Genomic DNA, 56656 nt, shown 5'->3' on the forward strand with positions numbered 1-56656 from the left:
GCGGCGGGCGCATCCCGGCGCAGGTGCTGCTGGGCATCCTCACCCAGGAGTCCAACCTGTGGCAGGCCGAGAGCGGCGCGCTGCCCGGCCAGTCCTCCAGCCCGATCACCGGCAACTTCTACGGCCACGACAGCGACGCCACCGGCCAGGGGGTCTGGAAGATCGACTGGTCGAACACCGACTGCGGCTACGGCATCGGGCAGATCACCGACGGCATGAAGATCGGGTCGACGTCGCTGACCGCCGCCCAGCAGAAGGCCGTGGCGCTCGACTACGCGGCCAACATCGCTGAGGCCGCCAGGATCCTGGCCACCAAGTGGAACGAACTCCAGGCCTCGTCGGTGAACATCACCATCAACAACAACAGCGCATCCGCGATCGAGGACTGGTTCGCGGCGGTGTGGGACTACAACTCGGGATTCAACCCGCCGGGCCAGGACCCCTCCGGCTTCTGGGGACTCGGGTGGCTCAACAACCCGGCCAACCCGCTCTACCCGCCGGACCGGCACGCGTTCCTCGACGGCAACACCTACGCCGACGCGGCACACCCCGAGCGCTGGCCCTACGAGGAGAAGGTGATGGGCTGGGCGGCCTGGCCCATCGACACCGGGCACTCCTACACCAGCGACGGCCACGAGCAGCTGCCGACCGACTCCGGCTACGGCACCGCCGGCTACACCGCCGCCTGGTGGGCCGGGGACAACGCGGACGTCGCCAACTACAACCGGAGCATGGTCAAGCCGCCGCTCGACACCTTCTGCCAGCCGGGCGTCAACGACTGCGACGTCAGCAGCCCGCCCACGTGCGAGACCGACGGCCTGCACGACAAGACCTGCGACCCCAAGCACTGGTGGAGCAAACCCGCCACCTGGAAGACGGACTGCTCCACCACCTGCGGCCACGAGTCCCTCAAGTACGTGACGCTGCGCACGGAACCCGGCAACGCGGACAGCGCCACCCCCGACTGCAACCCCAGCAAGATCCCCGCCAACTCGCTGCTCATCGACTCGGTCTCCGGCACCGTTCCGCCGCTGCGCAGCGGCTGCACCAAGACCTGGACCGACGCCGGCACCCTCTCGTTCAGCTTCGACGCGGACAGCGACAACCACTACGAGGCCAAGGCGGACCTGCACCAGATCGGCGGCGGTTTCGGCGACCACTTCTGGTACGCCCACACCCGCAACTCCGACACGGGCGTGGTCAAGACCAACGACCCGATCACCGACTACTCGCTGCCGCCGAAGGCCCAGGGCGCCATGGCAATCCGCGGTACGTGGCAGCTGTCGCAGAACATCAGCAAGTGGGCGCGGGTGTGGGTCCACATCCCCGCCACCGGCGCCACCAGCCAGCAGGCCATCTACGCCATCCACACCGGCAGCACCAGCGGTCAGCCCAAGTACCGCATGGTGAACATGTCCGTGCGCAAGGACGTGTGGGTCCAGCTCGGTGTGTTCCAGTTCTCCGGGACGGGGCCGCAGGGTGTGGAGCTGACCAACTGGACCTACGACGGCACCGCCGACGACGACGTCGCGTGGGACGCGGCCGCCATCCAGCCGCTGCCGGGCAAGCCCGCCAACTTCGTGGTCTCGATGGGCGACTCGTACTCCTCCGGTGAGGGGGCCGCCGACGGCGACGGCGACTACTACTCCGAGACCAACTGGCGCACCAGCACCGACGCCAACGGCTGCCACCGGTCGTTCTACTCCTGGGCACGCTGGGCGACATTGCCCGGCACCTCCTCCAACGTGGGCTACCTCGCGGACTCGGCGGACCCGGGCATGGACTTCCATCAGGTCGCCTGCTCGGGTGCGCAGACACCGAGCCTGTCCTCACTGGATCCGTCCGAGAGCAACGACCTCGCCGCCAACGACGACTTCAACGGAAACTTCTTCGGCGAGCTGCCCCAGATCCACCAGGGCTACCTCGACGAGAACACCACCCTGGTGACCTTGACCATCGGCGGCAACGACGCGCGCTTCGGGCCGGTGATGGCCCGCTGCATGCTGGCGACGGCGGCCACGAACTGCGCGAGCAACTCCTTCAAACCGCCCAACGCCACAGCGGACGAACAGCGCACCGACCGCTGGCTGACCGGCTACGGCAACGCCGCGGGTGATCCGCTCGACGAGGCCATCCCGCTGATCATCGACAACGTGGCGGTGGTGGGCGCCGCGGAAGCGATCGGCGCGATCCGGGCGAACGCCCCCAATGCGAAGATCGTGATCCTGGGCTATCCGCGGCTGTTCGAGAACCAGGGGTCGTGCGTACGCAGCGGGCCCGGCATCCTCAGCCCGCTGGGGCTCTCGGCCGGCTCCGTGGCCTTCCTCAACGAGATGGGCGACTACATGAACACCCAGCTCAAGGCCATGGTCACGCAGATGGTCCAGAACGGCGACCACAAGCTGGTCTTCGCCGACCCGACCGCGGCCTTCGCGGGCAGGGGCGTCTGCGGCACCGACCCGGCGATCAACAGCTTCCGCACCACGCTGAGAGCCAGCGACACCGCCCAGCTCTTCGGCCTGATCAAGATGTCCGCCGAGTCCTTCCACCCCAACAAGGCAGGAACCCAGATCTACGCACAGGTCCTGCAGGACGCCCTCAACCAGTGACGCACCGGCCAGGCCGCGCGGCGGGGGACAGGAGGAGGAGGGACGATGCACCCGGCACAGGCGGTACGCAAGACCGCCCTCGGGCTGCTCGGCCTGCTGCTGATCCACGGCCGCGCGGTCCGGGACGCCGCGACCTGCGGCATCCCCAGCAACGCCCGGCTGCACCTCGCGGTCCGGTCCCGGCAGGTCCGCCGGGCCCGGGCCGCGGCCCGGGCGGAGCTGCGCGAGCGGGTCGCTGCAGTCGCCGCCGCGGTCCCCTCCGCCCGGCTGCTGTGCGTGCGCATCGACGACCGGGCGCTGCGCCCGCCGCGGTACGCCCCCCGGATCGGCGGTCCACCCGGCGGCCCCGAGGGGCCGGCGCTGACCTGCACCGTCTTCGCCGAGGCGTACTTCGGTACGGACGCGGCCCCGGAACAGGTGGCGGCCGAACTGGTCGCGGGCCCCACCGGTGCCTGGCGGCGGCGCGGCAACTCCTGGATCTGCGAGCCCTTCGCCCACTGGGAGTCGGACCTGCAGGACCGCCCGCTGCGCTGGCGCCGCGGCCCCAGCCCCCGCGCCCTCGCCGTCATCCGCCGCGACGAGCGGACCGAACCCGCCGGCTGGTCGATCTCCGACGCCCGCAGCCGGCACCGCACGCTGCTGCGCTGGAGTTCGCACACCGGCTACCTCACCCTGCCCCGCCACCCGTGGCGGCGGGCGCTGCGTCGGGCGGACGCCCGCTGAGCAGGCAGGGCCGCCCCACCTCATGTGTATCTGCGTACCTTTCACCCTGGAGTCCACCGATGTTCGCCAACTTCCGCCGCAAAACAGTCGCGATGCTCGCGTCGGCAACCGTCCTGGCCGCCGGAATGCTGACCGTCGGCGCCGGAAGCGCCGGTGCGGCCGGTGTTCCCGGCACCACGTACTCGCTCAAGTACTGGGGCTACTACCCGCCCACGGTCAAGGACTGGCAGATCGTCGACAACTTCGGGAACGTCAGGGGCGAGATCTGGTGGAGCCAGGATCCCTCGCAGTACGCCCCCGGCGATTCCATCATGGTGTCGGACGAATTCGCCGACGGATACGGCGTCAGCGCGGAAATGGACGTCCCCGACTATCGGATCGCCACGACCAACGGGCACAACTCCCCGTACACGAGCCCCTGGAAGAGCGGCGACCTGCCGGAGGGGCACAACTACCCCTTCACCATCTGCCTGTGCAATTCCCAAGAAGACGCCGGCATCTTCAATATCACCGTCACGTCATAACGGAAGCAGGAATCCCCTGTGATCTCGGAATGGACGCCGGTTCGGGCCGGGCTCGCCTCGCTGGCGGCCGTCCTGCTCCTGGCATCGGCGGCCGGGTGCGGCGGTCACGCGGGCCCGGCGCATCCGCGGACGCGGACGACTGCCGCGGCACCGGCCACGACGGACGGCGCGGCGAAGGCCAACGGGATTGCGCCGGCGCCTTCCCCCGATCCCGCCACTGCTCCGTCGCTCTTCCTGCCGATCGCCAGGTACAGCCTGTCCCCGAGTGACGAGTTGCTGCTCGGGCGGGCCACGAACGCGGTCATCGAGAAGTGCATGGCGCGGTTCGGCCTGTCCTGGAAACCCGCGCCGTTCGTCACACCGCCGTCCGGTGTCATCCAGGACCGGCGGTACGGAGTGACGTCCGGCGCCGACGCGGCCGTCAACGGCTACCACCTGCCGGCCGCCGCACCTCCGGCCCATCCGAAGGAGTCGCCGCACGAACGGCTCGCCCTGATCGGGCCCGAGGCGATCGGCGATCCCGCGGGCAGCACGGTCGAGCTGAGCGGCCGCAAGGTGCCGGTCGGCGGCTGCCAGGGCGAGGCGCAGCGGGCGGTGGACGGCGATCCCGGCGCGCTGCCGGCCTCGGAGGTCGCCTCCAGGATCTCCGGCGAGAGCTATCGCGCCTCCCTGGCGGATCCGGCCGTGCAGAAGGTCTTCGCGGCCTGGTCCGCCTGCATGAGGACCAGGGGCTTCTCCTATCGCGACCCGATCAGCGCCATCGGCAGCTTCTCGGAGAAGACCGCCTCGGCCGCGGAGAAGAAGGTCGCCACGGCCGATGTGCTCTGCAAGCAGCGGACGGACCTCGTGCCGGTGTGGTTCGCCTCCGACGCGCGCGTACAGCGCACCATGATCGCCCCCCAGTCCGCCGTACTGGCCACCATCCTGACCCGGCATCACCAGCAGGTCGCCAGGGCAAAGGCGATTCTCGGGGCGGGCTGACTGTCCACGACACAGAAGGAAGACGAAACATTGAAGAACACCAAGCGGATCACGCTGCTCGCGGCCTGTGCCGCACTGCTCTGCGCCACGGGTCTCGCCACCGCCGGCCCGGCCTCCGCCTCCCAGGAATCCGCGGTGAACTGCGACAAGTCCATCTGGGACAGCTGCCTGACGCTCTACTACAACAGTTCCCAGACGGGCTCGCACACCGCGTTCTTCGGCAGCGACGGGAACTTCTACGACAACAAGTTCCTCAGCTCGGGTGCGGGCCAGGGGCAGGTGGTGAAGAACAACGCCGCTTCCGCCAACGTCTGGGGAATTCCGCCCTACTATCCGGAATTCGCGGTCATCTACTACAACAGCAACTACGCGGGCAGTTGCGACGCGATCAGCGTCAACTGGTACACCGACCGGCTGCACAACACGTACAACGAGAACGCCTCGTGGCAGATCGCGGGAAATCCCAACGTGTGGGCGGGCTGCTACATCTTCAGCTGACCTGACTCCCGCCCGGCACCCGGGCGCGCCACCAACCACCGAGAAGGAAGAAGGAAGTACGGACAATGCGCAGACTCCTGCACACGGCCCTCGCCCTTTCCGCGGCCGGACTGCTGTCCCTGACCCTGACCACGTCCGCGCAGGCCGACGGGCAGAACGTGACCATCTACACCTCGAACAGGGCAGGTGTGGCGACGTTCAAGCCCTACGGCGAGCACCTGCTCGTCAACGACCTGGTGGGCGACGGCTGGTCGGCCGTGGCCCGCCTGGAGGTGGAGGGCTACGGGACGTACTACTACTGGGACCGCCAGGGCGCCCAGTACCCGGCGCTCGACATCGACCTCGACTTCCCCGAGGGACACACCGTCACGCTGACGGCGTTCCTGGGCAAGTGGGCGGGTACTCCGGACGGCGGCATAGACTGGTCCAGCTACGACCACGTGCTCGACTCGGTCCACACCACGACCTGACGCGGGACGCCGGCGGCCCACCTCACCACTCCCCTATGCCCTTGCCCAGGGTGGTCAGGCCGCCGGCCAGCGCGAGCAGCAGGATGGCCGGTCGGGCCCAGCGCTCGGGCACCCGCTCGGAGAGCGCCCTGCCCGCCAGGGTGCCGACCGCCATCCCGGCCGCCGCCAGCACCCACACCGGCGTCGACAGGTGCGGTACGCCCTTGGCGCCGAGCGACAGCGCGTTGACGACGACGCCGTAGAACTGCGCGTTGGGGACGAACTCGGCCACCGACCACTCGGCGTTGACGGCGTAGAGCGAGACGGCGGGGCCGCCGACCCCGGCGGAGGCGTTCATGAAGCCGCTGGCCGCACCCGCGGTGACCGCTCCCCCGCGGCCGCGCAGCGCGGGCACCCGCACCCCGCTGGCGATGACCGCGACGGACACGGTGACCAGCAGGCCCATGCCGGTGAGCAGGTCGGGCTCCGGCACGTGGTGCAGCGCCCAGGTCCCCGCGGGCACCGTGCAGGCCGCGGCGACGACCAGCGGCGCCATGGCCGCCAGCCGCACCCGGCGCCAGGTGTCGACCAGGCCTGCGGCACTGATCACGCCGGAGGCGCAGTTGGACAGCGCGACGCCGTGTGCGGGGCCGATCAGCAGCACCAGCGCGGGCACCGCGACCAGCGCGAAGCCCATGCCCGACATCCGCTGCACGGTCGACCCCGCCAGCACTATCGCGGCCAGTGCGAACGCGTCCGCCCAGCCGTTCACGCGGCGCTCCGCCTGCGCGCCAGTGCGGTGCGCGCCACCGCCGCGAAGCAGGCCAGCCCGACCGCGGCCCCCGCGCCGCCGCCGAAGGCGACGGCCGGGACGAGGTCGAGGACGTCGGCGCTGCGCAGCGGCCCGTCGTCCCAGCGGGCCAGCCGCGCCGCGGCTCCGGCTACCGCGGCCGCGCCCACCAGGGCGGTCGCGGCGGCCCTGGTGCGGGCCGACAGCCGCGGGCGCACGGGGGCGGCGGGCCGAGCCGGCAGGTCCGCGGCAGCGGTGCGCAGGGTGCGGGTGGTGTACCAGCCGAGGACGCCGAGGCCCAGTACCGAGGTCCCGAGCTGGAGGTCGTAGTAGAGGGGCCGGCCCAGCACCGTACGGTCGAGCACCGGAAGCAGCCGGACCCCGGCACGGCCCCCGTGGGTGAAGGCGTCCCAGGCCACGTGGGTCGCGGCGCCGACGGCCGCGGACAGAGCGAAGCGGCCTGCACCGGCCAGGCCGCGTGTCCGCCCGGCCGGCGCGGTCATGGCGTCGGCGGCGTCCGCCCACCGGTCGGGCAGCAGTGCGACCAGCGGCTCGCGCAGCAGCAGGTGCCAGCCGGCCGCGAGCGCCGCGGCGATGGCGACGTCCGCGGTGGGCACGCCGAGCGGGCTGTGGGTGAAGACGCCGAAGCCGAAGGTGCCGTGCACCAGCGAGTCGGTGAAGTAGGGGACGTCGGGTGCCAGCGAGCCCGCGACCAGCGCCGAGGCCACCAGCGGTCCGCGGGGCCTGCCGTCGCGCAGCATCGGCAGCACGGCGGCGGGGTGGCTGAGTGTGAACGGCATCCCGCCATCTTCCCCGGGGCGGTGCGCGGCGGGCGGGCGGGGGGCCGCGTGTCTCCCCCCGCCCGCCCGTGCCGTGGGACCGTCAGGGGGTGTAGACGGTGGGGCGCGGCGCGGTCGGCATGTTGTTGCCGATGAAGAAGCTGGGGTGCGGCGGCTGGTTGTAGGCGGTGTTCTGCCAGGCGATGGCGGTGCGGTACTGCGTGTCGTGCAGCAGCGTGGTGATGCGCAGGTCGGTGGGGTCGGGGGTGGCGTAGATCCGCAGCGCCCGGTTGTCGGTGGTGGGCCAGATCACCTCCTCGCGCCAGTCGCCGAAGAGGTCGCCCGACAGGCTCGGGGTGGCCTTGGTCCCGTTGTTGGAGTGCACGCCGGAGGCGGTCAGCAGCCGGGCGTCGGAGCTGGTGCCGTACTTGTCGATGTGCGTGGCGTCCACGAGTTCGCGCACCGGGTCGCCGTCCCACCAGGCGAGGAAGTTCGCCGAGCCGGGCTTGCGGCCGATGTTCTGGCCCGTGGTGCTGTACAGGCCGCTGACGCCGGCCGACCAGGACTCGGCGCCGGGGCTGCCCGCGTACACGTCGTCGGAGACCCCGCGGCCGTTGTCGCAGCCGCAGCTGGGGTTGGACCACAGGATCTTGCCGGTCTTGGCGTCGGCGAACCAGGCGGCGAGCTTGGAGGTGTCCTCGTCGACCTTGAAGACCTCCAGGCCGGGGTGCGAGGGGTCGAGGTCGCCGACGTGCAGCGCGTCGCCGTGGCCCTGCCCGGTGTTCCACAGCCGGGCGCCGTTGTCGTCCACGGCCATGGCGCCGTACTCGATCTCGTCCTTGCCGTCGCCGTCGAGGTCGGCGGTGGCCAGCTGGTGGTCGCCCTGGCCGGCGTATGCGCTGTTGCCCGAGTCGTTGGAGTCGAACTTCCAGCGCTCGGTGAGCTTGCCGTCCCGCCAGTCCCAGGCGGCGATCACCGTACGCGTGTAGTAGCCGCGGGCCATGATGATCGAGGGCCGCTTGCCGTCGAGGTAGGCGGTGCCGGCCAGGAAGCGGTCCACCCGGTTGCCGTAGCTGTCGCCCCAGGATGAGACGGTGCCGCGCGGCGGGTCGTAGTTGACCGTCTGCATCGCGGCGCCGGTCTGCCCGTTGAAGACGCTCAGGTACTCGGGTCCCGACAGGACGTAGCCGGAGGAGTTGCGGTAGTCGGCGCTGGAGCTGCCGATCACCTTGCCGGTGCCGTCGGTGGTGCCGTCGGCGGTCTTCATCACGACCTCGGCCTTGCCGTCGCCGTCGTAGTCGTAGACCTGGAACTGCGTGTAGTGCGCGCCGGAGCGGATGTTGCGGCCCAGGTCGATGCGCCACAGCCGGGTGCCGTCGAGCGTGATGCCGTCCATGATCGTGTCGCCGGTGTAGCCGGACTGCGAGTTGTCCTTGGAGTTGGTGGGGTACCACTTCAGGACCAGATCGAGCCGGCCGTCGCCGTCGAGGTCGCCGACGGAGGCGTCGTTGGCCTCGTAGGTGTAGGCGACGCCGTCGGGGGTGGTGCCGCCGGCCGGCGGCGAGATCGGCACGTCGTGGTAGCCGCCTGCGAAGGACAGCGACGCCGGTGAGGCGGCCTGCTCGCTGCCGTCGACCACGGCCCGCACGGTGTAGCTGGCGTCGGCGGCGGCGCCGGAGTCGAGGTAGTCGGTCGCGCCGGTCAGCGGGGCGGAGTTGACCTTGGTGCCGCCGCGGTAGACGTTGAAGGCGACGTTGTCCGGGTCGGTGCCGAGCCAGCGCCACGAGACGAGGTTGCCTGAGCCGCTGCGGACCGAGATCACCCCGCGGTCGAGCTTCTCGACCTGGCGGCCCTGGCCGGTCTGCGGCGGGGTGGTGGTGGGCGGGGTGGTCGGGGGTGTGGTCGGCGGGGTCGTGGGCGGGGTGGTGCCCGTACTGCCGGTGCAGGCCACGCCGTTGAGGGTGAAGGCGGTCGGGACGGTGGGGGTGCCCGAGCCGGAGATCGCCCCGTTGAAGCCGAAGGAGGTCGAACCGCCGGTCGCCAGCGACCCGTTGTAGCTGAGGCTGTTCGCGGTGACCTGGCTGCTGTTGAGGGTGACGTCGGCATTCCACGCCGAGGTCACCGTCTGCCCCGAGCCCATGGTCCACTTCAGGCTCCAGGACGTCATCGGGTCACCGAGGTTGGTGATCTGGACGTCGGCGCCGAAGCCGCCCTGCCAGGAGTTGGTGATGGTGTAGGCGACGCTGCAGCCGGCCGCGGCCGGCGCTGCCGAGGCCGGTACGGACTGCACCGCCCAGGTCGTACCGGCCGCGATCAGCGCGCCGACCGCCGATGCCGCCCAGGCGCGGCGGCGCGCACGTTTCCGACGGGTGGTCATGGATCCTCCAGATGTGGGGGGAAGAAGAAATCCGGGGGTTGGAACGTTCCAAACGTGCTCCCAGGCATAATGGGAGCGCTCCCACACCCCCGTCAACCGTTCTCCCGAAAATTTTCGCCGCCCGCAGGTGGGCCGCCCGGCCGGTGCCGGGACCCGCTACGCGGGCACCTTCTCGCCGCCGGACTCGCGGACGCCTGGCCAGGGCCGGGCGCTCGCCGGGAGGGCGCTGGGACGGCGCCGCCCGCCCGGATATCCTCGTGGCCATGGACGACCACTCGCCGGCCCTGCGCAGCGGCGGCGGAAGGCGCCGCCGCTCGGACGCCGAGCGGAGCATCGCCGCGATCCTGGACGCGGCGCTGGAGTGCGTGCCGACCGACGGCGAGTTCAACATGTCCGCCATCGCGCGGGCCGCCGGGGTCAGCCGGGTCACCCTCTACTCGCACTTCCCGACCCGCGAGGCGCTGGTGGACGCGGCCTTGCAGCGGGCTTTCACCCAGACCGACCGGGCGCTGGCGGAGCTCCCGCTGGAGGAGGGGCCGCCGCGCGAGGTGCTGGCGCGGCTGCTCGGCTCGTCGTGGCAGGTGCTGGAGCGGCACAGGAACCTGTACCTGGTGGCGTCGGCGAACCTGCCCGCCGACCGGCTGCGCGAGTACGCCGGGCTGGTGCTCGACCGGATCGAGCGGCTGCTGGCCCGCGGCCGGGCCGAGGGGGCCTTCCGTACCGACCTGCCGCTGGACTGGCTGGTGGCCACCGTCTACACGCTGATGCACCTGGCCGCGGGCGAGGTCGGCTCGGGGCGGACCGACGCGGACGCCGCGGGGGATCTGGTCAGCACCACGATCGTGTCGCTGCTGACTGCGGGGGCGGCGGATGCCCCTGGTGGGCGCCGGGCGGACTCCCCCGGTCCGCACACGCACCCGACCGACTTCCTTGGTACGCACCAAGACTGACGTACCGTCCGCTCCCGGTCACGGGCGGTTTCGTTGGGTACGCACCGTACGGCTTGCCCCGTCCGCGGATGTACCGTGAGGACTCTCCCCCCGATTCCGCAGTCCGGGACGACCTACCGGGGGCGGCGTCCGGCACCCGCGGAAAGCAGGAACAACCTATGAGTTGTACATAACAACTGCCTCAGGGCAGCGTGGCACTGAGGGCTGCTCGACGCAGCCCACGGAGGTGGTAATGCCCGCCGGACCGCACGACGTGCTGGAGTTGGCGATCGACGGCTTGTTCAGACGGCGCGGAGTGCTCGACCCGTCACGGGTCGTCCCCGGACTCGGCGCCTCGCTCTCGGAGTCGCTGGCGCTGGGCTACCTGGCAGCCGGCCCCTGCGTGCAGCACGAACTCGGCTCGTACCTCGGACTGGAGAAGAGCACGGTGAGCCGGCTGGTGGCCGGCATGACGGAGAAGGGCTGGGTCGAGCGGGCCCGCTGCCCGGACAACCGCCGCTTCCAGAAGGTGGTGCTGACCGCCCCGGGCGAGCGGGCCGCCGCGCAGATAGCCGAGGCGACCAAGCAGCGCCACGAGCGCTGGTTCGCGGCGCTCACCGAGGAGGAGCACAAGGCCCTGTCCATCGGGCTGCCCGCGCTGCTGCGGGCGATGGCGGCGGAGGACGACACGGCGGAGTGAGCGCCTGGGGGCGCCCGCCGCACACGGGTGCGGCGCACCTGCGGGCCGTACGGCGCCGCGGGTCTCACAGCGGCGGGCCGCCGCAGGGAGCAGCGGCGGGCTCCGCCGGGGGCTGCGCCGCGCTGAGCGGGACACCGCGCAGCAGCTGGATCATCACCGTCACGACCCCCGCCATGACGCACTGGTCGCTGAGGTTGAAGATCCCGCCGTGCCCGACCTGGATGAAGTCCAGCACCGCGCCCCGCCCGAAACCCGGTGTGCGGAAGATGCGGTCGGCGAGGTTGCCGCCCGCGCCGCCGAAGATCAGGCCGAGGCCGAGCGCCCAGCCCTTGGTGCGTACCGTCGGCGAGGTGCGGGCGATGAAGGCGAGCACGCCGATCGCGAGCACCGTGAAGACCAGGGTCGCGCGCGGCGCGAAGGACCCGGCGGCGCCGGAGTTGCGGTAGGCGGTGAAGGTGACGTGCCCGCCGAGCACATGGCTGGGCGGGTGGCCCTCGACGGCCACCGCCGCGACGGCCTTGGTCACCTGGTCCAGCGCGAGCCCCGCGGCCGCGGTGATCCACAGCACCCGCTGCGCCACTCCCCCGCCCCGGGCAGGCCCCCGGAGGGAACCCCGTACCGGCACCCGCACCCGCATCCACACCGGCATCCGCATCGGCGGCCCTCCCGCGTTCACCCGGCCGTACGGCGGCCGACCCGCCGTCCCGTGTCGAGCGTACGCCCGCCGCCCGGCTCCCCCGGTGTCCGCGTGATCGGCGACATTGCCCCGAACGGCCCTGCTGCCCGCGGCGGCGGGCGGGAAGGCTGGGCTCAGACACCGTCGCCGACTGGAGGTCCCCGATGCCCGACGCGTCCACCACCCGCCCGCCCGCGGCCCTGACCGAGGACGAACTGCGGGCGCTCGACGCCCACTGGCGGGCCGCGAACTACCTCGCCGTCGGGCAGATCTACCTGATGGGCAACCCGCTGCTGGCCGAGCCGCTGCGCCCCGAGCACATCAAGCCGCGGCTGCTGGGGCACTGGGGGACCTCGCCCGGCCTGAACCTGGTGCACACCCATATGAACCGGGTGGTCAAGGCCCGCGGCCTCGACGCGATCTGCGTGTGGGGCCCCGGCCACGGCGGCCCCGCGGTGCTGGCGAACTCCTGGATCGAGGGCAGCTACACCGAGACCTACCCCGAGGTCACCCGGGACGCGGCCGGGATGGGCAAGCTCTTCCGGCAGTTCTCCTTCCCCGGCGGGGTGCCCAGCCATGTGGCGCCGGAGACGCCGGGCTCGATCCACGAGGGCGGCGAGCTGGGGTACGCCCTCTCGCACGCCTACGGTGCCGCCTTCGACAACCCGGACCTGGTCGTGGCCTGCGTGATCGGCGACGGCGAGGCGGAGACCGGCCCGCTGGCCGCGTCCTGGCACTCGAACAAGTTCCTGGACCCGGTGCACGACGGCGCCGTCCTGCCGATCCTGCACCTGAACGGGTACAAGATCGCCAACCCCACGGTGCCGGCCCGGCTGCCCCGCGAGGAGCTGGACGAACTGCTGCGCGGCTACGGCCACGACCCGATCCACGTCACGGGCGACGACCCGGCGGCGGTCCACCGGGCGATGGCCGCGGCCATGGACACCGCGCTGGACCGTATCGCCGCCTTCCAGAGCGCGGCCCGCGAGCAGGGCGCCACGGCCAGGCCGCGCTGGCCGGTGATCGTGCTGCGCACCCCCAAGGGCTGGACCGGTCCTGCCGAGGTCGACGGGCTGCCCGTCGAGGGCACCTGGCGGGCGCACCAGGTGCCGCTGTCGGCGGTGCGGGACAACCCGGACCACCTGCGCCAGCTGGAGGAGTGGCTGCAGTCCTACCGCCCCGCCGAGCTGTTCGACGCCGACGGGCGGCCCCGCCCGCAGGTCATGGAGTGCGTGCCGGACGGCGACCGCAGGCTGGGCGCCAACCCGCACACCAACGGCGGGCTGCTGCTGCGCGAGCTGCCGCTGCCGCCGCTGGAGGAGTTCGCGGTGCCCGTCGACACCCCGGGCGGCACCCTCCACGAGCCGACCAGGGTGCTGGGCGCGATGCTGGAGCGGGTGATGGCCGACAGCGCCCGCCGCCGCGACTTCCGGCTGGTCGGCCCGGACGAGACCGCGTCCAACCGGCTGCAGGACGTCTACGGGGCCACCGGCAAGGCCTGGCAGGCGGACGTGCTGGACGTGGACGAGCACCTGGACCGGCACGGGCGGGTCATGGAGATCCTGTCGGAGCACACCTGCCAGGGGTGGCTGGAGGGCTATCTGCTCACCGGCAGGCACGGCCTGTTCTCCTGCTACGAGGCCTTCGTGCACATCGTGGACTCGATGGCCAACCAGCACATCAAGTGGCTGCGCACCACCCGGGCGCTGCCCTGGCGCCGTCCGCTGGCGTCCCTGAACTACCTGCTGACCTCGCATGTGTGGCGCCAGGACCACAACGGCTTCTCGCACCAGGACCCCGGCTTCGTCGACCACGTGTTGAACAAGGCCCCCGAGGTGGTGCGCGTCTACCTGCCGCCGGACACCAACACGCTGCTGTCGGTCGCCGACCACGTGCTGGCCTCCCGGGACTACGTCAACGTCGTCGTCGCGGGCAAGCAGCCCAGCTTCGACTGGCTGTCCATGGACGCGGCCCGTGCGCACTGCGCCCGGGGTGCGGGGCTGTGGGAGTGGGCCGGCACCGAGGACGTCAGGCGCGGCCCGGACGTCGTCCTGGCCTGCGCGGGCGACGTCCCCACCCTCGAAGTGCTCGCGGCGGCCCAGCTGCTGCGCCACCACCTGCCACAACTGGGCGTCCGGGTGGTCAACATCGTGGACCTGGCGCGGCTCATGCCGCACGAGGAGCACCCGCACGGCATGACCGACGCGGAGTTCGACGCGCTGTTCACGCCGGACAAGCCGGTGATCCTCGCCTACCACGGATATCCCTGGCTCATCCACCGGCTGGCCTACCGCCGTACCGGCCACGCGCAGCTGCATGTGCGCGGCTACAAGGAGATCGGCACCACGACGACGCCCTTCGACATGGTGCTGCGCAACGACCTGGACCGCTACCGCCTGGTGATGGACGTCATCGACCGGGTCCCCGGCCTGCCGGTGACCGCCGCGGCGGTGCGCCAGCGGATGGAGGAGGTGCGGCTGCGCCACCACAGCTGGATCCGCGAGCACGGCACCGACCTGCCGGAGGTCGCCGACTGGAGCTGGCAGGTCTGACCGCCGGGCGCAGGAGCGCGTGCCGGTCCGCGGGGAGTCCGCGGACCGGCACTTTCGTGCGTCCGGGGTCTTTACGCCGTCGCCATGGATGGTCTAGAACGACAGTCATCCGATGTTACGTGCGCCTGACGCCTTGTTTCCGCACGAGGCTGAGGAGTTGCGTGCGGAAGCAGGTGCATTCATCGGACTACTACGTCAACACCGTTGACTGAAGCCGTATCGCCCTGGAGGGCATCGTGCAGAAACTCCCCCGCCGTCGCCGGCGGGTTCCGTACAGACGGGCCGTCGCCCTGTGCTCGGCGGCGCTCACCGCCCTCGCGGGCGCCGCCGTCGCGGACACCGGTACCGCCGCCGCAGCCGCGGGACCGACCACCGCATGGCACCACGGAGACTTCACCCTCGACCCGGCAGGTGTCGTCAGCCGCTCCGACATCGTGCTCGGCTCGCCCAACCCCGACCCCATCGCGTCCATGCCGCTCGGCAACGGGTCGCTGGGGGTCGCCGCCTGGGCCGCGGGCGGCTTCACCGCCCAGCTCAACCGCTCCGACACCATGCCCGACCGCAAGTCGCCGGGCCAGCTGACCATCCCCGGCCTGTCCGTCATCTCGCACGCCGCCGACTTCCACGGGCACCTCGACCTCACCGACGGGGTGCTGCGCGAGTCCGGCGGCGGCATGTCGCTCACGGCGTGGGTCGCCGCCGACAAGGACGAGCTGGTCGTCGACGTCGCGGGCGCCGACCCGGACGTACCGCAGACCGCCACCGTCAACCTGTGGGCGCCGCGCAAGCCCACCGCAGCCGTGTCCGGCACCGTCGGCACCCTCGCCGAGACCTGGGTGGACGGCGCCCCGCCGATCGGCAGCGGCAAGACCTTCGGGTCGCTGGCCGCCCTGACCGCGGGCGGCCGCCGGGTGACCACCACCGTGGCGGGACCCACGCAGGTCAAGGTGAGCTTCAGCCCGCACCCCGACGGCACCTTCCGGGTCGTCGTGGCCTCCCCCGGCTGGACCGGCGGCGACGCCGCCAAGGCCGCGGCCGAGGTGATCGGCCATGACGCGACCGCACCCCTGAAGCAGCTGATGAAGCCGCAGGACCGCTGGTGGGGCGACTTCTGGGCGCACTCGGGGCTGATCGCGATGAGTTCGGCCGACGGCAGCGCCGAGTACATCGAGAACCTGCGCACGCTGTACCTCTACGAGGAGGCGGCGTCGATGAAGAAGGGCATCTACCCGGGCAGCCAGGCCGGCGAGGCCGACATGTTCGCCTGGAACCGCGACACCCAGACATGGACCCCGTCGGCGTACTGGCTGTGGAACCTGCGCACCCAGATCGCCGCGAACATGAGCAGCGGCAACTACCGGCTCAACACCCCGATCTTCGACATGTACGCCGACGACCTGCCCGCCATCGAGGCATGGACGAAGCAGCAGATGGGCGGGCGCCCCGGCTCCTGCGTGTCGGAGACCATGCGCTTCAACGGCAACGGCATCTCCCCCGGCGTCGGCGAGAACGGCTCGTGCAGCGAGCCCGGCAGCCCCAACTGGAACGCCCTGGACATCTCCTCGGGGCCGGAGATCGCCCTCTACATGTGGGAGCAGTACGAGGCCACCGGCGACAAGGCAGCGCTGAAGCGCTACTGGCCCTTCATCAAGTCGGTCACCGAGTTCCAGCTCGCCTACCAGACGGTGGGCGCCGACGGCCTGCTGCACGCCAACGCCAACGCACACGAGACGCAGTGGGCGGTGCAGGACCCGACCACCGACATCGCGCTCGACCAGGCGGTCTTCCCGCTGATCGGGCGGATAGCCGCCGTGCTCGGCACCGACCGCGGCGCCGACAAGGCCCTGGTGGCCCGGGTGGCCACCGCCCAGCGGCAGATCCCGCCCTACCCGCGCACCGACCAGGCCACCCGCAGCCAACTGCTCAACCCCGGCTACACCCAGGCCGAGACGGCGGCGGCCGACGCCACCGGCACCGACATGCTGGCGATCTCCTACGAGCCCGCGGCGCAGCGCAGGAACGGCGAGAACATCGAACTGGAGCCGCTGTGGCCCTGGAACACCGTCAGTGACCAGGACCCGGGGCTGTTCGCGCTGGAGCAGCGCAGCTACGCCCACCGGCCCAACAAGGGCGGCAACGACTGGTCGATGGACGCCATCGACGCGGCTCGGCTGCAGAACCCCGACGAGGTGCGCGCGAACCTGATCTCGCTCACCGAGGGCCACCAGGTCTACCCCAACGGCTTCGCCGACCTCGGCAACTCGGTCGGCTACCAGCCCTACATCGAGCAGGAGTCCGGCGTCGCGACCGCGGTCGGCGAGGCCCTGGCACAGGACTTCGACGGCGTCATCCGCTTCGCACCGGCCTGGCCCTCCCAGTGGGACGGCGCCGGCAGCGTCTACATCAAGGGCAGGAGCAAGGTCGACGTGCAGGTGGAGGGCGGCAGGCTGGTGACCGCCGCGATCGAGGCGGGCACCTCGGGCACCCTGCGGGTCAAGAACCCCTGGCCCGGGCAGCGCACCGAGGTCGTGGACGGCACGAACGGCCACGTGGTCGTAAGTGCGTCCACCGCCGCCCTGCTCGACGTCCCGGTCAAGGCCGGCACGTCCTACCTGGTCCAGCAGGCCGCGGCGCCCACCACGGCGCTGCCCTTCGCGAAGGTCACCGGCACCGCGCCGACCGCGGCCCGGCACCTGGGCGGGGTCAAGCTCGGCCTGGACTCGGCCGTCCAGTCCGGCAGTTCGACCGTCGGCACCGTGCTCGGCGGCACCAACCGCAGCTACGGCCTCACCCAGACCGAGGACCCCGGCTCCCCCAGCACGGCCGCCGACGTGGCCGGGCTCAGCGCCCGTACGGCGCAGGGCGACCTGTCCTTCGACGTCGGCGACGACGTGGCCGCGACCGGGTCCTACGACGCCGAGGTCACCGTGTCGTACTACGACTCCGGCACCGGATCAATGTCCGTGGAGTACGACGCCGGGCCGCAGGACCGCTACCGCCAGGCAGGCACCATCGCCCTGACCGGCAGCGACACCTGGAAGACCGCACAGGTCACCCTCAGCGGCGGCTACTTCGGCGGCCTCCAGCAGGGCGGCGCCGACCTGCGGCTGCACTCGGCCGGCGGCCCGGTCACCGTGCACAGCGTCGGCATGACCGTCACCGGCGCCTGGGTGCAGGACCGGCACGCCTTCCCGCCCGCCCCGGCCGTCACCACCCCGCGCACCGGCGCCACCGTCAAGCTCGCCTCCGCCGTGTCCGGCACAGCGATCCCCGACGGCACGGTGACCGTACGCGAGGCCGCGAAGGTGCTCTGCACCGCCACCGCGGACGACGCGGGCTCCTGGAGCTGCGCCCCCGACGGCGGCTTCACACCCGGCAGGCAGACCGCCACCGCGACGGTCGCCGACCCGACGGGCCTGGTCAGCGACGCCTCGGCCGGTGTCGCCTTCGACGCGTCCGACCTGCCGCCGGGCACCGCCGTGGTCGGCGCGGTCGTCGGCGCGGACAACCACGCGTACGGCATGGCCCAGGACGAGCGGCCCTCGGGCGGCTTCGACGGCCCGACGACCGCCTCGGTGATCGACGGCCGCTCGGCCCGCACCAGCACCCAGAGCAACATCTACTTCGACATCGACGACTCGGTCGCCCACGCGGGCTACTACACGGCGACCTTCACCGTCTCCTACTACGACCAGGGCACGGGGTCCTTCTCCGTGCAGTACGACAACGGCACCTCCGACCCCTACAAGTCCACCTCCGGCATCTCGCTGACCGGCAGCAACACCTGGAAGACCGCGACGGTCACCGCCACCGACGCCTACTTCGGCGGGCAGCAGCACTCGGCCGCCGACTTCCGGCTGCGCAACGGCGGCGGCCAGGTCACCGTGCACAGCGTGGCGGTGAAGATCAGCGGTGACGGCGTCCCGAACGCCGCCGACTTCGCACCGCCCATCACGATCGGCTCGCCCGCCGCGGGCGACACCGTCGGTACGGCCCCGGCCGTGTCGGGCTCCGCCGAGCCCGGTGCGACGGTGACCGTGACGTCCGACGGGGCGGCGCTGTGCACGGCGGCCGTGGCGGACGACGGAACGTGGACCTGCACCGGGTCCGGGGGGCTCGCGGCGGGGCCGCACGTCCTCACCGCCACCGCGCAGGACCCGACCGGCACACCGGCGCAGGCCGCCACCGTGGCGGTGACGGCGGCGTAGCGGGCGCCTGACACAGACGCGGGAGCGGTCCGGCCGAACAGCCGGGCCGCTCCCCTGCGTTGCCCCGTGCCGTGCGGCCTACGCGAAGCCGGCGATGCCGCGCGGGGTGTAGTGCTCCTCCAGACGGCGGCACTCCTCGTCGCTCAGCCGCAGGTCCACCGCGGCGACGGCGTCCTCCAGGTGCTGCGGCTTGGTCGCCCCCACGATCGGCGCGGTCACCCCCGGCTGCCGCAGCAGCCAGGCCAGCGCGACCTGGGCGCGGGTGACCCCGCGCTCGTCCGCGATGCCCGCGACGGCGTCCACGATGCGCCGGTCGGTGTCGCGGTAGAGGCTCATGCCCCACCCGTCGCTCCGGCTGCGCGCACTGCCGCTCGCGTCCCAGGCCCGGGTGAGCCGGCCGCGGGCCAGCGGGCTCCACGGGATGACGCCGACGCCCTGGTCCGCGCACAGCGGCATCATCTCCCGCTCCTCCTCGCGGTAGAGCAGGTTGTAGTGGTTCTGCATGCTGACGAAGCGCGTCCAGCCGTGCCGCTCGGCCAGGTACTGCGCCTTGGAGAACTGCCAGGCGTGCATCGAACTCGCCCCGATGTAGCGGGCCTTGCCGGCCTTCACCACGTCGTGCAGGGCCTCCATCGTCTCCTCGACCGGAGTCAGCGGGTCCCAGCGGTGGATCTGGTAGAGGTCGACGTAGTCGGTGCCGAGCCGGCGCAGGCTGTGGTCGATCTCGGTGAGGATCGCCTTGCGGGACAGGCCGCCGCCGTTGGGTCCCGGCCGCATCCTGCCGTGCACCTTGGTGGCCAGCACGATCTCGTCGCGGCGGGCGAAGTCGGCCAGCGCCCGGCCGACGATCTCCTCGCTGGTGCCGTCGGAGTAGACGTTCGCGGTGTCGAAGAAGTTGATCCCGGCCTCGACGGCCCGGCGGACGAAGGGCCGGCTGGCCTCCTCGTCCAGCGTCCAGCCGTGGGTGCCGCGGTCGGGAACGCCGTAGCTCATGCAGCCGAGGCACACACGGGAGACGTCGAGACCGGTCGAGCCGAGTTTCAGATAGTCCATGGCCGACCAGCCTACGTCCGCGCCCGCCCGCCGCCGGGCGCGTGGGGGCGCGGCGGGGAGCACTCCCGCAGGTCCGACGTGCACCGTGTCGATCCGCGGCCGCGCCGTTCGACGCACGGGTACGCGGACCGCGAGCAGCGCGGTCGCCGAGGCGAGGAGCCCACCGTGTCCGTACCCACCCCCGAGCAGACCGCCGCCCTTCCGCAGGGCGACGTGGCGCTGCTGCACAGCCAGGTCGCCCAGCGGTTGCTGGCGTCCAGGGAACTGGCCCGCGTGGCCTACGTCGCCGCCGACGGGACGCCGCGGGTCTTCCCGATGCTCTTCCACTGGAACGGCGAGGAGGTCGTCCTGTCGACCTTCCACCCGGCGCGGAAGATCGCGGCCCTGCGCGCCCGCCCCGACGTGGCCCTCACCGTCGACGCCGCAACGGCCCCGCCGCAGGCCCTGCTGATCCGCGGCCGGGCCGAGGTCACCGACGTCGAGGGCATAGCGCCCGACTACCGCTCGGCCCTGCGCCGCTACGCCGGCAGCGACGAGGCGGGCGACGCCCAGGCCGCGGCGGTCGACGGCCCGGGGGTGCGCATGGCGCGCATCGCGGTACGCCCGCTGTGGGTGGGCGTGCTGGACTTCACGACCCGCTTCCCCGGCGGCAGTTCGGCGGCGGAGTTCGACGCCCGCGGCCGCCGGGACTGACCCCGCCGCCCGGCTGCGGCGGACGGCAGTGCCCCGCCGCCCGGCCCGGCGCTCCGGCGCCCGGCCGCCGACGGGGACTCCGCTGCCGGGGTTGCCGGCTGCCGGCCCTGCCGTGGCCGACCCGGGCGAGGGTTACGGCGCCCGCCCGGCGATCGGGGTGTCCGCCGCGGGGGCGGCCGCCGGGCCATGCCATGGGCGACCCGGGCTACGGCGCTCGGCCGCCGATCGGGCTGTCCACCGCGGGGTTCAGGCACCAGGCGAGGAGGGCGGGCCAGGGGCCGTAGCCCGAGGCCGGGTTGAGGTGGGCGCCGGCGGGGATGACGTCGGCGGGCAGGTCCAGGGGGGCGGCGAACTCGGCGGCGGCGCCTTCCGGGCAGCAGGGGTCGTCCGGCGAGCAAACGATCCGGGTGTGCCCGGCGGCGCCGGCCACCTGCCCGGGGGTCAGCGGCGGCGGGGCGAAGGCCGCGACCTGCGGGTGCTGCCGCAGGAAGCTGCCCGAGGGCGGGGCGACCAGCAGAACGCGCTCGACGGGGGCCGTCTGCTGCCCGGCGGCCACCGCGTGCAGCCACAGCGCGCAGGCCAGGCTGTGGCAGACGACGGTGACCCGCTGCCCGGGCGGGCCTGCCAGCAGCGTGCGCAACTCCGCCAGCCACACGGCGAGTCCGGGTTCGTCGGGATCCGGCAGCTGCGGGTAGGCCACGTCGTGGCCCAGCCCGGTCAGCTGCCCGGCCAGCCAGTGCTGCCAGTGCCCGGGCGGCCGGTGGTTCTCCCAGCCGTGCAGGATCACGAAGCGCCGCGGGTCGGGGACGTCGGTCATGGCTGCTCACATCTCGCCGTGTCGATGAGGCCGACGCCCTTGTCCCCGCCTCGGGTTGCGGCACCCAATCTACTGCGCCCCCTCCAGCGGCTCGTCGAGGAAGTCCGCCACCAGCTCGCTCGCGAGGGGGCGGCACTCGTCGAAGTAGGCGTGCCGGGCGCCCGGCAGGAGGTGCAGCCGGGCGCCGGGGATGCGCTGGGCGAGCAGGGTGGCGTTGGCCGCGGGGTTGAGAACGTCGTCCTCGCCGTGCAGGACGAGGGTGGGCGCCGTGATGCCGGGCAGGGCGTCCCACGCGTCATGGGCGTTGCTGGCCCGCAGGTGGAGGCGGCGGGCGTACGCGGGCATCGCCGGGTCGCCGAGGGTGGGGTGGGGGCCGGGGTGGGCGGCCCGCCAGGCGGGCGTGTACATCATGTCCGCGAGCGCGGCCTGCGCGTCGGGGCCGGCGAGCGTACGCCGTACGTCCGCGGACCGTTCGACGGCATGGCGGCCGCCCGGCGAGGTGCAGCCCAGGACGAGCCGCCGTACGCGGTCGGGGTGCCGGGCGGCGACCCACTGCGCCACCCGGCCGCCCATGGACGTCCCGTAGACGTCGGCCCGCTCGATGCCCAGGTGGTCCAGGACGGCGACGACGTCGTCGGCGAAGCCGGGGGTGGAGCAAGGGACGTCGGGCTTGCCGCTGGCGCCGGTGCCCCGCAGGTCCGTGGTGAGGGTGCTGCGGGTGCCGTGGAAGTCCGCCCGAACGCGGTCCCACCAGGTGTGGTCGCAGGCCTGGCCGGCCAGCAGCACCAGCGGCCGACCCGCACCCTGCTGCTGGAAGGCCAGCCGGGTGCCGTCGTGGGCGCGGGCGTGGGGCATCGTTCCTCCGTGAGTCGCGGGCGGCGGCAAGGGACCGGTCAGGCCAGCAGGTCGGCCTCCCGGCCGCGTCCCGCGGCGAGGGCTGCCCGGTAGGCGGCCCAGCCGACGGCCAGGTCCTGCCAGGGCAGGCCGACGGGTGCGTAGACGGTGGTCTCCGCGTCCCCGGTCCGGCCCGGTGCGTCGCCGCGCAGGACCTCGCCGAGCGTGCTCGCCGCCTCCCGCAGGCGGGGTTCCGCCCCGGCCAGGGCGCCCGTCTCGGCGGCGAGTGCCACGTCGTCCACCACGACCCGGGCGCGCCGCAGCAGGTCCGCTCCCAGTTCCGCCTTGCCGGGCTCGTCGGCGCCGAGCGAGGTGACGTGGGCGCCGGGCCGCACGTCGGCCGCGTACAGCACCGGTTGCCGCGCCCAGGTCGCGGTCACGACGACGTCGGCGCCCGCCGCTGCGTCGGCGGCACTTGGCGCGACGCCCGCGGGCACGCCGAGCCGGTCGCCGTGCCGGTGCGCGAAGTCGGCGGCACGGTCCTGCGCGGTGTCGTGGACGGTCAGCCCGGTCACCTCGCGCAGCTCCGGCAGCCCGCGCAGCACCAGCTCGGCCTGAGCGCCCGCGCCGATCACGGCGACGCTTCGCGCGTCCGGCCGGGCCAGCACGTGTGTGCCGAGGGCGGCGGCGAGTCCGGTGCGCCATGCGGTCACCGTCGCCGAGTCGAGCAGCGCGAGCAGTTCGCCGGAGTCGAGGCTGTGCAGGCAGACGACGCCGCGCAGCGCGGGCCGGGAGTGGGGGAACTTCGCGTTGACCTTCACCGTGTACGCGGGGATGCCGGCCACGAGGCCGGGCAGCAGCGCCGTCGCGGAGCCGCCGGGCAGCGGCACGGCGACCCGGCGGGCGGTGGAGCGGCCCGGGGCCGCGGTGAAACCGTGCCGGAGGGCTTCGACGCAGGTGCCGGGGTCGAGGACGGACTCCAGGTCGGATCGGGAGAGCAGGAGCGTCACCGGTCCTCCTTCCCGCGTGGACACGCGCACCGCTTCGGAAACAGAATCGCCGTCAGGACGGTACTGTACCGGGAACCCCACGCGGACAGAGGGCGGAGGTGACACGGTGCCAGCGCCGAAACCGGGAGCCCCGGTCCGCGGGTCGAGCACCGGCCGCCCGGTGATGGCCGCGCTCGACCTCTTCGGCCGCCGGTGGAACCTGCGCATCGTCTGGGAGCTGCGCGAGGACACCCTCGGCTTCCGCGCCCTCCAGCAGCGCTGCGACGGCATGTCCTCCAGCGTCCTGCGCCAGCGCCTCACCGAACTCCTCGACGCGCGCGTCGTCGAGCAGCAGCCGGACGCCGCCTACCGCCTCACGGAGCTCGGCCGCGGCGCCTACCAGGCACTGCGCCCGCTGATGCGGTGGTCCGGCGAGTGGGCGGCGGCGCTGGCCGGCGAAGAAGACCACCGTTAGGCCGTGTTTTGGAAGTAGCGCCGTCCGCCCACAGGGCGGGCCCCGCGGCGTCCGGTGCGTGCGATCGCAAGGCGGAGGGTCGTCCTCGTAGTGGGCCTGCTCGGACGACTCCGACAACGCAGCGAGCGTGCGTGCCAGGCGTCGCGGGGCAGGCGGGACTTCCAAAACACGGCCTAGAGGCCCAGCGCGACCGCGGGGCCGGTCTCCGCGGCGCCGCCCACCAGGACCCACGGGCCGCTCGGACCCGGTCCTGCGGTGGCGACCACGGTGGCGGGCGCCCCGAGGGAGTCGCCCATGTCGACCCGCAGGGTGGACGGGCGGCGGCCCGCCAGGTGCGCGGCCAGGCACGCGGTGCTGTTGGCGTTGGCCACGTCCTCGGGCACGCCGATCGAGGGGGCGAACATCCGGGCCGCCGCGCGTCCGTCCGGCGACGGGGCGCTGTGGACGTAGGCGCCGAGCAGGCCCGCCCGGTCGCACGCCTGCCGCAGCGCCGCCAGGTCGGGGGCCAGCGCGGCCAGCGTCTCCCGGTCCGGTACGCGGACGAGCAGCCGCGGCCGGCCGACCGAGGCGACACGGCACTCCGCCCGGTCGATCCCCAACGCGCGCAGCAGCGGGCCGGTTTGCGACGGGTCGGCCTCGCGCAGCTCCATCGGGCCCGGATCGAAGACGGCCTCGCCCGCGGTGGCCTCGCCGGCGAAAAGGCGGCCGCCCGCGCGCAGGTCGAACCGCTCCCGGCCGGTGCGCTCGGCCAGTACGGCCAGCGCGGCGACGGTGCCGTGCCCGCAGGCGGGCAGCTCCTCCGTCGCGGTGAAGAAGCGCAGTCCCACCGGCCCCTCCCGGGGCACGGAGACGAACACGGCGTGCGAGGTGCCTGCTGCGGCCGGCACCGCACGGCGTTCTGCGTCGCTCAGGCCCGTGTCGTCCAGGACGGCGGTCGGGCTGCCGCCCCGGCCGTCGCGCAGGCAGGCGCGGACGATGGTCGCGTGCAGTGTCACCGGTGCCCCACCTCCAGGTCCATAGCCGGATAGCGCGCGCAGGTGAAGCCCGCGGCGGCGTACACCGGTGCACCCGACGGGCTCGCGTGCAGCTGGACGTAGCGGATGCCGCGGGAGTCCAGCCATGCGACGAGGGCGTCAACGATACGGCGGGCGTGGCCCATTCCGCGCGCTGAGCGGTCGGTGACCATGCCGTCGATGTAGCCGCGCCGCCCGTCGGTCCGCCCGGGGCCGGGCAGGTGGTAGGTCTCCCAGGCCATGCCGGTGGCCAGCAGCCGCCCGCCGGGACCTGCTCCGGCGACCAGGCAGGTCCAGTCCTCGCGCCCGGCGATCCGCTGCTCGAACCAGGTGCGCGCGCACCGCCGCCAGCGCTCGTCCCGGCCGCCCGGGTCGGTGCCGAGGTCGGCGAGCATGACGGCCCGCAGCCGGACGAGCTCGGGGATGTCGGCCGTGGTCGCGGTCCTGAGCTGCATCGGGTGGTCCTCCGTTCCGGCCCTAGGCCAGGTAGTCGCTGAAGGCGGGTGTTCCGGGCTCCTGCGGGAGCCGCAGCACGCGCGCGGCAAAGGAGACGGCGTGGTACCAGCCGCACAGCAGGAGCAGGTCGACGGCGGCCTCCTCGCCGACCGCGGCGGCCAGCTCCCGCCATTCGGCGTCGGTCAGGTCGTGCGCCTCGCACAGGGCGTCCACCGCGCGGATCACCGCACGGTCGCCGGGGTCGGTCCAGCAGGGGTCCTGGTGGCCGCCTGCGACCAGGGAGCGGATCTGCCCGTCGTCCAGGCCCGCCTTCCGTGCGAAGACCGCGACGTGGACGCCCCATTCGTACTCGGCTCCGCATCGCACGGTGGTGCGCCCGATCACCAGCTCGCGGTGGCGCAGCCCCAGGGCCGACTGCCGGGACAGGTAGTAGCGGCCCCAGCCCTGCAGCCCGTGCGCCCGCTCGGGGCGCCGGGCGAAGACCCGGAAGAGCGCGATCCGGCCGCCCAGCGCGTCCAGGGCCGCGGCCGTCGCCTCGTCGTGCGGCGGTTCCGCGGGGGCGACGCGCGGCGGTCCTTCCCGCTTTGGAAATCGAAGCATGCACACGACGCTAGTCCGCTTCGGAAAAAGAAGCAATGGGTGTCTGCTCCGCTCCGGGGTCAGGCGGCGAGCGCGGCGCAGGCCGCGGCAACAGCCTGGTCTGCGTAGCCGCCGCCGAAGAGCACGGTGTGGACCAGCAGCGGGAAGAGCTGGTGCAGCGGAACCCTGGCGCCGAAGCCGTCGGCGAGCGGCGCGGCCTCCCGGTAGGCGCCGAGGACCAGATCCAGGTGCGGGCAGCCGAAGAGCCGCAGCATCGCGAGGTCGGTCTCCCGGTGCCCGCCGTGCGCGGCCGGGTCGATCAGCCACGCGTGCCCGTCGGCGCCCCACAGCACGTTGCCGTTCCAGAGGTCGCCGTGCAGCCGGGCCGGCGGCTCCGCGGGACCTGCGAGCGCGGGCAGCAGGTCGCAGACGCGCTCCACGGCCGCCGCCCCCGCAGCGGGCATGGCACCGCTGTCCACGGCCTGCCGCAGATACGGCAGCACGCGGTGTTCCGCGTACCAGTGCGGCCAGTCCTCGCCGGGCGTGTTGCGCATCGGCGCCATGCCGATCCAGGCGTCCCGCGGCCCACCGGGCGGCGCCGCGCCGAAGGCCGGGGCGCCGGCGGCGTGCAGGGCGGCCAGGTCCCGGCCGAGCCGGGCCGCGGCCTGCGGCCCTGGGCGGCCGGTCGCGACCCGGTCGGTGACCAGCCATACGTCGTCGCCGCCGCGGACGGCCGGCACGCGGACCGCGCCGGCGTCGGCCAGCCAGCGCAGCCCTGCCGCCTCGGCCCCGGCCGCGCCGGGGCCGTGCCCGCGCTTGACCATCACCGACTGGCCGCCGCCGAGGTCGACCTCGGCGACCGCACCCGACACCCGGCGCTCGCTGCCGGCGCGCCGCCCCGTCAGGCGGGCCGCCGCGGCGGCGTGGCTTTCGGGGGTCATTCGGCGAGGTGGTCGCGGACCCATTGCAGCAGGCCGGGCATCGCGGCCTCGATCATGCTCAGCATTTCTTCGAAGCCGTCGGGGCCGCCGTAGTAGGGGTCGGGGACGTCGGGGGCGCCGGCCGCGGACGGGTCGAAGGAGCGCAGCAGCCGTACGCGTGACGGGTCGTCGGCGAGTCGGCGCAGCGCCTTCTCGTGGCCCCGGTCCATCGCCACCAGAAGGTCGGCGTCCAGGTGGGCGGGGCCGACCTGGGCGGCGACGTGCTCGATCGGGTAGCCGTGCGCGGTCAGGACCGCGGCGGCGCGCGAGTCGATGGCGTCGCCGACGTGCCAGCCGCCCAGCCCGGCACTGCTGACCCGCACCCGGTCGTCAAGGCCCGCCCGGCGCAGTTCCTCGGCCATGACGAGCGCGGCGGACGGCGACCGGCAGATGTTGCCCGTACAGACGAAGCTGATGTGCACGGCACCACACTATGGCCGCCTGCGGCAGGGCGCGTGGCGCGGCCGACTGCCCGTAGAGAGGTGGGCGCCCCGTCAGTCGCTCAGGATCCGCTCCCACAGCAGCCCGTCGTGCCATTCGCCGTCGAGGCGGATGGAGGAGTGCGCGACGCCGTAGGGGGTGAAGCCGTTGCGGCGCAGAACGCGCTGCGAGGGCAGGTTCTCCAGGTTGGTGGACGCCTCGGCGCGGTGCAGGCCGAGTTCACCGGCCATCACCTGGAGGGCGAGGCCGAGGGCGCGCCCTGCGTGGCCCTGGTTCTGGGCGACGGTGCCGATCCAGTAGCCGACAGAGCCGCGGCGCAGGTGCGGCTGCGGGAGGATGCCGCCGATGGTGACCTGGCCGATCACCTGGTCGCCGGCGAGCACCACGCCCGGCCAGACCGTGCCCGCCCGGTGTCCTGCGAGCAGGTTCCCGATCCGCCTGGCCTGGCCTTCCGCGGTGAAGAAGTCGGCCGGCTGTTCCGGTTCCCACTGGCGGAAGGCCGCCTCGTCCCGTACGCGGTGCTCGGCGATCGGTTCGGCGTCGGAGGGCTCGACCAGGCGGATCCGGGTGGTGCTGTGCATGTGCTGTTCCTCGGTGCGGTGCGGTGCGGGCGACTCGGACGGCGTGGGGGGGGTGAGCGCGCATTGTCGCAGCGTGCGACCGTCAGGCCAATTGGTTTTCCCGGCGGGAACGAGCGGGAACGAGCGGGAATGAGCCGCCGGCCGGCGGGGTTGGCCGGGGTGTGACTGCGAATCCAGGGACCGAGGTCCTGCACTACACGGCCTTCTCCGCCGACCCCGCGGGCGGCAACCGCGCCGGTGTCGTCCTCGACGCGTCGGGGCTCGACGACGCCTCGATGCTCGCCATCGCCGCCGAGCTGGGCTACAGCGAGTCGGCGTTCCTCACCGCCGGGGACGGTCCGGGCGCGTACACGATCCGCTACTTCAGCCCGAAGGCCGAGGTGTCCTTCTGCGGCCACGCGACGGTCGCCGCCGCCGTCGCGCTGGCCGAGCGGGACGGTCCCGGCGAGCTGGACTTCAGCACCGCGGCGGGCCGCGTCCCGGTGAGCGTGGTGCGCGAGGACGGCGAGCTGCGGGCGACGCTCACCAGCGTCGAACCGTCCGTGGAGCCCGCCGACCCGGCCGACGTGGCCGAGGCGCTGGCCGCGCTCGACTGGCCCGCGGCGGACCTCGACCCGGCGCTGCCGCCGCGGATCGCCTATGCGGGCGCCCGCCACCTGGTGCTCGCCGCCGCGACCCGCGGGCGGCTGGCCGACCTCGACTACGACTTCGCGCGCCTCGAAGCGCTGATGCACCGCCTGGACCTGACGACCGTGCAGCTGGTGTGGCGCGAGTCGGAGCGCACCTTCCACGTCCGCGACCCCTTCCCGGTCGGCGGAGTGGTCGAGGACCCGGCGACAGGCGCGGCGGCGGCGGCCTTCGGCGCGTACGTGCGGGAGCTGTCGCTGGTGCCGGCCTCTGCGGTGCTCACCCTCCACCAGGGCGCCGACATGGGCCGCCCGGGCACGCTCAGGGTCGAGCTTCGCGACGGCGACCCGCGGGTGCGGGTGACCGGCACGGGCGCACGGATCGGCTGAGGGCCAGGTCGTCGTGCAGGCCCCGGTCGTCGTACGCGCCCCCGGCTGTCACACCGTCCTGCACACCCGCAGCTCGGTGAGGTAGCGCTTGGTGACCCGGCCGCCGTAGCGGGTGTCGATCAGCCCGGCGACGCAGGACAGCAGGCCCTCGCGGGAGGCGGCGGGCAGGGCGCGGTGCCCCGAGTAGGTGCGCAGGACGTCCACGTACTGCCCGGTGGTGTAGCTCAGGTCCCACTCGTGGCGGCGATGGACGACCGGCCCGAAGCGGCCGCTGCGGGCGGCCTCCGCGGTGTGGCCCGCGGTGTCGACCTCAGCGGCGGCCGAGGGGCGCAGGCCCGGCGGGGTGGCCGGGTCGAAGCGCTCGTAGCAGCGCTGGACCTCGGCGAAGAAGTCCTCGGTGCCGCCCGCCACATGGTGCGTGGCGACCACCGCGAGCGCGCCACCGGGCCGCAGCGCGTCCGCGGCCTTGGCCATGCGGACCGCCGGGTCGATCCAGTGGAAGGCCGTCGCGGCGACCACCGTGTCGAAGGGCTCGGCGGGCAGCGGCCAGCTCTCGAAGTCCGCGGTGACGACCTCGACGCCGGGGTGGCCGGCCAGGGTGCGCCGCGCCACCGCGGCCATGCTCGCGCCCAGTTCGACCGCGGTGATCCGGCAGCCCCGTTGGGCGAGCGGCACCGTCGCCTTCCCGGTGCCCGCGCCGACCTCCAGGACCCGGCATCCAGGACCGGTGCCGGCCAGCTCGTCGAGGTCGGCGAACAGCTCGGGCGGGTACCCGGGCCTGGCCCGGTCGTAGAGTTCCGCGTCCTCGTCGAAGGTCCTTCCGAGCAGGACCCGGCGCCTCTCGTCGGGCGTGTCGTCGCGCATCCGGCCCATGCTACGGCGTGTCCCGGGCGGGCCTCAGCTCGTCCCGAAGGTCACCCGGTAGTAGCAGGCGCCCTTGCAGGCCATGGTCGCCGCGTCGTCGAAGGCGTAGGAGTACGCGTACGGTTCGGCCTTCTTGAACACCTGCGTGTAGTCGACCGGCCACTTGGCCGGGACGCAGTGCTCGCGTCCCGCCCAGGCGCCGCGGCAGCAGTACGTGTCGCCGCCGAAGGCCGCGCAGGGCGGCTTGCAGCCGATGACGTGGCCGCCTGCGGTGGCCTGCATGGCGGTGGGGCAGTCCACCGCCCGGGTGCAGGTGCCGCGGTAGCAGCCGGCGGGGGTGAGCGGGTCGGTGGTGGCGGTGTGCGAGATGTTCACGTACATCGGCAGGTTGGACCCGTCGACCATGCTGACGTCGTAGAAGTCCATGCCGTCGAAGGCGTCGAAGGTGAATTCGCCCAGCGTGGTGGGGGTGACGGGGCCGCCGCACGTGGTGGTGCAGTCGCCGGTCAGGCAGTGGCCCGAGGCGTCGCCCGTGCAGCCGGTGCGGCCCCATATGCGGCCGCCCCAGGAGTTTCCGACCACGAGCGAAGTGGCGGCGCCGGGGGCCAGTTCGCGGCCCCGGGGGTAGGCGGCGGTGCCGGTGGCCACGGCCCATACGGTCTGCGAGGTGTGGTTGACGATGACGATGCTGCGCCGGCCGGCGGGCGCGGACTTGCCGGCGGACGGCGCCTTCTCGGCCGCCGGGGGCGTGGTGGGGGTGCCCGCCCGGCGGCTGGGCGGCGGTGTCGGTACGGGACGGGTGGTCGTCACGGTCGCGGTCGGCGCGGCCGTCGGTGCGGACGGCGCCGGGCTGGTTGCGGTGGCCGCCGGGCCGCTGCTCGCCGCGGAGCGTACGGCGGCCGGTCCGCCGCCGGCGGAGCCGCCGCCCCGGGGTGAGGCCGGCCAGACGGCCAGTGCGACGGCGACGACCCCCACGAGGGCCGCCGCGGTCCGCGGCCAGACCGGGCGGACCCGGTGCCGCCTGCGTGTCGTTGCGTGACTCATGCCCAGGAGACCGGACCGGCGCCCTCGCGATAACAAGAACGCCGGTCCGCGGCACTCATCTCGCGGTGACCGCCGGGCTGTTGTAGCCCTCCACCCGCAGCTCGGGCCGCCCCGAGGGCAGCGCGTGCGCGGGCCAGGACAGCATGACCTGGCGGGACTCACCGGGCAGCAGCCACAGGTAGTTGTCGCCGTAGAGGGTCGGCAGCACCCGCTCGCCCGTGGCCCGGTCGAGCAGCGACAACCGCACCATCGCGGCCACACCCGCACCCCGGTTGCGTACGGTCGCGGTCAGCGCGCGGCGCGAACCGTCGGCGGTGACCCGGCCGATCGAGGCCGACATGCGCACCTGCCGCGCCGAGTTGAGCGCGGTCATGGCGGCCGGGGTGCGGTAGCGCCAGTAGTGGTTGCGGGACAGCTCCCGCCCCCGCCCGTCCGCCAGCACGAGCCGCAGCAGGTGCAGGTCGGGCAGGGCGTCGGTCCACCCGGCGGTGAAGGCCTCGGCGACCGCTGCGGAGGCGACGTCCACCCTGGCGCTGCGGGCCGCACCGAGCGGGCGCCCGTCCAGGTCGTAGGCCTGCGCGGTGACGCGGGCGCCGCGCAGTTCGCTCGCCGTGTGGTTGACCGCGATGACCTGCCAGTCGACGGGGTCGGCCTGGACGTGCAGCGGCTCGCACGCCGACCTGGCCCCGTAGTAGGTGCCGTTGACGTCGAAGTCGTAGTCGTAGGTCTGCCACACGGTGCTGTGCCACGCCGGGTGGGACATCCACAGCATCAACCCGCTGGCGTCGTCCCACAGATGGGCGTTCCACGCCTCGAACATGCTCCGGGTGTTCTCGTAGTTGACGAACTGCGCCTTGCGCGCGAAGTCGTCGAGACCGCGGGCGGTGCCGAGCCTGGCCTCGATGGCGGCCTTGTAGTTCTGGGGTGCCTGGTTCCCGTGCTCGCTCCAGTCGTGGTAGTACCAGGCACCGCCGATCGGCCACTCCGGGCCGTCGCCGACCATGTTGCGCATGCTCTCGGCGGTGGAGACGACCGGCATGCCGATCTCGGTGTGGAAGCCGAAGCTGTTGCTGCCGTAGGAGGCCGGGTCGTAGTAGCGCTCGGGCTCGATCCAGTTGTACGGGCCGCCGCCGTTGATGATCCCGCCGGCCGAGTTGTTCTGGTAGAGGATGCCGGGGGCCTGGGACTGCACGGCGTCGCGCATGCCGTCGTCGATCGCCTGCGGCGGGTTGCCCTCGTTGGCGCCGCACCACACCACCACGCAGGGGTGGCTGCGGTAGCGCAGCACGGTGTCGCGGGCGAGGGCGTTGTACGCGTCGTGGTCCGGCGGGTCCATGCCCCACGCGTTGGGGAAGTCGTTCCACACCAGGATGCCGTGCTCGTCGCAGGCGGCGAAGAACTCCTCGCGGTCGCTGCTGCCGACCCAGTTGCGGATCATGGTGAAGTTCATGTCGCGGTGCATGCGCACCGCCGCGTCCATCCGCTCCGCGGGCATCCGGCGCAGCAGTTCGTCCCAGCCCCAGTTGCCGCCGCGGCACAGCACGCGCACCCCGTTGACGCTGATGCGCAGCGGATCGGGCGAGTTCTTCACGGACTTCACGTCCGTCCAGGACTGCCCGTCGTCCGAGACCTGGATGACGTACGTCTTGGGGTAGGCGGCCTCCCACAGGATCGACACCCGGTCGAAGGTCTGCGCCGAGCCCAGGTCGACCGCGATCCACTGGTGGTCGGCGTACTCCGACGACCAGCGCGTGCCGGGCTTGCCGTCGGTGGCGTTGACCGCCGGGTTGCCGGGGTCCTCGCTGGAGGCGGTGACGGTGCGGTGCAGGGCCAGGTCGGTGTCGGCCCGGTTGCTGTCGACCACCGAGAGCGACCACAGCGAGTTGCCCCAACTGGTCTGCCGCAGCCCGCAGTCGATTCGCACGTGCCGGGCGGTCACCGGGTCGAAGTCCTCGGTCTGCAGGCTGGCGTCACCGCCGTTGAAGGGCAGCGGCACCGCCGAGTTGTCGACGGCCTCGGCGTCGGTCCACGCCGAACCGTCGGCGGAGACCTGCACCACGTACGTCCTGGCGTACGCCTGCTCCCAGGTGAGGTCCACCCGGTCGAAGGAGCGCACCGCGCCCAGGTCCAGCTGCAGCCACTGGTCGTCCTCGAAGGCGGAGGACCAGCGGGTGGCCGGGTTGCCGTCGGTGGCGTTGCCGGGGCCGTGGTCGTCCTCGTCCACCGAGGAGGAGGTCGCCGTCGCGTGCAGCGCCAGGTCCACCGACGGCTGCGTGCTGTCGACGACGGCCACCGTCCACAGGGAGTTGCCCCAACCGGTCGCCCGGGTCCGGCAGTTGATCCGCACGTAGCGGGCGCTGCGCGGGCCGACGTCCACCGACTGGGTGTAGGCGTCGCCGCTGCCGGAGAAGGGCAGCGGCACCTTGTACTCGTAGCCGAACTGCCGGATGCCGAACCGGGTCGTACGCCGGTCGCTCTGCGTGCCGCCGACGGTCACCGTCATCGTCAGGTCGTGCAGGGCCGCCTCGCCGAGGCCGGCCGGCCACCACAGTCGGGGATTGCGCACCCGCAGCCGGCTGAACGCGTCGGGGGCGAAGGTCACATCGAGGCTCTGACCGGCCGGGACGGTGACATTGCGCGAGACGCGCACGTCGCCGAAGGACGCCGAGACGGTGGCGGCGCGGTCGGTGCCGCTCGCGTTGCGCACCGGCACCGTCAAGGTCACCTCCGCCACGGAGGTGTCGGGCAGGTTCGGCAGGACGGTGTCCACGCGCGGGTCGCCGATCACGACGTCACCGGTGGAGCGCAGCCTGACGTGGTTCCAGATCCCGGACACCCGGTCGCGTACCGCGGGCATCCAGTCCCAGCCGGAAACCGCCAGGTAGGTCGGAGAGTTGAGGTTCATCTGCCCGGCACCCGCGTCCACCCAGGACTCCCCCGCGGGTCCCTTGTCGCCGGGGCTGCCGGGGGTCGGCATCGGGGTGATCTTCACCGCGAGCGCGTTGCCGCCCTCGGCCGCCAGCAGGGCCGTGACGTCGTGCGCGGAACGCGCGAAGGGGTACGTCAGGCCGCCCACGTGGCTGCCGTTGAGCCAGATGTCGGCCTGGTGGTTGACCCCGTCGAACTCCAGCCACACCCGGCGGCCCTGGCCCGCCGGCAGGCCCCGCGGCAGCTCGAAGTCCCGCTTGTACCACCAGGAGTGGCGGGACAGCGCCTCGGGGATGTGCAGGTTGTTCAGCCCCGCGACCGGGTCGGGCAGCTTGCCCTGGTCGACCAGCGACGCCAGGACCGTGCCCGGCACGGTCGCCGGCAGCCAGCCGCCGGTGTCGACGGTCGTACGCGACAGGTCCGCGCCCTCGCCGCCGGCCCAGTCGTCCATGGTCAGCGTCCAGCCCGACTCCAGCGGCACGGTCCCGTCGGCGGCGACGGACAGCGCGGGCGCCTTGTGGTCGTGCCGCCCCCAGTCGGTCCACCCGGTGGCGCCCGCCCGGTGGGCGGGCGGGGTGCCGTACACCTCGAAGCCGTTGAGGCCCAGCGGGTTGGGGTTGGACCGCTTGCGCGAGGTCATCCGCACCCAGCGGGCGGTGACCGGCTGGTCGAGCTCGATGTCCACGACGCCGCCGGTACCGGCGGTGGTGCGGTGGACGCTGGTCCACGAGCGCCCGTCGCGCGAGGTCTCGACCACGAAGTCGACGGCGTAACTCGACAGGATCTCCCGGCCCGTGGTGCCGTCCGCCCAGTTGCCGGAGGCCGGCTTGGTGAAGACCGGGTCGCCCGCGTCTCCCTCGAAGGTCAGCCGGACCGCGGTGACCTGGCAGTCCCCCTGCAGGTCCACCGATATCCACTGCGGGTCGCCGTCCGCCGCCCGCCAGCCGGTGCCGCGCACGCCGGGCGAGTTGAGGCCGTCGACGGCGAACTCGGCGGGGGTGGGCGCGTAGTCGGTCGAGGACACCGCGACCGGGCGGTACGCGGCCAGCTCCCCCGGGCCGCCGGGCTCGCCCGGCGGCACCTTCGCCCCCGGCTGCGCGCCGGGCGCCGCGGCGGACGCCGCCCCCGGGACGGCGGCGGCGAGCCCGAATCCGGCCAGCAGGGTCGAGCCGGTGGCGACGACGGACCGCCGGGAGGGGCGGGGCGACGGTTCCGCCCCGCGGTGCGAGGGGTGCGGCGGGTGCGACTGATGCGCCATGCGCGAGGTCCAATCACGAGTGCGAGTCCTGCTGAGCAGCCCTCAGGGGTGATGCCGGCGGCCCCTGATGACAACGTTGCCGTAGCGCACCGCCAGGGTCCCTGCGGGAGCCTCGCGGAATGAATGACAACGTTGCCAAAGAGTGGAACCCAGGCCGCCGGTTGTCAATCCCCCCGGGTGGGATTGACGGCCGGGGCGTGCCCCGGCCGGGGGGCGAGAGGGCCGCCCCCCGGCCGGGCGGCCCGGGCAGTGGCCCAGGAAGTCCGTGCACAAGTGGCCCACGGCGGGGCGTGGTTCGGGGTGCCGGGCGCGGCCGCGTCGGACGCGGGGGCCGGGGCCGTATGCGGCAGAGGATTCGCGGCGCACGAGCACGTCACGTAGGAGCGCTTGGCGCACGAGCCGTTAGGCGGGGGCGGTCAGGCACGAGCGCGTCGGGCACAAGCCCGCCACCGGCAGGCACGCGGGCACCCGCCGACCACAAACACCGCCACGAAGAGCCCGCGGCACAGGCGTACCAGGCACGGACGTGTCCCGCGGCAGCACGCGGGCAGAGCGCCGCAACCACACGCCCGCCCGGCACGGACGCGTCAGGCACAAGGCCATCGGGCACGAGCCCGCCCGGCACCGGCAGGCACGCGGGCACCCGCCGACCACAACACCTCCGCCACAAACCCGCCCGGCACGGGCGATCGGTCCGGAGCCCGCCCGCCACCGGCAGGCACGCGGGAGCCCCCCCTCGGCCCCCCGCCACAATCACCGCAAGCCCGCCCGGCACGGGCAGGCGGCCGGCCGGGCGGCCCGGCCGGGGGAAAGGGGGCGCATGAGCGATGAGTTCGGGCGGCGGTGGCGGTCTGCCCTGCATGACTCGAATCATCGCTGACATCTCGGTCTCGCTCGACGGCTTCGTCACCGGCCCCGACCCCGGCCCGGGCAACGGGCTGGGCACCGGGGGCGAGGCTCTGCACAGGTGGGCGTTCTCCGAGGACGCCGACGACCGCCGGGTCCTGGGTGAGGGGACCGCGCGCTCGGGGGCGGTCGTCCTCGGGCGGCGCCTGTTCGACCAGGTCGACGGCCCGGGCGGCTGGGACGACAGGACGGGCTACGGCGCCGGCGAGGTGGGAAAGCCCGCGTTCGTGGTCGTGACGAGTGCGCCGCCGGAGTCGGTGCGTACCGCCGACCTCGACTGGACGTTCGTCACGACCGGCCTGTCCGATGCCGTGGCCGCCGCACGTGAGCGGGCCGAGGCCGCGTCCGCCGCGGCCGGCAAGGACCTCGACGTCGTCCTCATGGGCGGCGGCGCCACGATCGGCTCGGCGCTGGAGGCCGGGCTGGTAGACGTACTGGCACTGCACCTCGCGCCCGTCGTGCTGGGTTCGGGGACTTTGCTGTTCACCGGCGGCGCGCGGTACACGCTCGTACAGCGGAGCGTGCTCGCGACGTCGACCGCGACCCACCTGACCTACGACATCGCGCGGTGATCCGATGACCACTGTCAACGTCCAGGGCATCGACCTGGGCATCGAGTCCTTCGGCGCCGACGACGGGCCCCTCGTCCTGCTCGCGGGCGGCACGACCATGCTGTCCTGGCCCGACGCGCTCTGCGAGCGCCTGGTCGCCGGCGGGCGCCGGGTGGTGCGCTACGACCTGCGCGACAGCGGCGAGTCCACGACGGCGGATCCGCTGGCGCCCGCGTACACCCTGCGCGACCTCGCCGCCGACGCGGCGGCCCTCGTCGACGCGCTCGGCGGCGGACCCGCGCACCTCGCGGGTATCGGCGTCGGCGGGATGGTGGCCCAGGTCGCCGCGCTCGACCACCCGGGCGCGTTCTCGGCGCTCACCCTGGCCGGCACCCGCGCCGTCGCCCCCGGCCCGCCCGACGACGACCTCCCCGACCACGACGCGGCGGCGATGCGCCGGCTGTTCGCGCGTACGACGCCCGACTGGGGCGATCGCGAGGCGGTCGCGGACTTCGCCGCCGCCGGGGCGCGGATCCTCGGCGACGACCCCGCCGCAGCGCGCGCCCTCGCCGCCCGCATCTGGGACCGTACGCCCGGCACCGCGCCCCCGGTGCAGATGGCCAACCAGCTCGGCATGGTCTTCTCCCGGCTCGACTGCGCACCCCGCTGGCGCGAGCGGCTGCCCGCGCTCAAGGTCCCCACGCTCGTCGTCCACGGCCTCGAGAACCTCTTCTTCCCGGTGGCCGACGGCGAGGCGATCGCCCGTGCGATCCCGGGCGCGCGCCTGCTCGTCCTCCCGGAGGCCGCCACCGCGATCCCCGCCGCGGCCGTCCCCCAGGTGGCCGACGCGATGCTCGCCCTCGGCTGACGGGTCCCGCCCGGTCAGTGCAGCTGCTCGGCCAGTCCGACGATGATGCCCTCCGGGCCGCGGAGGTAGCAGAGCAGGTAGCTGTCCTCGTACCGGGCGATCTCACCGACGAGTTCGCCGCCGTGGGGGCGCAGCCGGGCGACGGTGTCCTTGATGTCGTCGACGGCGAACATCACGCGGTGCGTGCCCAGGATGTTGTGCGGCCGGTTGCGCGGCCCGGCGCTGATCACCGCGGGACTGCGGTACTTCGCGAGTTCGAGCCGGCTGTGGCCGTCCGGCGTCCGCATCATCGCGATGTCGCAGTGCACCCCGTCAAGACCGGTGCACTGGTCGGCGAAGCCCCCCTGGACCTCCCCCCTGTCCTCCAGCTCCATCCCCAGCTCCTCGAAGAACGCGACGGCGGCGTCCATGTCCTCGACGACGATCCCGACGTTGTCCATCCGCTGCACAGCCATGGCCGGCCTCTCCTCACGTCCGCACGCGCGGCCGCTGTCGGCCGCCACTGCCCCTGGGTCGAAGCCGAGCCCCCGTTCTCGACATCCGCCCCCGCCAACTCTCACCCGCACCAGCGACGGCGCCACGTAAGACAGGCCGTGGATCTCGTGGGGGACGGGGCCGGCCTTCAGCGATTAAGGTCCGGCGAGTTCTTCCAGTTGCTGGACGACGCGCTCGATCGGCGCGGTGGCGTCGATCTCGGCGGTTGCGGTGGCCCGCAGCAGTGGCTCGACGATGGCCAGGTGATTCAAGACGGCGTCGCGTTCTTCGGGCTGCTTGCCGTAGGGGTTGTCGGTCCGTGCTGTGATGCGGGCCAGCAGAACCTCGGCGGGGGCACTGAGGAGGACGACGTGGTCGAACAGCGGATAGAACTGGCCTTGGTCGGATTTGCAGCCGGCGACGAACAAGCTGCCGGTGGCATGGCCGGTGAGGAGGCCGGTGATGGCCTGATCACGCCAGACCCAGTCGGTGGACCCGTCTGTCAGCGTCACCCACTGGCTCCAGGCATCCGTGTCGGTGTCGACCGTACTGTGCCCACGTGAGCGCAAGTGCACCAGTGCCGTCGACTTGCCGGTTCCCGACATGCCGGTGATCAAGACCTTCGCCATACTCAGAGGCTATGCGAGTCCCTGCAGCGGCCTCGGCGTGATTGGCGAGGCGGTCGATCATCGCGGCGGCCACGAAGTCGTCGGAGAAGGCCTCGCCGCCGTCGTATGCGAGAAGATTCGACGGAACCGTCGCACGCTCGGGCGGCACACGGCGGAGGGGTGCTGCTGGTGAGGCGCGGGCGGAATGGGAGCACGTCGCCGCAGCGGCGCGACGAGTCGCGGCTGCGGGCGGCAGCGTGGATGGTTCGGGTCGACCTGTCGGGCCTGCGCGATTACGCCGCGAGTTTTCTCCGCGGCAGGATCGGCAGCCGCGAGAGCCGCTACCGAAGCCGGTTGATCCGGCGTTACGTCGGCTACGGCGGCCGCTACCTGCACCTCCGGGGCGGGGTCCTGTTCTGGCCCCGGCCCCGGCAGCGGCTCTTCCAGTACCGGCTGCGGTGGTCTGCACGAAGGGCCGACGTCGAGGACCTGGAAACGCTCCTGGACACCGGGGGCTGGCGCGCCACCTGGCTGTCTCGTGGCTGGTCGCAGCCGGTCGGCGCGCCGACCTCCGCAACGGAATCGACCGGGAGTTGCAGTCCGACGCACCGCGCGGATACGGCTGGGACTACTGCACGGCCCTGGTCCGACTCGGCATGCAGAGCCGCTCCTCGCACCAGGCGGGTTGTGGGAACAGTGGTCCGGTGGGGAAGGCAGGGAGTCGGTGGCGGTGGCGCGCCACAAGATCCTCGCCCGCGCGGCCGTCGCCGCCGTCACCGTGATCCTCGGGCTGGGCGCCGCCGCCGGTGCCGCTCAGGCCTCACCCCCGCCGGGCAGCGGCTTCATGTTCATGGGCTACTTCCCCACCTACGCGAGCTGCGTCGCCCAGGCCCAGGCCAACGCCCCGATCCACGGCCCGGTCTACATCTGCGAGTACGGCACCAACGGCTTGTACCTGCTGTGGATGCACTGACCTGACGCGCCCCCGGCACGGCCCCGCGGCACACGAACGCGCGGGTCCGTGCCGCCGGGGTTCGCTCTCCGGTACGGAGGAGTGGGTGAGCCGCCGTGAGCCGCCACATAGCGCACGCCGACGACCGTACCGATCCCACGATCAGTCAGGCGCGCAGGTGCGCCAGGAGATCGTCACCCGCCGGGTAGGGGCGCTCCGCGGGCAGGAGCCGCCGGGCCGCCTCCAGCGCCCCTTCCAAGCCCTCACGGGTGATCTCGACGACCAGGACCGTCTCCTAGCCCTCCTTTCCGGCCCACCCGCACCGATACATCATCCACTCGGGTTCTGACACATCGACCAGGTTCTCCGGTCGGCGCGCGGTGCGCCAGCGGGTTTTGGCGCCGTCGGAGGCCATATGAGCAGGGAAAACGCAATATCGACATCTCCCGCGAAGGCCGTTACCTTCACCTGGTCATCGGCCGGCCGTCGGGCCGGGTCCGACCCCATGCACCCCATTCAGGGAGAGACGCATGCCTCATCTCGCGCTGTACACATTCGGCGTCCTGAAGTCGCCGCTCGCCGATCCCGCGCCCCTCATGCGGGAGTTCCACGACAGCGGCGCGGCCGTGTACCCGGACATCGGCCGGCAGCCCGGGTATCTCGCGCGGGCCGAACCTGCGGAGGGAGGTCAGGGCACGCTCTTCGAGCTGGACTGGGGCGCGTGGGGGGAGTTCGCCGTACCGGCCTGGTACGGCAAGGGCCGCACGGTGGAGACCATCGCGCTGGCCGCGACGCTCTCGCTGTGGGCCGGGCTGCGCCCTGCCTTCGAGGCGATCTACACCGGTGTGCACCGCGAGGCGCTGAACCGGCGTTACGACTGGTTCGAGAGGACAGGGCACCCGAATTACGTCTTCTGGTGGGTCGGCGACGACGTGACACCCGTCTGGCAGGACGGGGTCTCCCGGCTGGAGCACCTGCATGAGCACGGTCCCGCGCCGCACGCCTTCACCTTCCACCGGTCGTTCACTTCCGAGGGAGTTCCTGCCGACGGTAGAGGTCACGCAGCAGGGAGATCTCTGCACCGTGATGGATCAGCTCCCTGTTGACGTGCAGGACGATGCCCTCCATGGGAAATTGCTCGGGACCCACCGCGGGCGGGTTCTCCAGGTCGGCGTCGGAGAGTTCGCGGACCCCCGCGTTCCATCTCCCGTACATGTCGTCGAGCTGTTTCAGCGCCTCGTCGGCGGTCCCCGCGTAGGGGTACGTGTCGGAGTCGACGTCCTGGCCGCCGAAGTGCCACCCGACCCGGTAGCCCAGACAGGAGACGACGATGTGCGCCATGCGCCATGCGATCGTGGTCACCGGCGCAGGCTCCGGGGCAGGGGACGCGTAGTCCACCGTCCACTCCCCCGCACCCGCCGACGCGTCCGACGCGCCACGCGGCCGTACGCTCCAGCACCCGCGCACCGGCTCCCAGAAGTACTCCTCGTCGGTGAGCCCCTCCCACCGCGGCCGCAGGTTCTTCTGCCAGTGCCGGTCCAGCTGGTCGGCGAGTCGGTCGCTTCTTGTCATTTCCGCACCCTAGCGACACCGCGGCCCCGGCTGGCGGCAGGGCCGGGGGCTCAGGCCAGGGGGAGGGTGAGGGCGGTGGCCAGGGCGGGGCGGAGGCGGGTGTCGTGGAGGATGGCGCGGTAGTCGTGGGCCGCGGACAGGTGGCGGTCGGTGGATGCGGTGGCCGTCAGGGCGGCGCGGACGGGCGGGGTGGTGGCGCCGATGCGGGGGAGGATGCGCAGTGCCTCGGCGTAGAGGCGGAAGCTGTCGCCTCCCGCGGCCATCTCCTGCAGGGTGTCCTCGACCGCCCGCAGGCTCGGCGCGGGCTCGCCGGTGATCGACCACCAGGCCAGAGCCGCCTGCAGGCGGCCCCAGCCTTCGGTGTGGTCCAGGAAGGAGCGCACCTTGTGCGCGTACGGTGCCGCCGCCGGGCCGAAGTCGGTCAGCCACCAGACCGGGCCGCAGGCCGGCGGGTCGGCAGCCAGCACCGCTTCGCCGACGCGTTCCAGGACGGACGGTCCGTTGCCGCTGATCCGCCAGGCGGCCCAGGCGACCTTGAGGTGGTTGGCCGGGTGGTCGAGTACGGCGCAGGCGCGCAGCGCCTGTTCGGCCGGGGCCGCGCCCGGGCCCATGGTCACCAGCGCGTCGGCGGCGCCCAGCGAATACCGCGGGTCGGCGAGGAGCGGCAGGATGTCCGGCAGCGCGGGCAGCGCGTCCTCGCCCCACGCCTCGAACACCCGCAGGGCGGCGCCGGTCAGGCTCTGCGTACGGCCGGCGTGCTCGTCCCGTACGAGGTCGCGCAGGGCGGGCAGCAGCGCGGCGGCGAACTCCCGCAGGGGGATGAGGAGTTCGCTCAGGGACGGGAGTCGCACGGACGTCAGCACCCAGCCGCCCGAGCGGAACTCCCGGTCGAAGGCGCGGAATCGCTCGACCAGGCCGGGTACGGCACGCGGATCGCCGATGCGGGCCAGCGCCCAGGAGGCGAAGTCGCCGACTCTGCCGTCGATCCCGGCGGCCCGGCCGCGGTCGCCCAGCAGGTCCGCGAGTCTGTCGGCGTAGGGCGCGGCCCGCTTCCCGAGCATCGCGAGCAGATGCACCGCCCGCAGCCGGACGCCGGGGTCCGGGTGGGCGAGCAGCCCGCCGGCGAAGGGCAGCAGCACGGGGCCTTCCGACGGGCGGAGCAGCAGGCGCCGCCAGCCCTCGTCCAGAGCGGGCAGCTCCGGCGCACGCGTCGCGGCCTCGTTGGAGAACCGCCCCCGCGGTACGTCGTCGGCCACCGCCACCCCCCATGGTCCCGGGGCCATGGTGCCAGAGGGAGCAGACGCGTGCGTGCCCGCCCGGCAGGACGTCCGGCGGGCACGGCGCCGAGCCCTTCGCGGCCGGAAGGGGGAGCCGGCGAGGGGGCGGAGGCCCCGCCGACTGCCGTCCGTCCGGCGGATGTTGTGGTTAGGCCGTGTTGTGGAAGTCCCGCCTGCCCCGCGGCGCCTGGCACGCACGCTCGCTGCGTTGTCGGAGTCGTCCGAGCAGGCCCACTACGAGGACGACCCTCCGCCTTGCGATCGCACGCACCAGACGCCGCGGGGCCCGCCCTGTGGGCGGACGGCGCTACTTCCAAAACACGGCCTAAACCTGCCGTCGTCGGGTCGACGGCGGCGACACCGGGCGTCCCGTCACCGGCGGCCGAGGCCCGCGTGACCTCAGGTCCTGGACCTGATCTGCATGCCCGGCCGGCGCGTGTGGACGGTCAGGTAGTCCAGGCCGTCCGCGCCCGCGCGGATCTCCCGGGTCGAGCCGCGCGGCAGCCAGCCGAGGGCGCCTTCCCCGAGCGGCAGCAGCTCGCCCGGCCCCGGCTCCCGGTCCTCCGGCCCGGCCCCGAGCGTGCCGGAGCCGGACACGACGAGGACCAGGACGTCGAGTTCGGGCTCGGCGTGCGCGGCGATGTGCTCGCCGGGGGCGAGGTGGACGAGGTTGGCGTCGAGCTGGCGGCCGGGCTCGGCCAGCTTCCACAGCACGCCGGTCGCCGCCCCGCCGGAGGCCACGGTCAGCGCCCTGGTGTCGCACAGCACTTGCGCCGTCATGGTGGGCTCCCTCGCTGCCGGATGCTCTGGCGGCAATTATTACATGTAGGATTCGTGAAAAAGCCCAGGAGGCAGGAGGGTGGTCGCATGACGTATGTGATCGCGCAGCCTTGCGTGGACGTCAAGGACAAGGCGTGCATCGACGAGTGCCCCGTGGACTGCATCTACGAGGGCCGGCGCTCGCTCTACATCCACCCCGACGAGTGCGTGGACTGCGGGGCGTGCGAGCCGGTCTGCCCGGTCGAGGCGATCTTCTACGAGGACGACGTGCCCGCCGAGTGGCAGGGCTACTACGCCGCGAACGTGGAGTTCTTCGACGAACTCGGCTCCCCCGGCGGCGCCTCCCGGCTCGGCCCGGTCGACCGCGACCACCCGCTGGTCGCCGCGCTCCCGCCGCAGGGCGGCGGCAGTGAGGACTGACGAGCGAGCTTCCGCAGCGGCCGGCCGAGGAACGAGGCCGTCCGCGAAGGAAGCAAGGAGGAAGACCGACCATGCAGACGGAGGGCTGACGAGCGAGCTTCCGCAGCGGCCGGCCGAGGAACGAGGCCGTCCACGAAGGAAGCAAGGAGGAAGACCGACCATGGACAGGGAGGGCTGAGGTGGCGGGCGCGCAGGTGAGCCCGCGGCGCCGGGAGGTCCTCGACGTGCTGCGCGCCGCCGCCGGGCCGCTGGGCGTGGCGGAGGTCGCCGAGCAGGTCGGCGTCCACCCCAACACCGTCCGCTTCCACCTGGACGCGCTGATCGCGCAGGGGGCGGTCCACCAGCGGGTGGAGCAGCCGGCGGGACCCGGGCGCCCGCGTACGGTCTACGCGCCCCGCCCGGGCATGGACCGCAGCGGCACCAGGAGCTACCGCCTGCTGGCCCAGGTGCTGGTCAGCAGGCTCGCGTCCATCGGCGAGTGCGCGGCGGGCGAGGCCACCGCGGCGGGCCGCGAGTGGGGCCGCTTCCTGGTCGACCCGATGCCGCCCTTCCGCCGGCCCGGCGCGGCGGAGTCGGCGGACCGGCTCACCGCGCTGCTGTCCGACCTCGGCTTCGCACCGGCGCAGGAGGCCGGCGAGGACGGGGCGCCCGGCCTGATCCGGCTGCGGCACTGCCCCTTCCTCGAACTCGCCGAGGAGTACGGCCAGGTGGTGTGCTCGGTGCACCTGGGCCTGATGCAGGGCGCACTGGCCGCACTGGACGCCCCGCTGACCGCGACAGCCCTGCGCCCCTTCGCCGAACCCGACTCCTGCCTCGCAGAACTCGCCCCCGTCCCACCCCCCGACCGACCCGCAGGAGCAGCACGGTGAACACGACATGGGCGGCGACCGCCACCGCGGTGACCTTCATATGGCTCGGGATGGTGCTGGCGATCTCCTTCCTGGAGACGCCGCTGAAATTCCGCGCCCCGGGGGTGACCGTGCCGGTCGGGCTGGGCATCGGGCGGCTGGTCTTCCGTGCGCTGAACTCCGTCGAGGCGGTGCTGGCCGCGGTGGTGCTCGCCGCGGTCCTGGCCGGCGGCGCCCCGGCGGGTGTCCTCGGCCCCGCCGTCGCGGTGCTGGTCCTGCTGGCGGTGCAGGTCGGGGTGGTACGCCGCCGGCTCGGCCGCCGCTCCGACCGGGTGCTGGCGGGCGAGGAACTGCCGCGCTCCCGCGGCCACTTGGCCTATGTGGGCCTGGAGCTGGCCAAGGTCGTGCTGCTGGTCGTCCTGGGCGTCGCCCTGCTCGCGGCGTAGCAGACGGCGGTACTCAGCCGGCAGCAGCAGCGGGCAGGCCCGCCGTGAGCGCCGCGGTGTGCAGGACGCCGCGGAGCATCGCGGGCGTCAGCGTCCGGGTGGAGATGTTGCGCCGGCTCGGGTGGTAGCTGGCGAAGAGGTGCAGGACCGCGTCACCTTCCGCGGCCCGCAGCGTGACGTGGGCGGCGTGGGCGAAGGCCGGGCGGGGGCGGGGCAGCAGCCAGCCCGCGTCGGCCAGCACGGGCAGCAGGGCCTGCCAGCCGAAGCCGCCGAGTACCAGGACGGCCCGCAATGTCGGGCGCAGCAGCCGGAATTCGCGGGCGAGCCAGGGGCGGCAGGTGTCGCGTTCCTGCGTGGTGGGCCGGTTGTCGGGCGGGGCGCAGTGCACGGGGGCGGTGATGCGTACGCCGCGCAGTTCCAGGCCGTCGGCCCGGTCCACCGCTGTCGGGCGGGAGGCGAGGCCCACCGCGTGCAGGGCGGCGTAGAGCACGTCGCCCGAGGGGTCGCCGGTGAACATCCGCCCGGTGCGGTTGCCGCCGTGCGCGGCGGGGGCGAGGCCGACGACGGCCAGCGGGGCGTCCTGCGGGCCGAAGCCGGGCACGGGCCTGGCCCAGTACGTCTGGTCCGCGTAGGCCCGCCGCCTGACCCGGCCGACCTCCTCGCGCCAGGCGACCAGCCGCGGGCAGGCCCGGCAGCCGGTCACCGCCTCGTCCAGCGCGGGCACTCCGGCGGCGCGGGCGGCGGCCGCCACGGGGAAACCGAGGTCGCCGGGGTCGTACGCGCCACTGCCGCCGGGTGCCATCCGCTCGTCCGCCTCTCCCCCGCCGGGCCGTGCGCGACCGGCCGCGGGCGGCCTGCGCCGGTAAGATGAACACTCCGCCGGGGCTGCCCGTCAGGGAAAGGTGGTGCGCGCCATGGCCGAGTCGATCACCTGCCGCCGAGTCTACGAGGACCCGACGCCGCAGGACGGTACGCGGGTGCTGGTGGACCGGGTCTGGCCGCGCGGGATGCGCAAGGATGACGCGCACCTGGACGAGTGGCTGCGGGACGTGGCGCCCTCGACCGACCTGCGCCGCTGGTACGGCCACGAGCCGGAGCGCTTCCCCGAATTCCGCCGCCGCTACCATGCCGAGCTGCGCGACTCCGAGCACCGCACCGCCGCCGAGCACCTGCGCGACCTCGCCGGCCGGGGGCGGCTGACGCTGCTCACCGCGACCAAGGACCTGGACCGCAGCCAGGCCGCGGTGCTGGCCGGCTGGCTGAGCGACGAGCACTAGGCAGCCACCGCACGAGGCCGGACCTCACGCTCGGCCCTCAGTCGCCCGTCCGCGGCGGCACCCGCACCACCAGCACTGCCACGTCGTCGTCGAAGACCTGGCCGTGGTTGGCGATGACCTCGTCGCACAGCACGTCGAGCGGCGCCCCGGCGAGCCTCCCGGCCTGCTCGGCGAGTGCCCGCAGGCCCTCGTCGATGTCCCGGTCGCGGCGTTCGACCAGCCCGTCGGTGAACAGCAGCAGGGTGCTGCCCGGCGGCAGCATGTGCTCGTGGTCCGGGCGCGGCAGCCGGGGGTCGACGCCGACCGGGATGCCGTGCCGGGGCGGCGCGAGGTAGCCGGCGGTGCCGTCCTGGTGGATGAGCAGCGGCGGCGGGTGCCCGGCGTTGGTCCAGCGGAAGAGGTACTCGCCGGGGCGGCTCTCCTCCAGGCGGCCCAGCACCAGGGTGGCCGCGGGCGGGTCGTCGAGGGTGCCGACGACGTCGTCCAGCTTGGAGACGATCACCCCGGGCGGCCCGCCCCGGTCGTGGGCGAGGGCGCGCAGCATGTTGCGGAACTGGCCCATGACGGGGGCGACCCCGGGGTCGTGCCCGGTGACGTCGCCGACGATGACGCAGGGCACGCCGTCGGGCAGTACCAGGACGTCGTACCAGTCGCCGCCGAGCTTGGGCAGCTCGGAGGCCGGCTGGTAGCGCGCCCGCACCTCGACGGGGCCGAGGTCGGGCAGGTCGGGCAGCATGCGGCGCTGGAACTGCTCGGTGGTGTACTTCAGCCGCTCGTAGAGCCTGGCGTTCTCGATGCTGACGCCCGCGGCGCTGGCCAGCGCGGTCAGCAGCGTCTCGTCGTCGTCGGTGAAGGCCGTGCCGTCCTTCTTGCCCGACAGGCACAGGTTGCCGTAGACGGTGCCGCGGACGGTCAGCGGTACGCCCAGCACCTCGCGGTCCACCGGGTGGCCGGGCGGTGCGTCCGACGGCTGCTCGTGTGCGCCGACCGTGATCAGGTCGACGACGGCGCCGTCCTCGCCGAGCAGCCCGAGGGTGCCGCTGCGGGCGTCGATCAGCTCGGTGCCCGCCCTGACGATGTGGTGCAGCACGCTGCGCATGTCCATGTCGGCGCTGATGGCCACGACGGCCTCCAGCAGCCGGCGCTGCCGGCGCTGGCCCGCGGTGAGCCGGCGCAGCTGCTCCTCCAGCTCGGCCGTCGGCGCGTCCCGGCGCGGGCCTGCGTGCCCGGTGTCATCGGCCATGCCCGCACCTCCTCACCTGACGCCGGCCGCCCGGCCCCGGAAAGCCCTGCCGCCGGGGGTCACCAGGCGTAGATCCGCGCCATGATCTCCTGCCGGTCCGTGGCGTGCGGCCCGGGGTAGGCGATGACCAGGGGCAGTGCGTCGGGGTCGCGGCCCTCGACCACCGTGACGCCGTCACCGGTCTCCCTGGAGGCGATGTGGGCGTCGCGCTCCTTGAGCAGCCGCTCGCACCGCTGGAGGTCCTCGGAGCTGTCGGCGGTCCAGATCACGTACTGCACGCCGATCGCGCCCAGCGGGTGCTCGCTGCCGGCGCCCATGACGCGCAGGTAGACCTGCGTGTCGTCGGTGCCGACCAGCAGCACGGCCGTGGAGGTGCGGACCGCGACCCGCATCAGCAGCAGCTCCTGGTAGAAGTCCGCCGACCGGTCGAGGTCGCGGACGAAGACCACCACGGAGGCCAGCTTCGGCCCGCGGCCGGCCGCATCCGATCCCATGCAGAGCCCCTTGTCCGCTCACCGCCGGAAATCCTCCTCCTCACGCTACAGGCCACCGCAAGCGGGCGCTCGGTACGGCGGCCGCGCCGCGTCGCGGGACGGCGGGCGGGCCGCGGGCGGTCGCGGGCGGCGTTACCGTCGGTGCTGTGGGGGACGTACGTGGCACGCCCTGCCGGGTCGTCTGCGCCCGGCCGGCCGCACTGCTGATGGGGAGCCGCTCATGACCGCACTGTCCACGACCACACCGCGGGACCTGCTGATCGTCGCCATGGATGTGCAGTCGAACCGGCCGGTGGAGGCGGGCGACCTGTCGCTGGCCCTGGCGGGCGCCGAGCTGGTCGACCTGCTGGGCGAGGGCCTGGTGTCGCTGGACGGCGACCTGCTGGTGCCGGGTGTGGGGCGCACGCCCGGCGACGAGCTGCTGGCCGAGGCCGCGGCGGCGCTGGTGCGGCAGCTGCCGTACGAGTCGGTCGAGGACTGGCTGTGGCGCAGGGGCAAGGCGCTGTCGGGGGCGTATCTGGCCGTGATGGAGTCCGACGGGCAGGTCTCCCGCCGGCGGCGGAAGCTGCTGCCGGGCCGCCCGGGTCCCGCGGAGCTGACCGACACCCCGGCCAGGCGGCGTGCCGCGGAGCGCTGGGAGTCGGGCGAGCCGGTGCTCGCGGCGCTGGCGGCGACGCTGGGCATCCGTGAGGACGCGGCGCAGACCAGGGCGATCGGTGACGAGGCGGTGGTGGCGGTGCTGGCGACGGTCGGCGACGCGGTCACCGAGCTGGACGCGGTCAGGCAGCGCCGGGAGATCGAGCAGGCCGCCTTCGACAACGTCTGGCGCGGCGAATAGGCGGCGAGCAGTACGGAGCCGGGTCCCGCCGTGTGCGGCGGGACCCGGCTCGTGCGCTGCGTCAGCTGTGGGCCAGCAGCTCCACCTCCGCGATCGAGGTGGTGTCCTGGTCACCGTTGTTGGCGGTCACCACCAGCCGGTAGGAGGTGTACGCGCCGGGGTGGGCGATCTCGAACGGCCGGGTCTGCAGCCGGTCGGTGAAGGCCTGGCCGCTCCTGGTGTCGAGGGTCCGCCAGTGCACGCCGTCGGTGGAGCCCTGGAGCTGCCAGCTCTTCGGGTCGCGGGCGGCGGCGGTGCTGCCCGAGGTGAGGGTGTAGAAGGTCGCCTTCTTGCCCGTGGCCGCCTTGCCGTCGCTACCGGTGTAGGCGTACGTGACGGCGGGGGTGGCGCCGGGCAGGTTCACCTGGGTGGCGGAGGTGTTGTCGAACAGGCCGGCGACGTCCGTGCCGTCGGCGGCGCTGCCCGCACCGAGGCCCGTGCCCGTGGTGTCGGCGAGCGGGGCGGGCGTGCTGCCCGCGGGGGTCAGGGACGGCGGCAGGGCGTTCTTGCCGGTGCCCCACGCCGACGGCTTGGCGCCCATGGTGAAGTCGAGCACCGCGCCGGCCGACAGCTGGGCCTGCGTGAGGTAGACCTTGTCCCAGCTCTTGCCGTTGACCTTGAGCGACTGCACGTAGACGTTGCTGCGGCTGTTGTTGCGGGCGTTGACGACGATGTCGCGGCCGTTGTCGAGGTGGACGGTGGCCTTGGTGAACAGCGGCGAGCCGATCACGTAGTTGTCGTTGCCGACCTGCAGCGGGTAGATGCCGAGCGCGCTGAAGACCTGCCAGGTGGCGGTGGCACCGTTGTCCTCGTCACCCGGGTAGCCCTGGCCGATCGAGCTGCCGGTGAACAGCCGCTGCTGGATCTCGCGGACGGCGGCCTGCGTCTTGGCGGGCGCACCGGCGTAGTCGTACATGTAGGGGATGCCGAACGAGGGCTGGTTGCTCATGCCCAGTTCGCCCATCCGGACGTCGCGGGCCTCCAGCATCTCGTGGATGGTGCCGCCGTAGCCGCCCGCGTCGCCGTCGGCGGTCTCCTGGGTACCGAAGAAGGCGTCGAGCTTCTTCTCCAGGCCCTTCTGGCCGCCGTAGAGCGCGGCGAGGCCGTTCGGGTCCTGCGGGACGGTGAAGGCGTAGTTCCAGGCGTTGGTCTCGGTGTACTCGTTGCCCCACTGCTGCGGGTCGTAGGAGGCGTCCGGGACGCGCCAGGAGCCGTCGGCCTTGCGGCCCTCGAAGAAGCCGACACCCGGGTTGAACAAGGTGGTGTAGTTCTGGGCGCGGCCCAGGAAGTACGCCGACTCCTCCTGGTAGCGGTCGCGGTCGGCCACGGAGGTGTGCGGGGCCTTGGCGAGCCGGGCGGCCATCATGCCGATGCCGTAGTCGTTGATGTAGCCGTCGAGCGACCACGAGACGCTGCCGTCGACGGAGGTGCTGGTGTAGCCGTTGAAGACCGAGGTGCTCAGGCCCTTGCGGCCGACGCCGCCGGCGGTCGGGACGACGGTGGCGTTCTTGACGGCCGCCTCGTAGGCCGCTTTGGCGTCGAAGTTGTCGACGCCCTTGGCGAAGGCGTCGGCGAAGGCCACGTCGGAGCTGGTGCCGGTCATCAGGTCGGCGTAGCCCGGCGAGGACCAGCGGGCGGTCCAGCCGCCGTCCTTGTACTGCTGCACGAAGCCGTCGGCGAGTTCACCGGCGGTGTCGGACTCCAGCAGGGAGTAGGCGGGCCACTCGCTGCGGTAGGTGTCCCAGAAGCCGTTGTTGACGTACACCTTGCCGTCGACGATCTTCGCGCCGGTCTGGGTGGGTGTGCTGGGGCCGGTGGCCGGGGAGAAGGGGCTGGCGTACCGGTAGACCGGCTTGGCGGCCGTACCGGTGTTCTCCGCACCGGAGTTGGGGTACAGGTTCATCCGGTACAGGTTCGAGTACAGCGTGGTGAGCTGGTCGTCGCTGGCGCCCTGGACCTCGACCTTGCCGAGCTTGGCGTTCCACTGGCGCTCGGCGCTCTTCTTGACCGCGTCGAAGGACGTGCCTGCGGGGATCTCCAGGTCCAGGTTCTTCTTCGCCTGGTCGGCGCTGATGAAGGAGGTGGCGATCCGCATCGTCACCGTCCTGGAGCCCGAGGTGTCGAACTGGGCGTAGCCGGTGACGTTGTCGCGGCCCTGCCCGGTGACCTTGGCGGCCGTGCCGGGGGCGCGGTCGAACTCGCCGTGCACGTACATCCGGGTCGCGGCCTCGCCGCCGCCGGTGTTGACGTCGGAGTAGCCGTCCAGGGTGCCTGCGGCCGCGTCGAAGCTGAGGCCGCCGCTGTTGTTGACGTTGTCGAAGAGCAGGTCACCGGTGTCGCCGGGGAAGGTGAAGCGGAATTCGGCGGCGTGGTCGGTGGGTGCGATCTCGGCCTTGATGCCGTTGGTGAAGGTGACGCCGTAGTAGTGCGGCTGGGCCACCTCGTTGTTGTGCTCGAAGGCCAGCGCGCGCTTGCCGCGGTTCAGGTCGGGGGTGCCGGCCGCCGCGGACGGCATCACCTGGAAGGTGTCGCGGTCCCCCATCCACGGGCTGGGCTCGTGGCTGATGCCGAGCGCCTGGAGCGTGGGCAGGTTGTCGGCGTTGTTCTGGGCCGCGTAGCTGTACTCCCAGCTGGTCGAGCCCGCGTCGGTGACCGGCGTGAAGAAGTTGAAGCCGTTCGGCACGGCCGTCAGCGGCAGGTTGTTGCCGCGGGAGAAGGAGCCGGAGGCGTTGGTGCCGCGCCGGGTGTCGACGTGCTCGGCGTAGCTCGCCGAACGGTCGCGGGCCGGCGCGCTGCCGATGACCAGGTCGTCGATCCAGCCCTTGAACTGGGTGTTCGCACCTGCTGCCGCGCTGCCTGCCGGGTTGTCGTAGCCGAGCAGAATGCGGTCGATCGTCTTGCCGGCTGCGGCCTTGCCGATGTCGGCGGCGACGGCGTTCCACTGCGAGGCGTAGAGGATCTTGGCGGCGCCCTGCCCGTTCGGGGTCAGCGGGACGCCGTTCTGGTCCTGCGCCGGGGTGCGCAGCCTGCTGAGGTAGCTGCCGTCGGTGAAGTGCAGGTCGATCGAGGCGTACGTGCTCGGGTAGGCCAGGTCGCCGCCGGTCAGCTCGGGGAAGATGTCGTACGACAGCTGCGTGTCGCGCTTCACCGGGATGTGCACGTCGTAGAGCTTGTTGTACGCGTGCACGGCGCCGGCCTGGGTGTGGCTGCCCGCGTACTCCAGGGCCTTCAGACCGCTGAAGCCGACGCTGGGCTTGACGTTGGGACCCGAGGAGGGACCCGCCCCGATCTCGGTGGTCATGCCGGAGACGGGCGGCGGCGGCGCGGAGCCGTCGGACAGGATCAGGTCGGCGAGCTGGACGATGTTGCCGCTGGTGTTCGCGGTGACGTTCAGCCGGTAGTAGCGGTACGCGCCGGGGTTCGCGACGTCGTAGATGTTGCTCTTGAACCGGCCGCTGAACTTCACCCCGCTGCGGGTGTCGACGGTGGTCCAGTCGGTGCCGTCGGCCGAGCCCTGGAGGGTGAAGTCCCTCGGGTCGCGCTCAGGCGAGTCGTTCGCCGAGGTGAGCGCGTACTTCTTGACCGTCACGTCCGCGGACAGCTGGTACTGCACCCAGCCGGTGCTGGCGAAGGTCAGCCACTTGGTGTTGGGGTCCTCGTCTGCGGCGTTCTTGGCGATCTCGTTCGGCGGGTTGTCGGAACTGGCCGTGACCGCGGCGATCGAGTCCTTGATGCTGCCGGCGAGCACCGGCAGGGTGCCCGCGGTGACCCCGGAGACCTCCGGGTCGCCCTTGGCGTCGGTCTCTGCGGTGTCGGTCCAGGTCGGCTGCTTGTCGCCGGACTCGAAGGACGTCGTGAAGGCGGGGGCGCCGCCGCCCGGCCCCGTGGTGTCCGCGTGCGCGAGCACGGCCGCGGGCACGGTCAGGGCCATCGAGACCGCACCTGCCAGCGCGGTTCTGGTGAGGGTGCGGCGCAGTGGGCCACGTCTCATGGGTGTTGCCTTTCTCCTTGCGGCTCCGGTTTGCTGCTCGGACTGCCTCATGCGTCACGCCCGCTGACCGCGTACAGGGCCAGCCGGGTGTCGTCGGGAAGAGTGAGGGAGACCGCGGTCCTGGTGCGGTCCAGCGGGAGGGCGACGTGCCAGATGCTCACGCCGACCCCGTCGCGGGCGCCGGCGCTGTTGTAGCGGGTGTCGGCGTGGATCGCGGTGTCCTCGCCGAGCCGGGGGCCGCCCGCCGCCCAGTCGGTGGCGTTCAGCGCGACGTCGGCGGTGGTGCCGTCGGCGTAGTGGACGGTGGCGGTGCCGGACACGTCGCCGTGGTGGGCGGTGAGCAGCACGTCCAGGGCTGAGTACGTGCGCCGCACCAGCGGCAGGGTCTGGCCGTGGGCGGTGGCGAAGTTGGGCGCGCTGCCCGCGGTGTCGGGGAAGGCGTAGGCGCGCCCGTCGAGCACGCCCGTGCCCGGTGCGGGCAGCTGCTCGGCGGGGAAGCTGGTGCCGGTGCCGTCGAAGTCCGCGCCGGTACCGCCCGCGGTGCCGACGCCGTCCACGTCGTACTGCGCCGACAGGTCCTGCGGGCAGGAGCCGGCCGTCCCCTCGCAGGTCGCCGTCGTCACCGAGACCTGCACGGTCCTGGTGACGCTGGGGCCGTTCTCCTGGCTGACCTCGACGGTGACCGGGTAGGTGCCGTCGGGTGTGCCCGCGGGTGCGGTGATGTGCACCGGCACCTCGTGGGTGGCGGGCAGCGTGTTCGACGTGACGGTGAAGGAGCCGGACGTCGGGTCCGCGGTCAGCGGGGCGGGCGCGGTCACCGTGACGGTGCCGGACGCCTGGCCCGGTGCGGTGAGCACGGCGGAGACCGTCACGTCGGCCGCGGTGCCGCCGCCGAGCACACCCACAGGTGAGGGCGACACCGACGCCGCGGTACGCCGCTGGGTGTCGCTCGCCGTGTCCAGGGCGGGCGGGGCGTCGGAGGGCGCGGTGCCCCATGCCGAGGGCGAGGCGCCGACGGTGAGCGCGATGTCCTTGCCGGCCCTGATGTCGCCGGTGGTCAGGTAGGTGTGGGTCAGCTGGTGGCCGCCGAGCCGCGCCGACTGGATGTAGCGGTCCGTCGCGGAGCTGCCGGGCGCGGTGACGGTGAGGTTGCCGTGCGGGTAGTAGCGCTTGTCGAGGGTGACGTCGACCCGGCTGAACAGCGGTGTCGACAGCCCCCACAGGTCGGTGCCCGGGGTCATCGGGTAGACGCCGATGGCGGAGAGCACCTGCCAGGCCGACATGGTGCCCAGGTCGTCGTTGCCGGTGACGCCGTTGGGCGCGTCGGTGAAGAGGGTCAGCGCCGCGTGCACCACGTCGGTGGTCTTCCACGGCTGACCGGTCGACAGATAGGTGTAGGGGGCGCTGAGGTCGGGTTCGTTCTGCGGGTTGTACTTGTCCTGGTTGTAGTACGAGTACGGGCCGTTGACCCACACGTTGCGGGCGGTGCCCGCGGGGTCGGCGACCAGCTGGTCGTAGGCGAAGAAGGAGTCGAGCCGGTCGTTGGCGGCCTGGGTGCTGCCGATCAGGCCGACCAGGCCCGGCACGTCCTGCGGGACCAGCCACATGTACTGCCAGGCGGTGCCCTCGTGGAAGCCGGTGCTCGCGGCCGGGTCCGCCGGGCCGACGAAGCCGCCGTCGGTGTCCCGGGCGCGGAAGAAGCCGGTGCGCGGGTCGAGGATGTTGCGGTAGTTCTGCCCCCTGGCCAGGTACCGGCGGGCGTCAGCGGTGTGGCCGAGGTCGCGGGCCATGCCGCCGAGCGCCGCGTCGGCGAGCGCGTACTCCAGGGTCGCCGAAGGACCGTGCTGGAAGTCGTTGTCACCGGGCTTGCCCGGGTGCGCCGGGTCGTACGGCACGTAGCCGCCGGCCAGGTACTCGGCGTCGGCCTGCCGCCCTGCCGCGGGCGAGGACGCCGGCGGGACGGTGTCGGCGTGCTTCTTCAACGCCCGGTAGGCCTCCTCCTCATGGCCCTTGAGCAGGCCCTGGCGGTAGGCGTCGACCAGGAAGGGGGTGACCGGGTCGCCGGTCATGATGTTGGTCTCGACGGTGGCGTAGCCCCAGCGCGGCAGGCTGCCGCTCTGCTGCGCGATCTTCAGCAGCGACAGCGCCATGTCGCGGGACTCGCGCGGCGCCAGCAGCGACAGCAGCTGCTGCTGGGTGCGGTAGGTGTCCCACAGCGACCAGTTCTGGTAGTAGACCGCGCCGTCGCCCGCGTGCGCCTTGCCGTCCCAGCCGGTGTAGCGGCCGTCCACGTCGCTGCCGATGTTCGGGGCGAGGAAGGAGCGGTAGAGCGAGGAGTAGAAGGTGCGCTGCTGCTCGTCGGTGCCGCCCTGCACGCGGATCCCCGACAGCCGGGTCTGCCAGGCCTGCTTGGCGGCGGCAGCGGTGCGGTCGAAACTGCCGCGGCCCTCGGCGGCGAGGTTGGCGGCGGCGCCGCGGGCGTCCACCCAGGACAGCGAGGTGACCGCGGTGACGCTGCGGTCCTGCGTGGTGTCGAAGCGGACGTAGGCGCCGCCGAGCCCGGTGGATGTCGAACTGCGGCTGCCCGCGGTGACCTGCGTGCCCTTCCAGGTGCCGTAGGAGGCGAAGGGGCGGTCGAAGCGGGTCTCGGTGTACACCGTGTACGGCACGGTGTCCTGACAGAAGCCGCTGCCGGTGATGGCGGTGACGACGGTGCGGTCGTCGAGCACCGTCACGGTGCTCGACGTGACCTTGTGCAGCGCCTGCCCGGAGTTGAGCAGCACGTTGGCCTGGTCGGTGGCCGGGAAGGTGTAGCGCTGCCAGCCGGTGCGGTCGGTGGCGCTGAGTTCCGCGGTGATGCCGGTGCCGAGCGCCACCTTGTAGTAGCCCGGCGACGCGCTCTCGTCCGCGTGGCTGAACGGGGCCGCGTACTGGGCGTCGTCGGTGGCGGTGACCGCCCCGGTCGTCGGCAGCACCGGCAGGTCGCCGCCGAGTCCGCAGCCGACGCCCGACAGGTGGACGGCGCTGAAGCCGCGGATGTGGTCCTGGTTGTAGTCGTAGCCCGTGTTGTGGCCGGTGTCGGGCGAGAGCTGCACCATGCCGAAGGGGACGGCGGCGCCGGGGTAGGTGTTGCCGTCGTTCTGGGTGCCGATGAAGGAGTCGACCAGGTGGGTGAGGTCGCCGCCGCCGGCGGCACCTGCCGCCTGGGCCTGCGCCCCGGCCTGGGCCTCGGCCTGAGCCGGCAGCATCGCCGCCCCCGCGGCCAGGAGCACGGTGGCCGCGACCGCGGCGGCGGTGCGCAGGCGCTGCGTTCTTGGAGCCATACCTTCCTCTCTCCGCCGTCTGACAACGTTGTAGACAACGTTGTCAGACGGTCAAGTACACCTGTCGCGCTTGAGGGTTGAGGTGCCGGACGTACGAGTGAGCCGTGAGGAATCCTGTACTCCGTACTCGGCAGCGTCAATGATGTAGCGCGAATCAATTGCGGGCACCAGAGGCAGTGAATCGATTCATATCGCTGTTTGGGCCGGTGGCGGACCGGCTCGGAGCGGCCGGCAAGCGGCCGGGCCGGGGCTCCCCGACGTGGAACCCCGGCCCGGCCGGTGCGCTCACTTCCCTGCGGAGGTCACTGGTACCAGAACTGCTGGTCCACGTCGAGGTAGTCCCAGATCTGGACCTTGTCGCCGTTCTGGCCCGCCGTCGGGCCGGAGACGTTGGCGTCCAGGACCTTCGTGCCGCCGTTCCAGTGGACGGGTATCGGGGTGTTGGAGCCGAGCGCGTAATTCCACCACTGGTTCTGGTGGTTGACGTCGTCGCCGAAGCAGTGCCAGAGCTGGACCTTGGCACCGTTCACGAATCCCCCGCTGGTGTCCACATCCAGGCACATGGCGGGGTCGGTGTATTCGAGATTGACCAGTTCCGTGTAACCGTTCGTCCGCTGCCAGGGAACCCAGCCCTGGTTCAGTTTCGACGGATTGGCGATGCAGTCCCACAACTGCACCTTGTCGCCGTTCTGCCCGGCGGTCGAACCCGAGCCGTTGGCGTCCAGGCACTTGCCGTACTTGTCGTTGACGATCTGGTAGCCGATGATCGTGTCCTGCTCCGTCACGTTCCCCTGAGCCCGCATCGCCTTCTGCGTGGCAGCCGGCAGCGACGACAGCGGCACCTCCATGGGGTGCAGCGTCAGCCCGCCCGGCGTGCCGGCGCGGGGTGTCTTCAGGTCCTGCGGGTGCGCGTCTTTCGCGGGCGCGGCGCCC

General features: G+C 73.0%; 50 protein-coding genes and 1 pseudogene (2 of these 51 only partly in view). 22 read left to right on the top strand and 29 right to left on the bottom strand.

Annotated features, from left to right (window positions below; translation table 11 throughout):
- The 6 genes from JT723_RS19930 to JT723_RS19955 all read left to right on the top strand — a co-directional run.
- Positions 1–2609, top strand: partial view of a GDSL-type esterase/lipase family protein gene (locus tag JT723_RS19930; RefSeq protein ID WP_205046066.1) — the 3' portion only. Its footprint begins 1498 nt before the window's first position; 2609 of the gene's 4107 nt are visible here — the last part of the coding sequence; its start codon lies beyond the left edge, outside the window; its stop codon occupies positions 2607–2609.
- Between the two features lie 45 nt (positions 2610–2654).
- Positions 2655–3332, top strand: a complete 678-nt coding sequence (locus JT723_RS19935; RefSeq protein ID WP_205046067.1) for a hypothetical protein — start codon at positions 2655–2657, stop codon at positions 3330–3332.
- Between the two features lie 59 nt (positions 3333–3391).
- Positions 3392–3856, top strand: a complete 465-nt coding sequence (locus JT723_RS19940; RefSeq protein ID WP_205046068.1) for a hypothetical protein — start codon at positions 3392–3394, stop codon at positions 3854–3856.
- 18 nt (positions 3857–3874) lie between these two features.
- Positions 3875–4837, top strand: coding sequence for a hypothetical protein (locus JT723_RS19945; protein WP_205046069.1), 963 nt, complete (start codon positions 3875–3877; stop codon positions 4835–4837).
- A 30-nt stretch (positions 4838–4867) separates the two neighbouring features.
- A complete protein-coding gene (locus JT723_RS19950) occupies positions 4868–5335 on the top strand; it encodes a hypothetical protein (protein WP_205046070.1) in 468 nt (155 codons plus the stop codon).
- A gap of 65 nt (positions 5336–5400) precedes the next feature.
- Positions 5401–5805: a hypothetical protein gene (locus tag JT723_RS19955; RefSeq protein WP_205046071.1), complete on the top strand. Its 405-nt coding sequence runs from the start codon at positions 5401–5403 to the stop codon at positions 5803–5805.
- A 22-nt stretch (positions 5806–5827) separates the two neighbouring features.
- Here JT723_RS19955 and JT723_RS19960 read toward each other — a convergent pair whose 3' ends face one another.
- From JT723_RS19960 to JT723_RS19970, 3 genes are all read right to left on the bottom strand, one after another.
- Positions 5828–6556 (bottom strand): sulfite exporter TauE/SafE family protein, encoded by a 729-nt coding sequence (locus tag JT723_RS19960; RefSeq protein WP_265934479.1) that lies wholly within the window; start codon positions 6554–6556, stop codon positions 5828–5830.
- Positions 6553–7374: a DUF4184 family protein gene (locus JT723_RS19965; RefSeq protein WP_205046072.1), complete on the bottom strand. Its 822-nt coding sequence runs from the start codon at positions 7372–7374 to the stop codon at positions 6553–6555. Before JT723_RS19965 ends, JT723_RS19960 begins: the two co-directional genes overlap by 4 nt.
- Positions 7375–7456: 82 nt before the next feature.
- Complete coding sequence (locus JT723_RS19970; RefSeq protein ID WP_205046073.1) at positions 7457–9730, bottom strand: rhamnogalacturonan lyase family protein; 2274 nt, start codon at positions 9728–9730, stop codon at positions 7457–7459.
- Positions 9731–9993: 263 nt separating this feature from the next.
- Here JT723_RS19970 and JT723_RS19975 point away from each other — a divergent pair, with 263 nt between their 5' ends.
- Complete coding sequence (locus JT723_RS19975) at positions 9994–10680, top strand: TetR/AcrR family transcriptional regulator (RefSeq protein ID WP_205046074.1); 687 nt, start codon at positions 9994–9996, stop codon at positions 10678–10680.
- A gap of 232 nt (positions 10681–10912) precedes the next feature.
- A complete protein-coding gene (locus JT723_RS19980; RefSeq protein ID WP_205046075.1) occupies positions 10913–11359 on the top strand; it encodes a MarR family winged helix-turn-helix transcriptional regulator in 447 nt (148 codons plus the stop codon).
- A 64-nt stretch (positions 11360–11423) separates the two neighbouring features.
- Here JT723_RS19980 and JT723_RS19985 read toward each other — a convergent pair whose 3' ends face one another.
- The gene (locus JT723_RS19985) at positions 11424–12014 is read right to left on the bottom strand and encodes a signal peptidase II (RefSeq protein ID WP_205046076.1); all 591 of its coding nucleotides are present in this window, start codon (positions 12012–12014) and stop codon (positions 11424–11426) included.
- A 185-nt stretch (positions 12015–12199) separates the two neighbouring features.
- Between JT723_RS19985 and JT723_RS19990 the strand changes: the two genes are divergently transcribed.
- Positions 12200–14587 carry a phosphoketolase family protein gene (locus JT723_RS19990; RefSeq protein ID WP_205046077.1) on the top strand — a complete coding sequence of 796 codons (2388 nt, stop codon included), beginning with the start codon at positions 12200–12202 and terminating at the stop codon, positions 14585–14587.
- 236 nt (positions 14588–14823) lie between these two features.
- Positions 14824–18795: an Ig-like domain-containing protein gene (locus tag JT723_RS36190; RefSeq protein WP_205046078.1), complete on the top strand. Its 3972-nt coding sequence runs from the start codon at positions 14824–14826 to the stop codon at positions 18793–18795.
- Positions 18796–18873: 78 nt separating this feature from the next.
- Here the strand turns inward: JT723_RS36190 and JT723_RS20000 are convergent, their stop codons facing one another.
- A complete protein-coding gene (locus tag JT723_RS20000) occupies positions 18874–19848 on the bottom strand; it encodes an aldo/keto reductase (protein WP_205046079.1) in 975 nt (324 codons plus the stop codon).
- A 165-nt stretch (positions 19849–20013) separates the two neighbouring features.
- On the opposite strand from JT723_RS20000, the gene JT723_RS20005 reads away from it, so the two are divergent.
- Positions 20014–20541: a pyridoxamine 5'-phosphate oxidase family protein gene (locus tag JT723_RS20005; protein WP_205046080.1), complete on the top strand. Its 528-nt coding sequence runs from the start codon at positions 20014–20016 to the stop codon at positions 20539–20541.
- Positions 20542–20746: 205 nt separating this feature from the next.
- Here the strand turns inward: JT723_RS20005 and JT723_RS20010 are convergent, their stop codons facing one another.
- The 3 genes from JT723_RS20010 to JT723_RS20020 form a co-directional block, all read right to left on the bottom strand.
- Positions 20747–21358, bottom strand: coding sequence for an RBBP9/YdeN family alpha/beta hydrolase (locus JT723_RS20010; protein WP_205046081.1), 612 nt, complete (start codon positions 21356–21358; stop codon positions 20747–20749).
- A gap of 69 nt (positions 21359–21427) precedes the next feature.
- Entirely contained in the window at positions 21428–22213 is a 786-nt protein-coding gene (locus JT723_RS20015) for an alpha/beta fold hydrolase (RefSeq protein ID WP_205046082.1), read from the bottom strand.
- Between the two features lie 38 nt (positions 22214–22251).
- Positions 22252–23202 carry an ornithine cyclodeaminase family protein gene (locus JT723_RS20020; RefSeq protein ID WP_205046083.1) on the bottom strand — a complete coding sequence of 317 codons (951 nt, stop codon included), beginning with the start codon at positions 23200–23202 and terminating at the stop codon, positions 22252–22254.
- Between the two features lie 106 nt (positions 23203–23308).
- On the opposite strand from JT723_RS20020, the gene JT723_RS20025 reads away from it, so the two are divergent.
- Complete coding sequence (locus tag JT723_RS20025) at positions 23309–23656, top strand: winged helix-turn-helix transcriptional regulator (RefSeq protein ID WP_307794042.1); 348 nt, start codon at positions 23309–23311, stop codon at positions 23654–23656.
- 173 nt (positions 23657–23829) lie between these two features.
- Here the strand turns inward: JT723_RS20025 and JT723_RS20030 are convergent, their stop codons facing one another.
- The 6 genes from JT723_RS20030 to JT723_RS20050 all read right to left on the bottom strand — a co-directional run bounded on the left by JT723_RS20030 (position 23830) and on the right by JT723_RS20050 (position 27706).
- Positions 23830–24651: a PhzF family phenazine biosynthesis protein gene (locus tag JT723_RS20030; protein ID WP_307794043.1), complete on the bottom strand. Its 822-nt coding sequence runs from the start codon at positions 24649–24651 to the stop codon at positions 23830–23832.
- Positions 24648–25124: a GNAT family N-acetyltransferase gene (locus JT723_RS35240; RefSeq protein ID WP_240165895.1), complete on the bottom strand. Its 477-nt coding sequence runs from the start codon at positions 25122–25124 to the stop codon at positions 24648–24650. The genes JT723_RS20030 and JT723_RS35240 overlap by 4 nt, the downstream gene beginning before the upstream one ends.
- Positions 25125–25146: 22 nt before the next feature.
- Complete coding sequence (locus JT723_RS20035; protein ID WP_205046085.1) at positions 25147–25725, bottom strand: carboxymuconolactone decarboxylase family protein; 579 nt, start codon at positions 25723–25725, stop codon at positions 25147–25149.
- A 59-nt stretch (positions 25726–25784) separates the two neighbouring features.
- Positions 25785–26645 (bottom strand): fructosamine kinase family protein, encoded by an 861-nt coding sequence (locus JT723_RS20040; RefSeq protein ID WP_205046086.1) that lies wholly within the window; start codon positions 26643–26645, stop codon positions 25785–25787.
- A complete protein-coding gene (locus tag JT723_RS20045; RefSeq protein ID WP_205046087.1) occupies positions 26642–27106 on the bottom strand; it encodes a low molecular weight protein-tyrosine-phosphatase in 465 nt (154 codons plus the stop codon). Before JT723_RS20045 ends, JT723_RS20040 begins: the two co-directional genes overlap by 4 nt.
- 72 nt (positions 27107–27178) lie before the next feature.
- Positions 27179–27706, bottom strand: a complete 528-nt coding sequence (locus tag JT723_RS20050; protein ID WP_205046088.1) for a GNAT family N-acetyltransferase — start codon at positions 27704–27706, stop codon at positions 27179–27181.
- 161 nt (positions 27707–27867) lie between these two features.
- Between JT723_RS20050 and JT723_RS20055 the strand changes: the two genes are divergently transcribed.
- Complete coding sequence (locus tag JT723_RS20055) at positions 27868–28722, top strand: PhzF family phenazine biosynthesis protein (protein ID WP_205046089.1); 855 nt, start codon at positions 27868–27870, stop codon at positions 28720–28722.
- 48 nt (positions 28723–28770) lie between these two features.
- Here the strand turns inward: JT723_RS20055 and JT723_RS20060 are convergent, their stop codons facing one another.
- From JT723_RS20060 to JT723_RS20070, 3 genes are read right to left on the bottom strand one after another with little or no spacing between them, the layout of a single operon-like run.
- A complete protein-coding gene (locus JT723_RS20060; RefSeq protein ID WP_205046090.1) occupies positions 28771–29586 on the bottom strand; it encodes a class I SAM-dependent methyltransferase in 816 nt (271 codons plus the stop codon).
- A gap of 33 nt (positions 29587–29619) precedes the next feature.
- Positions 29620–30630, bottom strand: coding sequence for a thaumatin family protein (locus JT723_RS20065; protein ID WP_205046091.1), 1011 nt, complete (start codon positions 30628–30630; stop codon positions 29620–29622).
- Between the two features lie 55 nt (positions 30631–30685).
- Entirely contained in the window at positions 30686–34816 is a 4131-nt protein-coding gene (locus tag JT723_RS20070) for a discoidin domain-containing protein (protein ID WP_205046092.1), read from the bottom strand.
- A gap of 860 nt (positions 34817–35676) precedes the next feature.
- On the opposite strand from JT723_RS20070, the gene JT723_RS20075 reads away from it, so the two are divergent.
- Together JT723_RS20075 and JT723_RS20080 are read left to right on the top strand one after the other, a co-directional pair.
- Positions 35677–36294 (top strand): dihydrofolate reductase family protein, encoded by a 618-nt coding sequence (locus JT723_RS20075; protein WP_205046093.1) that lies wholly within the window; start codon positions 35677–35679, stop codon positions 36292–36294.
- Between the two features lie 4 nt (positions 36295–36298).
- The gene (locus JT723_RS20080; protein WP_205046094.1) at positions 36299–37141 is read left to right on the top strand and encodes an alpha/beta fold hydrolase; all 843 of its coding nucleotides are present in this window, start codon (positions 36299–36301) and stop codon (positions 37139–37141) included.
- A gap of 14 nt (positions 37142–37155) precedes the next feature.
- On the opposite strand, the gene JT723_RS20085 is transcribed toward JT723_RS20080, so the two are convergent.
- Positions 37156–37596, bottom strand: coding sequence for a VOC family protein (locus JT723_RS20085; RefSeq protein WP_205046095.1), 441 nt, complete (start codon positions 37594–37596; stop codon positions 37156–37158).
- Positions 37597–37770: 174 nt separating this feature from the next.
- The gene (locus JT723_RS20090; protein ID WP_205046096.1) at positions 37771–38244 is read right to left on the bottom strand and encodes an AAA family ATPase; all 474 of its coding nucleotides are present in this window, start codon (positions 38242–38244) and stop codon (positions 37771–37773) included.
- A gap of 709 nt (positions 38245–38953) precedes the next feature.
- On the opposite strand from JT723_RS20090, the gene JT723_RS20095 reads away from it, so the two are divergent.
- Positions 38954–39196, top strand: coding sequence for a hypothetical protein (locus JT723_RS20095; protein ID WP_205046097.1), 243 nt, complete (start codon positions 38954–38956; stop codon positions 39194–39196).
- Between the two features lie 509 nt (positions 39197–39705).
- A complete protein-coding gene (locus JT723_RS20100) occupies positions 39706–40281 on the top strand; it encodes a DUF3291 domain-containing protein (RefSeq protein ID WP_205046098.1) in 576 nt (191 codons plus the stop codon).
- On the opposite strand, the gene JT723_RS20105 is transcribed toward JT723_RS20100, so the two are convergent.
- From JT723_RS20105 to JT723_RS20115, 3 genes are all read right to left on the bottom strand, one after another.
- Positions 40199–40747 (bottom strand): DinB family protein, encoded by a 549-nt coding sequence (locus JT723_RS20105; RefSeq protein WP_205046099.1) that lies wholly within the window; start codon positions 40745–40747, stop codon positions 40199–40201. The genes JT723_RS20100 and JT723_RS20105 overlap by 83 nt on opposite strands.
- A gap of 50 nt (positions 40748–40797) precedes the next feature.
- Entirely contained in the window at positions 40798–42003 is a 1206-nt protein-coding gene (locus JT723_RS20110; RefSeq protein ID WP_205046100.1) for a HEAT repeat domain-containing protein, read from the bottom strand.
- A gap of 420 nt (positions 42004–42423) precedes the next feature.
- On the bottom strand, positions 42424–42804 hold the full coding sequence (locus JT723_RS20115) for a cupin domain-containing protein (RefSeq protein WP_205046101.1): 381 nt from the start codon (positions 42802–42804) through the stop codon (positions 42424–42426).
- Between the two features lie 87 nt (positions 42805–42891).
- Between JT723_RS20115 and fdxA the strand changes: the two genes are divergently transcribed.
- The 3 genes from fdxA to JT723_RS20130 all read left to right on the top strand — a co-directional run bounded on the left by fdxA (position 42892) and on the right by JT723_RS20130 (position 44518).
- The gene (fdxA, locus tag JT723_RS20120) at positions 42892–43224 is read left to right on the top strand and encodes a ferredoxin (RefSeq protein ID WP_205046102.1); all 333 of its coding nucleotides are present in this window, start codon (positions 42892–42894) and stop codon (positions 43222–43224) included.
- Between the two features lie 179 nt (positions 43225–43403).
- On the top strand, positions 43404–44093 hold the full coding sequence (locus JT723_RS20125; RefSeq protein ID WP_205046103.1) for a helix-turn-helix transcriptional regulator: 690 nt from the start codon (positions 43404–43406) through the stop codon (positions 44091–44093).
- Complete coding sequence (locus tag JT723_RS20130; RefSeq protein ID WP_205046104.1) at positions 44090–44518, top strand: hypothetical protein; 429 nt, start codon at positions 44090–44092, stop codon at positions 44516–44518. Before JT723_RS20125 ends, JT723_RS20130 begins: the two co-directional genes overlap by 4 nt.
- A 13-nt stretch (positions 44519–44531) precedes the next feature.
- On the opposite strand, the gene JT723_RS20135 is transcribed toward JT723_RS20130, so the two are convergent.
- On the bottom strand, positions 44532–45320 hold the full coding sequence (locus tag JT723_RS20135; protein ID WP_205046105.1) for a uracil-DNA glycosylase: 789 nt from the start codon (positions 45318–45320) through the stop codon (positions 44532–44534).
- 112 nt (positions 45321–45432) lie between these two features.
- Between JT723_RS20135 and JT723_RS20140 the strand changes: the two genes are divergently transcribed.
- Positions 45433–45795, top strand: a complete 363-nt coding sequence (locus JT723_RS20140) for a DUF488 domain-containing protein (RefSeq protein WP_205046106.1) — start codon at positions 45433–45435, stop codon at positions 45793–45795.
- A 37-nt stretch (positions 45796–45832) separates the two neighbouring features.
- On the opposite strand, the gene JT723_RS20145 is transcribed toward JT723_RS20140, so the two are convergent.
- Together JT723_RS20145 and JT723_RS20150 are read right to left on the bottom strand one after the other, a co-directional pair.
- Complete coding sequence (locus tag JT723_RS20145; protein ID WP_205046107.1) at positions 45833–47038, bottom strand: PP2C family protein-serine/threonine phosphatase; 1206 nt, start codon at positions 47036–47038, stop codon at positions 45833–45835.
- Between the two features lie 59 nt (positions 47039–47097).
- Entirely contained in the window at positions 47098–47532 is a 435-nt protein-coding gene (locus JT723_RS20150; RefSeq protein WP_240165896.1) for a VOC family protein, read from the bottom strand.
- Positions 47533–47752: 220 nt separating this feature from the next.
- On the opposite strand from JT723_RS20150, the gene JT723_RS20155 reads away from it, so the two are divergent.
- Positions 47753–48370 carry a GOLPH3/VPS74 family protein gene (locus tag JT723_RS20155; RefSeq protein WP_205046108.1) on the top strand — a complete coding sequence of 206 codons (618 nt, stop codon included), beginning with the start codon at positions 47753–47755 and terminating at the stop codon, positions 48368–48370.
- A gap of 61 nt (positions 48371–48431) precedes the next feature.
- Here the strand turns inward: JT723_RS20155 and JT723_RS20160 are convergent, their stop codons facing one another.
- From JT723_RS20160 to JT723_RS20170, 4 genes and pseudogenes are all read right to left on the bottom strand, one after another.
- Positions 48432–52400, bottom strand: coding sequence for a GH92 family glycosyl hydrolase (locus JT723_RS20160; protein WP_205046109.1), 3969 nt, complete (start codon positions 52398–52400; stop codon positions 48432–48434).
- 47 nt (positions 52401–52447) lie between these two features.
- Positions 52448–53320: a beta-sandwich domain-containing protein gene (locus JT723_RS36600; protein WP_491697045.1), complete on the bottom strand. Its 873-nt coding sequence runs from the start codon at positions 53318–53320 to the stop codon at positions 52448–52450.
- A 39-nt stretch (positions 53321–53359) separates the two neighbouring features.
- Positions 53360–55723, bottom strand: a pseudogene (locus JT723_RS20165) (GH92 family glycosyl hydrolase); the annotation flags it as partial.
- Positions 55724–56025: 302 nt separating this feature from the next.
- Positions 56026–56656: the 3' portion of an RICIN domain-containing protein gene (locus tag JT723_RS20170; RefSeq protein ID WP_205046111.1), read on the bottom strand. The gene runs 104 nt beyond the window's last position; only the last 631 of its 735 coding nucleotides appear in the window; the start codon falls outside the window, past its right edge; the stop codon is at positions 56026–56028.

It is taken from the genome of Actinacidiphila bryophytorum (assembly GCF_016916835.1).
Taxonomy (GTDB): domain Bacteria; phylum Actinomycetota; class Actinomycetes; order Streptomycetales; family Streptomycetaceae; genus Actinacidiphila; species Actinacidiphila bryophytorum.

Coding starts and splice junctions, on each gene's coding strand:
- JT723_RS19935 (WP_205046067.1), top strand. CDS start 2,655: ATGCACCCGGCACAGGCGGTACGCAAGACCGCCCTCGGGCTGCTCGGC.
- JT723_RS20000 (WP_205046079.1), bottom strand. CDS start 19,848: ATGGACTATCTGAAACTCGGCTCGACCGGTCTCGACGTCTCCCGTGTG.
- JT723_RS20100 (WP_205046098.1), top strand. CDS start 39,706: ATGCCTCATCTCGCGCTGTACACATTCGGCGTCCTGAAGTCGCCGCTC.
- fdxA (WP_205046102.1), top strand. CDS start 42,892: ATGACGTATGTGATCGCGCAGCCTTGCGTGGACGTCAAGGACAAGGCG.
- JT723_RS20145 (WP_205046107.1), bottom strand. CDS start 47,038: ATGGCCGATGACACCGGGCACGCAGGCCCGCGCCGGGACGCGCCGACG.
- JT723_RS20035 (WP_205046085.1), bottom strand. CDS start 25,725: ATGCTTCGATTTCCAAAGCGGGAAGGACCGCCGCGCGTCGCCCCCGCG.
- JT723_RS20090 (WP_205046096.1), bottom strand. CDS start 38,244: ATGGCGAAGGTCTTGATCACCGGCATGTCGGGAACCGGCAAGTCGACG.
- JT723_RS19965 (WP_205046072.1), bottom strand. CDS start 7,374: ATGCCGTTCACACTCAGCCACCCCGCCGCCGTGCTGCCGATGCTGCGC.
- JT723_RS20015 (WP_205046082.1), bottom strand. CDS start 22,213: ATGCCCCACGCCCGCGCCCACGACGGCACCCGGCTGGCCTTCCAGCAG.
- JT723_RS19980 (WP_205046075.1), top strand. CDS start 10,913: ATGCCCGCCGGACCGCACGACGTGCTGGAGTTGGCGATCGACGGCTTG.
- JT723_RS20105 (WP_205046099.1), bottom strand. CDS start 40,747: ATGACAAGAAGCGACCGACTCGCCGACCAGCTGGACCGGCACTGGCAG.
- JT723_RS20070 (WP_205046092.1), bottom strand. CDS start 34,816: ATGGCGCATCAGTCGCACCCGCCGCACCCCTCGCACCGCGGGGCGGAA.
- JT723_RS20010 (WP_205046081.1), bottom strand. CDS start 21,358: ATGACCGACGTCCCCGACCCGCGGCGCTTCGTGATCCTGCACGGCTGG.
- JT723_RS20135 (WP_205046105.1), bottom strand. CDS start 45,320: ATGGCACCCGGCGGCAGTGGCGCGTACGACCCCGGCGACCTCGGTTTC.
- JT723_RS19955 (WP_205046071.1), top strand. CDS start 5,401: ATGCGCAGACTCCTGCACACGGCCCTCGCCCTTTCCGCGGCCGGACTG.
- JT723_RS20060 (WP_205046090.1), bottom strand. CDS start 29,586: ATGCGCGACGACACGCCCGACGAGAGGCGCCGGGTCCTGCTCGGAAGG.
- JT723_RS20160 (WP_205046109.1), bottom strand. CDS start 52,400: ATGAGACGTGGCCCACTGCGCCGCACCCTCACCAGAACCGCGCTGGCA.
- JT723_RS20150 (WP_240165896.1), bottom strand. CDS start 47,532: ATGGGATCGGATGCGGCCGGCCGCGGGCCGAAGCTGGCCTCCGTGGTG.
- JT723_RS20075 (WP_205046093.1), top strand. CDS start 35,677: ATGACTCGAATCATCGCTGACATCTCGGTCTCGCTCGACGGCTTCGTC.
- JT723_RS19970 (WP_205046073.1), bottom strand. CDS start 9,730: ATGACCACCCGTCGGAAACGTGCGCGCCGCCGCGCCTGGGCGGCATCG.
- JT723_RS19985 (WP_205046076.1), bottom strand. CDS start 12,014: ATGCGGATGCCGGTGTGGATGCGGGTGCGGGTGCCGGTACGGGGTTCC.
- JT723_RS20080 (WP_205046094.1), top strand. CDS start 36,299: ATGACCACTGTCAACGTCCAGGGCATCGACCTGGGCATCGAGTCCTTC.
- JT723_RS19975 (WP_205046074.1), top strand. CDS start 9,994: ATGGACGACCACTCGCCGGCCCTGCGCAGCGGCGGCGGAAGGCGCCGC.
- JT723_RS20155 (WP_205046108.1), top strand. CDS start 47,753: ATGACCGCACTGTCCACGACCACACCGCGGGACCTGCTGATCGTCGCC.
- JT723_RS20115 (WP_205046101.1), bottom strand. CDS start 42,804: ATGACGGCGCAAGTGCTGTGCGACACCAGGGCGCTGACCGTGGCCTCC.
- JT723_RS20050 (WP_205046088.1), bottom strand. CDS start 27,706: ATGCACAGCACCACCCGGATCCGCCTGGTCGAGCCCTCCGACGCCGAA.
- JT723_RS20065 (WP_205046091.1), bottom strand. CDS start 30,630: ATGAGTCACGCAACGACACGCAGGCGGCACCGGGTCCGCCCGGTCTGG.
- JT723_RS20040 (WP_205046086.1), bottom strand. CDS start 26,645: ATGACCCCCGAAAGCCACGCCGCCGCGGCGGCCCGCCTGACGGGGCGG.
- JT723_RS19940 (WP_205046068.1), top strand. CDS start 3,392: ATGTTCGCCAACTTCCGCCGCAAAACAGTCGCGATGCTCGCGTCGGCA.
- JT723_RS35240 (WP_240165895.1), bottom strand. CDS start 25,124: ATGCAGCTCAGGACCGCGACCACGGCCGACATCCCCGAGCTCGTCCGG.
- JT723_RS20085 (WP_205046095.1), bottom strand. CDS start 37,596: ATGGCTGTGCAGCGGATGGACAACGTCGGGATCGTCGTCGAGGACATG.
- JT723_RS19990 (WP_205046077.1), top strand. CDS start 12,200: ATGCCCGACGCGTCCACCACCCGCCCGCCCGCGGCCCTGACCGAGGAC.
- JT723_RS20140 (WP_205046106.1), top strand. CDS start 45,433: ATGGCCGAGTCGATCACCTGCCGCCGAGTCTACGAGGACCCGACGCCG.